The sequence below is a fragment of the Kitasatospora albolonga genome (assembly GCF_039535905.1).
Classification (GTDB): Bacteria; Actinomycetota; Actinomycetes; order Streptomycetales; family Streptomycetaceae; genus Kitasatospora; species Kitasatospora albolonga.
Window position 1 is genome coordinate 1 of the sequence record NZ_BAAAYB010000008.1, and the last position, 49,177, is coordinate 49,177.

The 49,177-nt window shown below is 72.7% G+C and carries 46 protein-coding genes and 1 pseudogene; 21 read left to right on the top strand and 26 right to left on the bottom strand.

Going from position 1 to position 49,177, the window contains the following annotated elements; genetic code table 11:
• Positions 1-399 (bottom strand): GlcG/HbpS family heme-binding protein (locus ABD946_RS02405; RefSeq protein WP_345279580.1); only part of this gene is annotated, 399 nt, incomplete at its 3' end.
• 32 nt (positions 400-431) lie between these two features.
• Positions 432-1,616: an MFS transporter gene (locus ABD946_RS02410; protein WP_345279582.1), complete on the bottom strand. Its 1,185-nt coding sequence runs from the start codon at positions 1,614-1,616 to the stop codon at positions 432-434.
• 195 nt (positions 1,617-1,811) lie between these two features.
• On the opposite strand from ABD946_RS02410, the gene ABD946_RS02415 reads away from it, so the two are divergent.
• Positions 1,812-2,282 (top strand): MarR family winged helix-turn-helix transcriptional regulator, encoded by a 471-nt coding sequence (locus ABD946_RS02415; RefSeq protein ID WP_345279584.1) that lies wholly within the window; start codon positions 1,812-1,814, stop codon positions 2,280-2,282.
• A 19-nt stretch (positions 2,283-2,301) separates the two neighbouring features.
• Here the strand turns inward: ABD946_RS02415 and ABD946_RS02420 are convergent, their stop codons facing one another.
• Entirely contained in the window at positions 2,302-2,814 is a 513-nt protein-coding gene (locus ABD946_RS02420) for an O-acetyl-ADP-ribose deacetylase (RefSeq protein ID WP_345279586.1), read from the bottom strand.
• A 154-nt stretch (positions 2,815-2,968) separates the two neighbouring features.
• Here ABD946_RS02420 and ABD946_RS02425 point away from each other — a divergent pair, with 154 nt between their 5' ends.
• Positions 2,969-3,958: a DUF389 domain-containing protein gene (locus tag ABD946_RS02425; protein ID WP_345279588.1), complete on the top strand. Its 990-nt coding sequence runs from the start codon at positions 2,969-2,971 to the stop codon at positions 3,956-3,958.
• A gap of 87 nt (positions 3,959-4,045) precedes the next feature.
• Here ABD946_RS02425 and ABD946_RS02430 read toward each other — a convergent pair whose 3' ends face one another.
• Positions 4,046-5,584: a PP2C family protein-serine/threonine phosphatase gene (locus ABD946_RS02430; protein ID WP_345279590.1), complete on the bottom strand. Its 1,539-nt coding sequence runs from the start codon at positions 5,582-5,584 to the stop codon at positions 4,046-4,048.
• Between the two features lie 247 nt (positions 5,585-5,831).
• Here ABD946_RS02430 and ABD946_RS02435 point away from each other — a divergent pair, with 247 nt between their 5' ends.
• Positions 5,832-6,605 (top strand): class I SAM-dependent methyltransferase, encoded by a 774-nt coding sequence (locus ABD946_RS02435; protein WP_345279592.1) that lies wholly within the window; start codon positions 5,832-5,834, stop codon positions 6,603-6,605.
• A gap of 74 nt (positions 6,606-6,679) precedes the next feature.
• On the top strand, positions 6,680-7,159 hold the full coding sequence (locus ABD946_RS02440) for a hypothetical protein (protein ID WP_345279594.1): 480 nt from the start codon (positions 6,680-6,682) through the stop codon (positions 7,157-7,159).
• Between the two features lie 28 nt (positions 7,160-7,187).
• On the opposite strand, the gene ABD946_RS02445 is transcribed toward ABD946_RS02440, so the two are convergent.
• The 4 genes from ABD946_RS02445 to ABD946_RS02460 form a co-directional block, all read right to left on the bottom strand.
• Positions 7,188-7,826, bottom strand: a complete 639-nt coding sequence (locus ABD946_RS02445; protein WP_345279596.1) for a serine/threonine-protein kinase — start codon at positions 7,824-7,826, stop codon at positions 7,188-7,190.
• Positions 7,823-9,070, bottom strand: coding sequence for a 2-isopropylmalate synthase (locus ABD946_RS02450; RefSeq protein ID WP_345279598.1), 1,248 nt, complete (start codon positions 9,068-9,070; stop codon positions 7,823-7,825). Before ABD946_RS02450 ends, ABD946_RS02445 begins: the two co-directional genes overlap by 4 nt.
• Before the next feature lie 109 nt (positions 9,071-9,179).
• A complete protein-coding gene (locus ABD946_RS02455; RefSeq protein WP_345279600.1) occupies positions 9,180-9,668 on the bottom strand; it encodes a hemerythrin domain-containing protein in 489 nt (162 codons plus the stop codon).
• Between the two features lie 52 nt (positions 9,669-9,720).
• A complete protein-coding gene (locus ABD946_RS02460) occupies positions 9,721-9,969 on the bottom strand; it encodes a hypothetical protein (protein WP_345279602.1) in 249 nt (82 codons plus the stop codon).
• A 143-nt stretch (positions 9,970-10,112) separates the two neighbouring features.
• Between ABD946_RS02460 and ABD946_RS02465 the strand changes: the two genes are divergently transcribed.
• Positions 10,113-11,138 carry a hypothetical protein gene (locus ABD946_RS02465; protein ID WP_345279604.1) on the top strand — a complete coding sequence of 342 codons (1,026 nt, stop codon included), beginning with the start codon at positions 10,113-10,115 and terminating at the stop codon, positions 11,136-11,138.
• Between the two features lie 78 nt (positions 11,139-11,216).
• On the opposite strand, the gene ABD946_RS02470 is transcribed toward ABD946_RS02465, so the two are convergent.
• Entirely contained in the window at positions 11,217-18,956 is a 7,740-nt protein-coding gene (locus ABD946_RS02470) for a ricin-type beta-trefoil lectin domain protein (protein WP_345279605.1), read from the bottom strand.
• A 256-nt stretch (positions 18,957-19,212) separates the two neighbouring features.
• Positions 19,213-19,800 (bottom strand): hypothetical protein, encoded by a 588-nt coding sequence (locus ABD946_RS02475; protein ID WP_345279607.1) that lies wholly within the window; start codon positions 19,798-19,800, stop codon positions 19,213-19,215.
• Positions 19,801-20,047: 247 nt separating this feature from the next.
• Here ABD946_RS02475 and ABD946_RS02480 point away from each other — a divergent pair, with 247 nt between their 5' ends.
• Positions 20,048-21,544, top strand: coding sequence for a SulP family inorganic anion transporter (locus tag ABD946_RS02480; protein WP_345279608.1), 1,497 nt, complete (start codon positions 20,048-20,050; stop codon positions 21,542-21,544).
• 22 nt (positions 21,545-21,566) lie between these two features.
• Here the strand turns inward: ABD946_RS02480 and ABD946_RS02485 are convergent, their stop codons facing one another.
• The 4 genes from ABD946_RS02485 to ABD946_RS02500 form a co-directional block, all read right to left on the bottom strand.
• Complete coding sequence (locus tag ABD946_RS02485; RefSeq protein ID WP_345279609.1) at positions 21,567-22,343, bottom strand: MBL fold metallo-hydrolase; 777 nt, start codon at positions 22,341-22,343, stop codon at positions 21,567-21,569.
• Between the two features lie 73 nt (positions 22,344-22,416).
• Positions 22,417-23,406 carry a GlxA family transcriptional regulator gene (locus tag ABD946_RS02490; protein ID WP_345279611.1) on the bottom strand — a complete coding sequence of 330 codons (990 nt, stop codon included), beginning with the start codon at positions 23,404-23,406 and terminating at the stop codon, positions 22,417-22,419.
• A 101-nt stretch (positions 23,407-23,507) separates the two neighbouring features.
• Positions 23,508-23,873 (bottom strand): darcynin family protein, encoded by a 366-nt coding sequence (locus tag ABD946_RS02495; protein ID WP_345279613.1) that lies wholly within the window; start codon positions 23,871-23,873, stop codon positions 23,508-23,510.
• Positions 23,873-24,766 carry an NAD(P)H-binding protein gene (locus tag ABD946_RS02500; RefSeq protein ID WP_345279615.1) on the bottom strand — a complete coding sequence of 298 codons (894 nt, stop codon included), beginning with the start codon at positions 24,764-24,766 and terminating at the stop codon, positions 23,873-23,875. The genes ABD946_RS02495 and ABD946_RS02500 overlap by 1 nt, the downstream gene beginning before the upstream one ends.
• 87 nt (positions 24,767-24,853) lie before the next feature.
• Between ABD946_RS02500 and ABD946_RS02505 the strand changes: the two genes are divergently transcribed.
• Positions 24,854-25,822 carry a LysR family transcriptional regulator gene (locus tag ABD946_RS02505; protein ID WP_380149260.1) on the top strand — a complete coding sequence of 323 codons (969 nt, stop codon included), beginning with the start codon at positions 24,854-24,856 and terminating at the stop codon, positions 25,820-25,822.
• A gap of 391 nt (positions 25,823-26,213) precedes the next feature.
• On the opposite strand, the gene thrS is transcribed toward ABD946_RS02505, so the two are convergent.
• The 3 genes from thrS to ABD946_RS02520 all read right to left on the bottom strand — a co-directional run bounded on the left by thrS (position 26,214) and on the right by ABD946_RS02520 (position 29,401).
• Positions 26,214-27,449, bottom strand: coding sequence for a threonine--tRNA ligase (gene thrS, locus ABD946_RS02510; RefSeq protein WP_380149262.1), 1,236 nt, complete (start codon positions 27,447-27,449; stop codon positions 26,214-26,216).
• A 213-nt stretch (positions 27,450-27,662) separates the two neighbouring features.
• Positions 27,663-28,007, bottom strand: coding sequence for a RidA family protein (locus ABD946_RS02515; RefSeq protein WP_345279619.1), 345 nt, complete (start codon positions 28,005-28,007; stop codon positions 27,663-27,665).
• Between the two features lie 62 nt (positions 28,008-28,069).
• A complete protein-coding gene (locus tag ABD946_RS02520; protein WP_345279621.1) occupies positions 28,070-29,401 on the bottom strand; it encodes a sensor histidine kinase in 1,332 nt (443 codons plus the stop codon).
• 12 nt (positions 29,402-29,413) lie between these two features.
• Between ABD946_RS02520 and ABD946_RS02525 the strand changes: the two genes are divergently transcribed.
• From ABD946_RS02525 to ABD946_RS02545, 5 genes are all read left to right on the top strand, one after another.
• A complete protein-coding gene (locus tag ABD946_RS02525) occupies positions 29,414-29,722 on the top strand; it encodes a hypothetical protein (RefSeq protein ID WP_345279623.1) in 309 nt (102 codons plus the stop codon).
• Positions 29,723-29,881: 159 nt separating this feature from the next.
• Positions 29,882-31,243 (top strand): glutamate--tRNA ligase, encoded by a 1,362-nt coding sequence (gene gltX / locus ABD946_RS02530; protein WP_345279665.1) that lies wholly within the window; start codon positions 29,882-29,884, stop codon positions 31,241-31,243.
• Between the two features lie 177 nt (positions 31,244-31,420).
• Positions 31,421-32,446, top strand: coding sequence for an aminoglycoside phosphotransferase/kinase family protein (locus ABD946_RS02535; RefSeq protein WP_345279625.1), 1,026 nt, complete (start codon positions 31,421-31,423; stop codon positions 32,444-32,446).
• Entirely contained in the window at positions 32,443-32,871 is a 429-nt protein-coding gene (locus ABD946_RS02540) for a DUF6210 family protein (protein WP_345279627.1), read from the top strand. The genes ABD946_RS02535 and ABD946_RS02540 overlap by 4 nt, the downstream gene beginning before the upstream one ends.
• A 97-nt stretch (positions 32,872-32,968) precedes the next feature.
• Entirely contained in the window at positions 32,969-33,196 is a 228-nt protein-coding gene (locus ABD946_RS02545) for a hypothetical protein (RefSeq protein WP_345279629.1), read from the top strand.
• Between the two features lie 232 nt (positions 33,197-33,428).
• On the opposite strand, the gene ABD946_RS02550 is transcribed toward ABD946_RS02545, so the two are convergent.
• Positions 33,429-33,986, bottom strand: a complete 558-nt coding sequence (locus ABD946_RS02550; RefSeq protein WP_345279631.1) for a hypothetical protein — start codon at positions 33,984-33,986, stop codon at positions 33,429-33,431.
• Positions 33,987-34,190: 204 nt separating this feature from the next.
• Here ABD946_RS02550 and ABD946_RS02555 point away from each other — a divergent pair, with 204 nt between their 5' ends.
• Together ABD946_RS02555 and ABD946_RS02560 are read left to right on the top strand one after the other, a co-directional pair.
• Positions 34,191-34,739: an ArsR/SmtB family transcription factor gene (locus ABD946_RS02555; protein ID WP_345279633.1), complete on the top strand. Its 549-nt coding sequence runs from the start codon at positions 34,191-34,193 to the stop codon at positions 34,737-34,739.
• Positions 34,736-36,004, top strand: coding sequence for an MFS transporter (locus tag ABD946_RS02560; protein ID WP_345279635.1), 1,269 nt, complete (start codon positions 34,736-34,738; stop codon positions 36,002-36,004). The genes ABD946_RS02555 and ABD946_RS02560 overlap by 4 nt, the downstream gene beginning before the upstream one ends.
• 25 nt (positions 36,005-36,029) lie before the next feature.
• Here ABD946_RS02560 and ABD946_RS02565 read toward each other — a convergent pair whose 3' ends face one another.
• Positions 36,030-36,476 carry a nitroreductase family deazaflavin-dependent oxidoreductase gene (locus ABD946_RS02565; protein WP_345279639.1) on the bottom strand — a complete coding sequence of 149 codons (447 nt, stop codon included), beginning with the start codon at positions 36,474-36,476 and terminating at the stop codon, positions 36,030-36,032.
• Positions 36,477-36,621: 145 nt separating this feature from the next.
• Here ABD946_RS02565 and ABD946_RS02570 point away from each other — a divergent pair, with 145 nt between their 5' ends.
• Positions 36,622-37,152 carry a DUF6584 family protein gene (locus ABD946_RS02570; protein ID WP_345279641.1) on the top strand — a complete coding sequence of 177 codons (531 nt, stop codon included), beginning with the start codon at positions 36,622-36,624 and terminating at the stop codon, positions 37,150-37,152.
• Between the two features lie 9 nt (positions 37,153-37,161).
• On the opposite strand, the gene ABD946_RS02575 is transcribed toward ABD946_RS02570, so the two are convergent.
• The 3 genes from ABD946_RS02575 to ABD946_RS02585 form a co-directional block, all read right to left on the bottom strand.
• Complete coding sequence (locus tag ABD946_RS02575; RefSeq protein ID WP_345279643.1) at positions 37,162-37,674, bottom strand: hypothetical protein; 513 nt, start codon at positions 37,672-37,674, stop codon at positions 37,162-37,164.
• A gap of 360 nt (positions 37,675-38,034) precedes the next feature.
• Positions 38,035-40,299 (bottom strand): heavy metal translocating P-type ATPase, encoded by a 2,265-nt coding sequence (locus tag ABD946_RS02580; protein WP_345279644.1) that lies wholly within the window; start codon positions 40,297-40,299, stop codon positions 38,035-38,037.
• Between the two features lie 48 nt (positions 40,300-40,347).
• On the bottom strand, positions 40,348-40,638 hold the full coding sequence (locus ABD946_RS02585) for a heavy-metal-associated domain-containing protein (protein ID WP_345279646.1): 291 nt from the start codon (positions 40,636-40,638) through the stop codon (positions 40,348-40,350).
• Between the two features lie 208 nt (positions 40,639-40,846).
• On the opposite strand from ABD946_RS02585, the gene ABD946_RS02590 reads away from it, so the two are divergent.
• Together ABD946_RS02590 and ABD946_RS02595 are read left to right on the top strand one after the other, a co-directional pair.
• Positions 40,847-42,094 carry a threonine/serine exporter family protein gene (locus tag ABD946_RS02590; RefSeq protein WP_345279648.1) on the top strand — a complete coding sequence of 416 codons (1,248 nt, stop codon included), beginning with the start codon at positions 40,847-40,849 and terminating at the stop codon, positions 42,092-42,094.
• Positions 42,095-42,189: 95 nt separating this feature from the next.
• Positions 42,190-42,414, top strand: coding sequence for a hypothetical protein (locus ABD946_RS02595; protein ID WP_345279650.1), 225 nt, complete (start codon positions 42,190-42,192; stop codon positions 42,412-42,414).
• Positions 42,415-42,511: 97 nt separating this feature from the next.
• Here the strand turns inward: ABD946_RS02595 and ABD946_RS02600 are convergent, their stop codons facing one another.
• Positions 42,512-43,450, bottom strand: a complete 939-nt coding sequence (locus ABD946_RS02600) for a MerR family transcriptional regulator (protein WP_345279652.1) — start codon at positions 43,448-43,450, stop codon at positions 42,512-42,514.
• A 192-nt stretch (positions 43,451-43,642) separates the two neighbouring features.
• On the opposite strand from ABD946_RS02600, the gene ABD946_RS02605 reads away from it, so the two are divergent.
• Complete coding sequence (locus ABD946_RS02605; RefSeq protein ID WP_345279654.1) at positions 43,643-43,888, top strand: hypothetical protein; 246 nt, start codon at positions 43,643-43,645, stop codon at positions 43,886-43,888.
• Positions 43,889-43,937: 49 nt separating this feature from the next.
• Here ABD946_RS02605 and ABD946_RS02610 read toward each other — a convergent pair whose 3' ends face one another.
• The 3 genes from ABD946_RS02610 to ABD946_RS02620 all read right to left on the bottom strand — a co-directional run bounded on the left by ABD946_RS02610 (position 43,938) and on the right by ABD946_RS02620 (position 45,691).
• Positions 43,938-44,366 carry a PIN domain-containing protein gene (locus ABD946_RS02610; RefSeq protein WP_345279656.1) on the bottom strand — a complete coding sequence of 143 codons (429 nt, stop codon included), beginning with the start codon at positions 44,364-44,366 and terminating at the stop codon, positions 43,938-43,940.
• Positions 44,367-44,916: 550 nt separating this feature from the next.
• A complete protein-coding gene (locus ABD946_RS02615; protein WP_345279658.1) occupies positions 44,917-45,399 on the bottom strand; it encodes a hypothetical protein in 483 nt (160 codons plus the stop codon).
• 109 nt (positions 45,400-45,508) lie between these two features.
• Positions 45,509-45,691: a hypothetical protein gene (locus tag ABD946_RS02620; RefSeq protein ID WP_345279660.1), complete on the bottom strand. Its 183-nt coding sequence runs from the start codon at positions 45,689-45,691 to the stop codon at positions 45,509-45,511.
• 530 nt (positions 45,692-46,221) lie between these two features.
• On the opposite strand from ABD946_RS02620, the gene ABD946_RS02625 reads away from it, so the two are divergent.
• The 3 genes and pseudogenes from ABD946_RS02625 to ABD946_RS02635 form a co-directional block, all read left to right on the top strand.
• Positions 46,222-47,076, top strand: a complete 855-nt coding sequence (locus tag ABD946_RS02625; protein ID WP_425558501.1) for an IS5 family transposase — start codon at positions 46,222-46,224, stop codon at positions 47,074-47,076.
• 289 nt (positions 47,077-47,365) lie between these two features.
• On the top strand, positions 47,366-48,664 hold the full coding sequence (locus ABD946_RS02630; RefSeq protein WP_345279662.1) for a YopA family protein: 1,299 nt from the start codon (positions 47,366-47,368) through the stop codon (positions 48,662-48,664).
• Positions 48,665-48,781: 117 nt separating this feature from the next.
• A pseudogene (locus tag ABD946_RS02635) lies at positions 48,782-49,177 on the top strand (hypothetical protein); the annotation flags it as partial.

Consider the following 49,177-nt stretch of genomic DNA (forward strand, 5'->3'; position numbering starts at 1 on the left):
GGTCGCGAAGGCGTGGTCCTGGGCGGGGGCGCCGCCGCCGACGCCGAGGGCGCCGATGAGGTGGCCGTCGCGGTCGTGGACGGGGACGCCGCCGGCGATGAAGAGGAGAGGGCGGTCGAGGGCGGTGGTGAGGGAGTGGAACGGGCCCTCGGGCTTCACGAGGTCCACCAGATCGGCGGTGGGGGCGTTCAGCTGGAGGGCGGTGTACGCCTTGCGGGTGCTGGTCTCGCCGGAGATCAGGACGGCGCGGTCGTCGCGGCGGTAGGCGAGCAGGTGCCCGCCCGCGTCCAGGACGGTGACGCTGACGGCGACTCCGGCGGCCTCGGCGGCGGCGCGGGCGGCGGCGACCAGGGTCTCGGCGGCGGCGGTGGTCAGCGGGGTGACGGTGGTGGTGCTCATGGTGGTTCCTTCGGTGCGGTGGTGACGGTTCGTCAGTGGTGGACGAGGGCGGGGGTGGGCACGGGGGCGGCCGGGGCGCGGCGCTCCAGGGCGGCGGACCAGAGGGCCAGCACCAGCGCGGCGGCGGCGAGCAGGGCGCCCACCCAGTTGGGGGCGGTGTAGCCGAGGCCGGCCGAGATGACCATGCCGCCGAGCCAGGCGGCCAGCGCGTTGCCGAGGTTGAAGGCGCCGATGTTGACGGCGGAGGCCAGGGTGGGGGCGCCGTGGGCCTGGTCCAGGACGCGCTTCTGCAGCGGTGGGACGGTGGCGAAGCCGAGGGCGCCGACCAGCAGGACGGTGACGGCGGCCAGGACCTTGCTGTGTGCGGTGAGGGTGAAGAGGGCGAGCACGACCGAGAGGCCGCCGAGGGTGGTGTAGAGCATCGGCATCAGCTTGCGGTCGGCGTAGCGGCCGCCGAGCAGGTTGCCGAGGAACATCCCGACGCCGAACAGGACCAGCAGCCAGGTGACGGAGCCCTCGGAGTAGCCGGCCACGTTGGTCATCATGGGCGCGATGTAGGTGATGGCGGCGAAGACCCCGCCGAAGCCGAGCACGGTCATCGCCATCGCGAGCAGCACCTGCGGGTTGCGGAAGGCCGTCAGCTCGCGGCGCAGGTGGGCGCCCTCGGGGCGCGGGGTGGCGGGGACCAGCCGGGCGATGCCGAGCAGGCCGGCCGCGCCGAGCACGGCGACCCCGGCGAAGGTGGCCCGCCAGCCGACGGCCTGGCCGATGAAGGTGCCGAGCGGGACGCCGACGATGTTGGCCACCGTCAGACCGGTGAACATGGTGGCGATGGCGCCGGCCTTCTTCTCGGGGGCGACCAGTTCGGCGGCGACCACCGAGCCGATGCCGAAGAACGCGCCGTGGGCGAGCGAGGTGACGATCCGACCGGCCAACATCAGCGGGAAGGTGGGGGCGGCGGCGGAGAGCAGGTTGCCCACCACGAACAGGCCCATCAGCAGCATCAGCATGGTCTTGCGGCTGATCCGGGTGCCGAGTGCGGTCATCAACGGGGCGCCGACCACGACGCCGAGGGCGTAGCCGGTGACCAGCAGGCCGGCGCTGGGGATGGTGACGCCGTAGTCGGCGGCGATCTGCGGCAGCAGACCCATGATCACGAACTCGGTGGTCCCGATGCCGAATGCCCCGATGGCCAGGGCGAGGAGCGCGAGAGGCATGGCTGCCCTCCGTACGGTTGTTGCTTGTGCGCCTTACGTGCTTCGACAATAGTTGCAGGCGCGGGCAATCGGCAAATGCGGGCATCGCGCCAGAGATGGGGAAGTGCTTGCAGGGGCGTCCTACCGGCTCGGGCCGGTAGCGCCCTCGGGGCCGTATCCTGGGGGCTGATCCCGCAGACGGAAGGAGACCGGCCGATGACCGCCACCGACCCCGCGCTGACCGCCCTCGCCAACGGGTGGGGTGCCCTCTACGTGCTCTACGGCCGGATCGAGGCGCACGTCGAGCGCGCCCTCCAGGCCGAGCACGAGCTGAGCGTGCGCGAGTACTCCCTGCTCGACGTGCTCAGCCGCCAGCACGACGGCGAGGGCGGGCACCTGCAGATGAAGCAGGTGGCCGACGCGGTCGTGCTCAGCCAGAGCGCCACCACCCGCCTGGTGACCAGGCTGGAGGACCGGGGCCTGCTCGCGCGCTACCTCTGCCCCACCGACCGCCGGGGCATTTACACCAACGTCAGCGAGGACGGCCTCAGGCTCCTGGACGAGGCCCGGCCGACCAACGAGCGCGCCCTCCGCGAGGTCCTCGAAGAGGCGGCCCGCAACCCCGAGCTCGCCCCCCTGGTCGCCGCCGTCGAGGCCGTCAAGCCCCCGGTCCCGTTGCACTCCTGACGGCCCATCGGGCAGCGGGTCAGCGCGGGTCGGCGCCGAGGGCGGCCCGCAGGTGCGCCTCCGCCTCCTCGTCGAACGCGACCAGGCGGACCAGCTGCACCGAGCTCGCCGCCGATCCGAGCACCGAGACGGCGATCCGCGCCGCCTCCTCCGCCGGGTAGCCGTAGACACCGGTGGCGATGGCCGGGAACGCGACGCTGGTGACACCGAGTCCGTCCGCGACCTCCAGGCAGCGGCGGTAGCAGGACGCCAGCACGTCCGACTCGCCCTCCTCACCGCCCTCCCAGACGGGCCCCACCGTGTGGATCACGTACCGCACGGGCGGCGGGAGTTCGAACCCCGGCGTCGCCATCGCGTCCCCCGGAGCGCACGGCCCGATGGCCGCCCCCGCCGCGGCCAGCCGTGGCCCGGCCGCCCGGTGGATCGCCCCGTCCACCCCGCCACCGCCCATCAGCGACTCGTTGGCGGCCGTGACGAGGGCCTCCGTGTCCTGGGCGGTGATGTCTCCGAGAACGACCTCGATGCGCGTCATGCCCCGAGCCTGCCCCTGCCCGCCGTGGACGTGCACGGCTTCGCGCTCGGCGAACGGGCGTCGGGGGCGGGGCGGGGACGGGGCGTGGCTCCGGACGGGTGGGTCTTGCGTCGGGCAGGTGGTGTCCGGGCGTACGGGGGCGCATGTATGACGGATGCTCGACGGACTGCGCAGCCTGGTGCTGCCCGCTCATCAGCGCCGGTCGCTGGACGACCTGGCGGAGGACCTCGACCTGTCCTTCGGCGACGTGGGGGCCAAGCGCTCGGCGTTCTGGACGATGTTGCTGCTCTCGGCGGTGATCGCCGCCGGGGGTGTGCTCACGGACTCCACGGCCACCGTGATCGGCGCGATGATCATCGCTCCGCTCTCCACGCCGATCATGGGCATCGCCCTCGGCGCGGTGCGCAGACGCGGCGGGTCGGCCGGGAGGTTCGTGCTCGGCGGGGCGCTGCTGGTGGTGGCCGTCGGGGCGCTGGCCTCGCTGGTGGTGCCGGCCTCCTACGACCTGCTGTCGGACAGTCAGGTGGCGGGCCGCACCTCGCCCGGGCTGCTGGACCTGGTGGCGGCCCTGGCCACCGGCTTCGCCGGAGCGGTCGCGCTGGCCCGCAAGGACGTGGCCGCCGTGCTGCCGGGGGTGGCCATCGCGATCTCCCTGGTGCCGCCGCTGGTGGTGGTCGGGGTCTGTGCCGGCCAGGGGGCGTGGTGGCTCTCGCTCGGAGCTTTGGTGCTCTTCCTCTCCAACCTGCTGGCGCTGGTCTTCGCCGGGATGGTGGTCTTCGCGGCCCTCGGCGGCACGGAGGCCGGCGGCGGGCCGCGGCGGCGGGGCTACCTGACGGTGGGTGCGCTGTTCGCCGCCGTCGGGCTGATGCTCGGGGCCAGCACCGCGGGGACGGTCCTGGTGCACCTGTGGACCGCCCGGACCGCGGACGCGGCGGCCGAGTGGCTCGCGGACACCCCGCAGGCGCAGGTGGTGGACACCCAGGCCCACTGGCGCACGCTCTACGTCACCGTGCGCACCCCGGACCCGCTCCCGCCGGTGGACCGTCTGCTCGCGGCCCTGGACGGCGAGGTGCCGGACGGCGTTCCGGTCGTGGTCACCACCACCGAGGGCCGCCGGATCGAGGCGGGCCGGGTCGGGGACTGAGGTCCACCCCAAGCGGGTCAGCCGCTCGCCGGTCCGCCCCTCGCCGTTGCGCCCCCGGCCGGTCCGGCCGGTCCGGCTGAGCCGCCGTCAGGCGGCCGGTGCGGCGGGCCGGGTGGCGATCAGGAGGCTGATGTCGTCCCGCTGCCAGTCGACGCCGAAGCCCTCCGCGGCACGGTAGAGCGCCCGGGTGACGTCGAGGGGTTCGCGCTCGGGGGTGGACAGGCCGCCGAGGAGGGCGGCCACCCGGTGTTCGCCGAACTCCTCGCCGTCCGCTCGGCGGCCCTCGGTCAGGCCGTCGGTGCACAGGGTCAGCAGGTCGCCGGGGTGCAGCTCGGTGGTGGCGGTGTGCCAGGTCCCCGGTGCGGGCTCCAGGAGCGGGTGGATCAGCGGGCCGGTGGCGGCCAGCCGCTCCACGGTGCCGTCGGCACGGAGCAGGAACGGCTCCCCGTGGCCCGCGTTCACCCAGCTCAGCGTGGACGCGGCCGGGTCGAGCACGGCCAGCGCGAGGGTGGAGAAGCGCTCGTCCTCGCCGCAGAGCGCCTGCCAGGCCGCCCGGACCGTGGTGTCCAGGTCCCGGCCCAGCCGCAGGCCCACCTCGACCACGGTCTTGAGCCGGACGGCCAGCAGGCCGGCCTCGATGCCGTGGCCGGAGACGTCGCCGAGGAAGACGGCGGTGGCACCGCCCGGCATCGGGAGCACGCCGAGCCAGTCCCCGGCGATCAGGCCCTCAGCGGCCACGATGTCGCCGTGCGCCCGCACGCCGGGCCCCGGCCGTTCGCCGGAGACCAGGATCTGACGCAGGCCCAGGGAGGTGGCCGCGTCCCGCTCCAGGGCCTCGCGGTCGCGCCGGGCGGCCCGGTCGGACTCGCGCTGCCGCTGCCTGGCCCCCTCGGCGCCGAGCCAGGCGCCGGCCATCCACCCGGTGTGCCGCCGCGGGGCCCGGCGCGGCTGATCGGTGCCTTCGCCCGCCGAGCGCCGCAGGTAGCTCTCCAACTCGCCGAGCGGCACCAGCATCCGCCGCCACACCAGGGCGAGCACGGAGCCCAGGAGGACGAACAGGGCGGCGGCGCAGGCGGAGAGGTTGAGGAGCATCCGGTCACGCCCGGCGGCCGCCCCGGACTGGGCCAGGTCGCTGTCCCGGCGGAGGTCCTTGGAGAGCTGCTGAACCTCGGTCAGCACCCGGTCCGCGTCCGGGGCGGGCGTCGAACCGCGCCACCGCTCGGTCTCCTCGGCCAGCCGGGTGGTCCCGGCCGCCAGTGCCGTCCCCTCGTTGAGGCGGACGAGGACGCCGGCCAGGCGCCGGGCCTGTTCGGCCTGGACGGTGCGGTGCTTCAGCAGTGCGGGCTCCCCGGTGATCCGGTGGTCGCGCTGGGCGGCCTCGCCCAGGTGGACCGTGACGACGAAGTCGTTCAGCAGCCGCCGGGTGGGCAGCAGCCGGGAGTCGAGCTGCGCCGACGAGGAGGCGGCGTCCTCGCGGTGCTCCACGGCGAGCAGGCCGCTGCCGGCGGCGAGTGCGACGGCCAGGCCCAGGCAGGACCAGAGCGCGGCCTTGGCGTGGCTGCGGCGAGGTGGGGCGGTTCGGTCGGGAAGGTCGGTGCCTCGGGGAGCGGTGGTGCGGCCTCTCACGGGAGTGATCCTGTCCGGGCGCCCCTGGTGGGGAAGGCTGCGGTCGCACGATCCGCAGGGCCGCGGTCCCGTCACGCGGCGACGCCTCCACTTCCACGGTGACAAGAACCGGCTAACGCCCGGAGGGGACCAAGGTCACCTGTCCGCCCGGGATCCCGGGCGGACAGGTGACCTCCGGCCTGTGTGCCGCGGTGCGGTGGTGGTGCCTGCCACGCTTGGCGGACGGGCCGACGGGTGGAGGGTTCAGGTGGAGTTGCTTCCGGAGATCAGTGGCTTCTACGGGCGGGGGGACGAGGCGGGGAGGCTCACCTCGGGGCGGACCACGGGGACCTTGGAGTTGGTGCGGACGAGGGAGTTGCTGGGGGCTCGGCTGCCGGGGGCGCCGGCCTCGGTGCTGGACGTCGGGGGCGGGCCGGGGGTGCATGCGCGGTGGCTGGTGGAGGAGGGCCACCGGGTGGTCGTGGTGGACCCGGTGGAGGGGCACGTACGGCAGGCCAGGGCGCAGGGGCTGACCGCGTGGGTGGGGGACGCGCGGGAGCTGGCGCAGGACGACGGGTCGTTCGACGTGGTGCTGATGCTCGGCCCGCTGTACCACCTGCCGGACGGGGCGGACCGGGAGAGGGCGTGGGCGGAGGCCTGTCGGGTCGTCAGGCCGGGCGGGGTGGTGGCCGCGGCCGGGCTCAACCGGTACGCCAAACTGCTGGACCTGGAGTCCGAGGTGGCCCTGGAGATCGCGGAGACCGGTCTCAGGAGCCGTCCGGACGGACCCACCTCGTACTACCACGACCCGGCGGAGCTGGCGGCCGAGGCACGGCGGGCCGGGCTCGGTGGGATCGCGGTCCACGGGGTGCACGGGCCCCGGTTCGAGGCGCTGCGGGCGGAGGAACGCCGCACCGGGCGACGGGACTTGGGGGAACGGGCGCTGCGGGCGGCGTTGGCCGCCGCGCGGTTCGCGGACCGGCGGCCGGAGTTGGTGGCGGTCTCGCTGCACCTGCTGGTGATCGGGGAGCGGGAGGAGTGAAGTCGGTTTGTAGGACCGGGAATTCACTCCTGTCGGTGCTGGGCCGAGATGCGCGCGGGTGGTGGACTTCGGGCATGAACCGTTCGAGTGCGATGCGACGTGTGGTGGCGGCTGCCCTGGTGGTGGGCGGATGTCTGGCGGTGGTGCCCGTGCAGGCGGTGGCGGCGCCGTCGGTGAGGGTCGGGATCGGGGTCGACAGCGAGGTGCGGGCCGGGACGCCGGCGGCGCAGCAGGTGCTGACGTTCTTCGAGGAGTACCGGGCGGCCGTGCTGGGGGAGAGCGGGGAGGATCCGCGGGCGGTGCGGGAGCGGTACCTGCTGCCGCAGCTCAACTACCGGCTGGACGCCTGGGCCCGGCAGAACGACGCGGATCCGGTGTTCCGGGCGCAGAACGTGCCGGGGAACTGGCGGGTGCACGAGGAGAAGCAGGAGTACGGCTACGCCTCGGTGCGGCTGACGGAGGTCTGGGGCGAGCAGTCCGACCAGGACGTCTGGTACGCCGTGCGCCTGACGGACCGGAAGATCGCGGAGATCAACGACCAGCCCGCGTTCTGACCGGCTCCTGGACGGCCCGGCGGCCCGGTCACCCCGCCGGGCCGTCCAGGTAGGCGCTCCGGACGTGGGCCAGGTAGGCGGCGGGGGAGGCGAAGGGGCGGTCCTGGGCGCCGTGGCGGTGCAGCTCCAGGCGGCCGTCGGCGTGCAGGCGCAGGGTGGTGGTGGCCGCACGGTCCGAGGGGGGAGCGGTGGAGGCGAGGACGGGGACCTCGGGAGGGAACATCGCCAGCGCCTCGGCGGCGGTGGCGGCCGGCGGCCGGCCGGTGCGGTTGGCGCTGCTGACGTAGAGGACGGGGTGGTCGTCGAGCAGCGGGAGGACGGGCTCCCAGCGGGCGCCGAAGAGCATGGTCCAGCCGTCCCGGGTGGCCGGGGCGAGCCAGCCGGGGGGCTCGGCGAGCAGGGGGAGGAGGAGGGTGACGCGCTCCTCGGCGAGCAGGCGGCGGACCCCGGGGGTGAGGCCGAGGGTGCCGTCGAGGGCGGCGAGGGTGTGCGGGTGGTGGGCCCAGAGCGCGACGGCCTGGTCGGCGGGGCGGCCCTTGGCGGCGTTGACGGCGAGCGGGTCGGTGCCGGCCACCACGTGGGTGAGCGGGGCGGGGTTGGGGAGGACCACGGCGGAGCCCCGGTGGAGGGCGGCACGGACCGCCTCGGCGGTCTGAGGGACGGTCACTTCGCTGCCTCCCGGGAGCCGTCGGACTGCAGGCCGTCGAGGTAGGCGGCGAAGGCCTCGTCCTCCACCACGGCGCGGCCGGTACGGTACACCCTGGCCTTGGCCCAGGCCATCGCCGTCCGGGCCCGCTCCTCGTCGAGGCGGTGGCCGAGGCGGGTGGCGACGGCCTGGACGACGCGGGCGTTGGCGAGGTGGGTGAGCACCACGTGCGGGGCGGTGCCGAGCACCCGCTCGTGGTCGTAGGGCTGGAAGAGCCGCGGATCGACGAACGGCGTGCCGGTGGAGATGGTGCCGACACCGGTGCCGACCACCGGCATGGTGACCGTCAGGGGGTGGCCGGTGTGCTCGGCGACCGCCCGGGCCAGCCGGGGCAGGGCGGTCAGGTCGGGGGCGGTCCACCAGGCGGGGGCGTCGGTGCCCAGCAGGGTGGCGGCACGGGCCGGGTCGTGGGCGAGGAGCAGCAGGAGCTGCTCGGTCGCGGGCAGTCCGCTGCGTTCGGCGAGGCCGAGCCAGGAGGCGGAGACCACCCGGACGCCGGTGCGCAGCGCCTCCACCGTGTTGGCCAGGCCGAGGCCGAGGTCGTTGTGGAGATGGGTGGCGAGCACCACGTCCGGGCCCGCCCCGGCCGCGACGGCGGTGAACATCTCCGAGGCCTCGGTGGGGAGTTGGCGTCCCACGGTGTCGGCCAGCACCACCGTGGACGCGCCCGCCGCCGTCAACTCGCCCGCCTGGGCGGCCATCAGGGCGTGGTCGGCCCGCGCGGCGTCCGCGAAGCACAGGTCGACGGCCACGGAGGCGTCCACGTCCCGGGCCTGCTTGACCAGTTCGGTCGCCGACTCCAGCGCGGTGCGGGCGGACTGGCGGGTCATCACCCGTGCCATCGCCTCGGAGGCGGGGACCACCACCATGACCCGGGCGTGCGCGCTGCCCCGGACCGAGGCGACGGCCTGCCGCACGTCCGCCGCCCGCCCCCGGCAGACGGCCGCGACGCTCACCGCCCCTTCGGCCTCCGCCGCGACCCGGCGCACCGCCTCGTACTCCTCGCCGCAGACGGCCGGGAACCCGGCGGCGAACACCACGTGCCGGGGCCCGTCGGCACCGAACATCCGGCCCTGCTCCACGGCCAGCCGCACCCGGAAGTCCGCCGACATCAGCGTCTTCGCCTGCGCGCCGTCCCGGGCGGACTCCTCCCAGAGCACGACCCGCCCCGCCCGCGCCGACTCCCGTATCAGATCGTGTTCCATGGGCACGCACCCTAGGGCGCCGCCGGCCCGGCCCGGGGCGGAGTGGACGGAACGGGGTCGTACGGCCGGGGAATTCGACGATCCGCTTGCGGACGAGGGCCCGGGGCCGCTAATGGATCACCGGGTGGTCCGGGTGGTCCGGGCGGTCCGGGCGGTGGACGGTCTGCCAGGCGGCCATCGCGGTGTCCCACTGGTCGCCGGTGAGCGCGGTCAGGGCGGCGGGGAAGAGCCCGTCCTCCTCCTTGGCGATGTGGTGGTGCAGCTCCTCGGCCGCCGCGACGAACGCGGCCCGCTGGTCGGGCAGGTGGAGGTCGAGGCGTCCGAGGAAGGCGGCCAGTTCGCGGTGCTCGGCGATGAGCGCCCCGACGTACGCGGCGTACTCCGGATCGCCACCCATCACCCGGAAGAGACCGCGCTCCTCGCCGTCCCAGTGCGCGCGCAGCTCCTCGGCCATCCGGGCCGCCAGCCGCCCGGCCCCGTCGAGGTCGCCCCGCTCCAGCAGGCGGACGGCCTTCCCGGCGAGGTCGGTCACCGACTCGTGCTCGGCGATGAACTCCTTGATCAGCGGGATCTCGCGGCAGCCGCAGTAGTGGCACATGCCCCGATCGTGGCCGCCGCGCGGCCGAGCGGGGCCACGGCGCGCCGGTCGCTCAGAGGACGTTGTGCTGGACGAAGCTGTGCCGGCAGGTGGGGCGTGCGCAGTGGTTGATGTCGGGGGGCGTGCGCGGCTTCCAGGACTCGCAGTCGCAGCGGAAGCAGAAGTCGCCGCCGGTGGGGTCGAAGTCGAGGCCGTCGGCCGCGAGCTTGGCGCGGGCCTCGCGCAGGGCCCGTTCGAGGCGCTCGGCGACTTCGTGGCGGGTCTTGAGCTGGTCGTCGGTCAGTCCGTGCCGGGATGTCATGGTGGACCTCCGTCGAGGCGGTTCGTCTGCCTCCTCCCACTTCAACACCGCCGGGCACCGGGCGACAGCCGACGGGACGGTCCGCCACGCCGTACGGCTCGGCGAGGACGCCCCGGGCCGGGCCTGCGGACAGAATGGCGCCCGTGAGACTCGACACCGCACGGGCCGCCGCCCGCCACTGGATCACCACCGAGGGCCGAACCCGCTCCGGCTACCTCGGGGCGTACCTGACCGGTTCGACCACCGCACTGCCCGCCGGAGCCGAACTGCCGCAGGGCCCGGGCCTGGACGTCGTGCTCGTCACCGCCGAGGAGGGGGAGGGACCGCGGCACGACAGGGTCGAGCACCAGGGGGTGCCGCTGGAGGTGACGTACCTGCCCCGGGAGCGGATCGACTCCGCCGAACGGGTGCTGACGGACCACCACCTGGCGCCCGGGCTGCGGCACGGCGTGGTGGTCGACGACCCGGGCAGGGTGCTGGGCGGGATCCAGCGGGAGGTCGCGGCGCGGTTCGCCGAGCCGGACCTGGTGCGGGCGCGCTGCCTGAGCGTCCACGAGGAGATCACCACCGGGCTCGGCCACCACGATCCGGCGCTGCCCTGGTACCGGCAGGTGGCCGGCTGGCTCTTCCCGACGGCCGCCACCACCCACCTGGTGCTCGTCGCGGCCCTGCGGGACCCGGCCCTGCGGCTGCGCTACCTGCGCGCCCGCGAGGCGCTCGCCGAGCTCGGCCTCGCCGAACGCTACCCGGAGCTGCTGCGGCTGCTAGGCGCCGAGGACCTGACCCCCGGTCAGGTCCGCCACCACCTCGACACCCTGGCCGTCACCTTCGACGAGACCGTGGCGGCGGCCCGCACCCCCTCCCCGTTCGCCGCCGAGATCTCCCCGCAGGCCCGTCCGGTCGCCGTCGACGCCGCCCACCACCTGGTCGCCCGGGGCGACCACCGCGAGGCGATGTACTGGACGGTGGCCACCTTCGCCCGCTGTCACGCCGTGCTGGCCGTCGACGCCCCGGACGCCCACGAACGCCTCACCCCGCACTTCACCGCCGCCGTCGCCGACCTCGGCATCAACACCGCCACCGACCTGACGGCCCGCCGCAAGGCCACCCTCGCGGCGCTGCCCGCCCTGCGGCAGCTGACGGAGCGGATCATCGCGGGCGGGAACTGACGTGCCGGAAAAGGAAGGGAGGGTGGTGAGGGGACGGGTCGCCCCGTCCCCTCACCACCCTCCGGCGTGGTCAGTGAGCTACAGCCCGAGGGTGACCCGGGCGTAGAGGATCAGGTAGGCCGCGAACTTCGCCATGATCGAGAATCCGTTGAGGGAGCCCTGCCAGATGGCTGCCCTGGCGGTCTGGACCTGCGCCATGGTCGCCTTGCCCGCGGTCTTGGTTCCGCTCCAGGCCTTCCCGGTGGCGTACCCCGCTGGGCCCGTGCCCCCGTGGGTGGCCTTGAACGCACTGCCGAACATACCGCTCTGGGCCGAGGACAAGAGGTAGTGGACGGCCTCCGGACCGGTGGTCTTGTGTCCCATCGCCTTGTCGGCGACGAGGTGGAGGGGAGTCCCGATGAGCGCCGCGGCGCTGACGCCGACCACGATCGTGCAGCCCACCTCGGCTTCGGCGGCGCCGCAGGACGAGTACGCGATCGTGCTCGCCACCATGCCGACACCGAGGTTGATGGCCTGGTGGACGACGTAGTCCTTGTGGGCCGCCCAGAGGTGCGCGCCCTTGCAGCTGCCGTTGGAGTTCTTCCCGGTCACGCAGAAGCGCCCGCTGAGGTCGTAGCTGCCCAGCGGATCGCCGTAGACGTAGTCGTAGGCGTTGGCGTTGCCGCCCGCGACCGGATCGGTCGACAGGAAGCGGCCGGTGCCCGTGCTGTAGAGGCGCACGCCCATCAGGACGACGCCGTCCAGTGCTTCGGCCGAGCGCTGCTTGCCGCCCAGCCAGCCGTAGCGGGTCGCGCCCTGGCCGGCGGCGGGGGCGCCGAACTCGTCGAAGTCCAGCGCGACCGGTGCGGTCAGGGCGGGGTCGGTGTCGACCACGACGCTGCCGAAGAGGTTGGTGAGCTGGAGCCGGACGGTCCCGGTGCTGGTGACGGTGGCCATGAGGTCACCGCCGGGCCCCGGGACGTTGCGGGTCCAGGTGCCCGTGGTGGTGTCCTCGACCGTCCATCGCGGCCTGTCGGTGTCGTCGCCGTAGTGGTCGAGGCGGGAGGTGCTGGTGGACCAACTGCCGTCCGTCTGCTTCTTGCTGACGGTGCGTGTGGCGGTCCGTCCGGCCGGGTCGGCACTCCAGGACTGCCGGGTGTCGGCGTTCTCCTGGCCGACGGCGAGGTCGTTCACCGCGTACGAGAGCACGGTGCCGCTCGGGGTCCGGGTGGTCCGGCCGAAGGCGTCGTACTGGTAACCCGGGTCGGTGATCCGGTCCGCGCTGTCGTAGGTGTGTGCCTCGGTGGCCGGTGCGGCGGTGGAGCAGCCTCCGTTCGCCGCCGGCCCGGACACGGACCGGGCGGTGCGGTTGAAGTGGGTGTCGTAGGTGTAGGACCGGGTGGTGCATCCGGTACCGGAGGAGCTCTGCTCGGCCTTGACGATCCGTCCGAGGCGGTCGTAGGCGTAGCTCTTGACCGACGTGGAACCCGAGTCCCGGTTCACCTGCCCCTGGGTCGAGACCTCCTGGGACTGCGACCAGATCACCGTGCCGTCCGAGGCGCGGGTGTAGGTCCGGGAGACGTAGGCGCCGGAGGCGTTGCGGACGTCCTTGCGGACGGTGCCGCCGGGGTAGACGAGCTCCTCGGCCTGGGCGTCCGGCCCGTACTTGACGGTGAACGTCCCCGCCCGGCTGTCGGTCACCGAGGTGGCCATGCCGCGGGCTTCCTGGGCCCGGTCGTACGCGTAGGTGACGGTGCCGGTGGGGTCGGTGACCTTGGTCGGCTTGCCGTACCTGTCGTACTCCGTGCTGGTGGTGCCCCCGTCGCCGTCGGTGTACGAGACCACCCGGCCGAGCTGGTCGATTACCTTGGTCACCGACTTGGAGCCGGCGACGGTCCGGAGCGTCGCCCCCATCGCGGGGTCGTACTCGGTGACGGTCTTCGGCACCGCCTGGCCCTCGGTACCGGTCACCTCGGAGGACAGGGGCCGGCCGGCGGCGTCGTAGACGCCCGTCGTGGTCCGGGTCTTGCCCGCGTTGGTCTCGACGGTCTCCTCGACGTCGTCGAGCCGGGAGTAGCGGGTGATCCGCTTGACCGGCAGGGTCGTGGGCATCCGTGCCGAGTCCGCACCGGTGATCGCGCCGCCGGGGCCGTTGGTGCAGAGCAGACCCGCCCACTCGGGACGGTTGCCGCAGGCAGCGTCGGCGGCGTTGGCCCCGGAGGTCCAGTACACCGTCTTCACGGTGCCGGCGTCGGTGGTGGTGGCGCCGGGTTGACGGACCTCCTCCGGGTGGCCGTGCTGGCCGAGGCGGGTCGTGGTGGTGAGCGCCTGGCCGGCCGCGTCGGTGGTCACCGAGGTCGGGGTCCTCAGGACCCAGCCGGAGGTGCCGCCGATCGGGGTGCCGTAGCCGTTCTTGGTGACCCGGAGCTCGGCGTCGGTGGCGTAGCCGTCGATGCGGGCGCCGTCGGTGGAGGTGGTGATCAGGTGGTACGCCTTGCCGTCCGGCTTCCCTTCGTCGTAGGTGTTGGTGTTGTGGTCCCGGACCAGCACCGAAGTCCCGGCCGGAATGGTCGGGTTGACGGTGGTCTTGGTCAGGGTGAAGGTGTCGAAGCCCGCGTGGAACCGCTCGCCGGTGGAGGCGGTGTTGGTGCCGGTGACGAGCATCTTCAGCGAGTGGTCACCGCGGGTCAGGTGGATCGGTGCCCCGGTGGTGAACGGCGCCACCGCCGGCGCGGCCGCGTACTCGTCGACCGCGGAACCGAGGTTGGTCCCGTCGATCGACAGCTGCACCACGCCGTTGTCGGTGGACTTGGTGAGCTGCCCGCTGAGGACGTAGTCGCCCTCCTCCGGCACGCTCACCCGCACCGTGTCCTCGGCACCGGCGGCCGTACCGCGCAGGCTCAGCTGCGCACCGCCCGACCAGGTGACGCCGCAGCAGTTGGCGTCCATCTGCAGCGGGTAGTTGGCGCCCAGCTGCGGCAGGGTCTCCGCCTCCGAGGTGACGGTGACCGGGTTGGTCTGCCCGGCCATGGTCTCGGCCAGCGCGGCCCGGTACTGCGGACCGAGGGTCTCCAGGACGTCCAGACCGTCGTTGGACCAGGTGGTGCGGGAGTCGAGCAGCCGTGCCCGGTCCGCCGGGGCGGCGGGCAGTGCCAGCTCCGCGGCGAACCTCGCCGCGTCGGGGTGGGCGCCGAGTGCGATCGAACGGTTGGTGGCGTCCAGGGACCTGACGACGTGTCCGTACCGGTCGTACTCCGCGGTGGCGATGTCACCCTTGGCGGTCACCGAGGGCGTGGCGGTGTTGACCTCCAGGCCCGAGGCGTTCAGGTAGTGGACCGCAGCCGGCTTGTAGCCGTCCGCTCCCGGCGAGGACGGGGTCGCGGTGTTCACCGCCGGGTCGGCGTCGGCGCCGAAGACGGCGGTCGCGTCGGTCGGCGCGTCGGTCTGCGCCCACTGCGCGACGTCGGCACCGGACATGTCGTACGGACCGCCCGTGCCTCGGGTCAGCGGGACGGAGTACACGACCTCGGTGGCCGCCTCGCCGTTGACCTGGTTCGTGCTGCCCGGGGCCAGCGTGCCGCGCCGGACCTTGAGCAGCCGGTTCGCGTCCTGGTCGGAGCCGGCCGGGCCGTACTCCAGGTCCCAGGGCAGCTGGCCGGGCGGGGTGACCTTGCTGACCCGGCCCGCGGTGTCGTAGCCGTAGGTCGTCCTCAGCGGGGTCGCCAGGCGCGGGTCCCAGGTCTGCACCAGGCGTCCGCGCTCGTCGTACAGGTAGTGCGCGACCTCCACGGCCTCCTGCTTGGAGGTGGCCGGGTTCCACGACCAGACCTTCACCGAACGGACCCGGTCGGTGAAGTCACCGGGCGTGCCCGCCACGGCGGTGGTCGCGGTGGCGTAGTCGTAGTCGAGCACCTTGCAGCCGCGCGGCAGCGGATCGACCGTGCAGTGGTTGCGGTCGTCCACGCCGGCTTCGACCGGCGGGACCACCCGCTTGGGCAGGGCGCGCCCGTCCGTGGTGTCGTACGAGATCCGGGTGGCGAAGCCGGTGTCCGGCCCGGTCTCGCCGGTCACCAGGTAGACCTCGGAGCCGGCCTGCCGGGCGAAGGTCGTGGTGGTGCCGTCGAGGTCGGTCAGGGTGTAGGTGGTGCCCTTGGTCTGGACGTCCCAGAGCTGCCAGGCGCCGCCCCAGCAGTTCCAGATCACGCCGCCGCGGTAGGCGTCCAGGCACTTGCCGGACTGACGGTTCACCAGCGACTTGTTCGCCTGGAGGTCCCAGAGCTGGTTGGGGGAGCCGGATCCGCAGCTCCACAGGGTGACCGCGGTGTCGTCGGCGGTGGCGCCCCAGGGGTTGTCCAGGCAGTAGCCCTGGATCCGCAGGGTGTGGTCGTCCTCGTAGGTCCACTGCTGGTTCGCCGCCCCGGTGCAGGGGGCGTACTGGAGCGTGGCGCCGTTGTACGGGGCGCCGTTCGGCACCTGGAGGCACTGGCCGAAGGAGCTGACCACCGCGCCCGAAGCGGCTGTGGTGGTCTTCAGGGTGAGCTGCTCCGCCCCGGGCTGGGGGAAGAAGCTGCCGTCGTTGCCCTTGGCGAAGGTGACCACGGTGTCGTTGGTGTACTTGACCTCCACCAGGTCGGAGGCCGGGTAGGAGAGCGAACGGTACGCCGACCCGGTGCCCGCGTCGGGGCCGCCGGACCACTGCGGGCCGAACGGGGCGACGATCTCCTTCAGCGAGAGGTCGTCGAAGTAGACCTCCTTGCCGGTGCCGGCGGCGAAGCCGTTGAACAGCCGGAACCAGGCCTCGGTCGCGTCGGCCGGGACGGCCATGTCGACCGAGAGCTGCTGCCAGCCGTCGGTGAACGAGGCCTTCGGGGAGAGGACGTCCTTGTAGCCGGCCGGGGTCCGGTAGACGCCGTCCAGGCGCAGGCCGAGGTCGCCGCGTTCGGGGTTGAGGCCGGAGGCGGACGGGACGTAGATCCAGCCGGTCAGGCGGTAGGTCCGGCCGGGCTTCATGCCCTGGCCCAGGGTGTACTCCGGGCCGATCGAGGCGTAGGACGCCCAGCTGTTGGAGGGCTTGATCAGCAGCGAGTCGGTGGAGTTGTCGTGGCCGCGCACGGTGGAGCGGGTGACGTCGGCCGGGCCGGCCACGAAGCCGGTCAGGTCGGTGACCTGGCGCTGAGCGGCCGTCAGACGCTCGCCCTGGGGCTGCCAACCACGGCCGAGGCCGCGGGAGGAGTAGATGCGCTTGACCGAGCTGCCGAACTCGTCGACATCGGTGGAGCCCAGCGAGTAGTCACCGGTGAGCAGGTTGACGGAACCCACGCCGAGCGCGGCGGAGGCGGCGCCGTCGGCGTTCTGGTCCACCGTCATGGTGTTCCAGCCGGTGGCGGTACCGGTGCCGGAGCCGTCCTCGGGGAACATCAGGGCCCGGACCTGGACCACGCCGCCGACGTTGCCGAGGGTGTCGACCACCGTCCAGTTGGCGTGCGTGCCGAGGTCCGCCAGGCGCGGCTTGGGGTCGGTGACCGGGGTGTTGTCCGCCTTGGTGAGGTTGGTCAGCGGCACGTTGTACTCGGTGGCCCCGGGGCCGCGGCGGTACTGGTAGACCACCCGCTTGAGGTCGGCCTGCGCGTCCACCGAGAGCTTCACGCGCTTGGCGGACTGGCTGCCGTCGACCGGCGAGGTCAGACCGGCGCGGCCCACCTGGAAGGCGAAGGTGGTGATGTCGGAGAGGTTCCCCGCCCGGTCCTTGGCCTGCACCCTGAGGGTGTGCTTGCCGTCGGTGCTCGGGGTGATCGAGGTGCTCGTGGTGCCGGTCGCGGCGACCGTCACCGGTGCCCCGCCGTCCAGGGAGTGGACGAAGGCGACCAGGTCGGTGGTGCCGGCCGGCGGGGTGAAGGTGAAGGTCCCGGCGGTGCCGGCCGCCCCGTGCCAGAGGCCGTCGGCCGGGTAGGTCGGCGAAGTGACGAACGGCGCACCGGGCTTGACGGTGTCCACCACGAACGAGCGCCCCACCCAGCCGGACTGGGAGTTGGCGTCACTGATCCGGGCCCACACGGAGTAGGTGGCGCCCTCCTCCAGGGTGGGGAAGGAGAGGTCGGCGGAGGTGACCTGGAGGTAGCTGTTGGCCGGAACGGTGCGGTAGATGCCGTTCAGGAAGGTGGAGCCCTTCCACAGGTCGATGTTGACGCCGACGTTGCCGCCGTCGGGGTCCGCCGCCAGCACCTGGAACCGCGGCGTGGCCGAGGCCGTGTAGCTCGGGTCACCGGGCAGTGAGGGCTGGACGTCGACCGAACCGGGCGTCGCCGGAACGGAGTTGTACGTCACCGAGATGAACGGCACGGCGCCGCCCTCGGCGGAGGAGAACTTCTTCCAGGCCGCGGTGTCCGACTCGTTGTCGGCCTTCAGGCCGACGGAGCCGTAGTTGTTGCCGGTGCCGGCCCAGTCCGAGGCGAGCCGGGTGATGTCGGCCTTGACCCACCCGCTGCCGTCGCCGTTGGCGCACTGGTGGGCGTCGGTGCCGGTGTCGACGTCGCGGGTCTCGAAGGAGTACGCGTACTCGCTGCCCCAGGTGGGCTGGTTGGTCCACCGGGTCCCGGTCGAGGGGTCGGTGGTGTTCCAGACCTCCCACTCCTTGGCGGTGCAGGAGTAGGAGTGGAAGTTGAACAGGTTGAGGGTGGCTCCCAGGACCTGCTTCCCCTTGAAACCGGAGATCGGGAACTGGAGGAAGGAGCGGGCGACGGTCGATCCGCCGTCGTAGGTGCCCACCCTCAACTCGGTGGACGCGGACTGGTCGCTGCTGGTCCCGCTCTGCACGAAGGTGTCGAAGGTGGTGCCCAGGTCCACCGTCGGGTCGATGGTGACCGGGTACCGGGTCTTCGGGTCCGCGAGGAACGCGGCGTCGGCGGTGAACACCAGCTCGGCGCCGGCGCCTTCGCCGCGCAGCTCCATCGAGACCGCCCCGCGGTGCAGGTGCTCGGCCGATCCCTCGTCGACGGCGGCGTCCCACATCACCGGGGCCGGGATGCGGACCGGCGCCTTGCCCGGCTCCTGGGCCACCAGACGGATGCCGCCGTCGGCCTGACGCTCGATCCGGTAGCCGGTGGTGTCGATCGGCAGGGTGAGGGTGCCGGCCTGGGAGACCGCCGAGCGGTCCTTGACGATCAGGTACTGCTCGAAGCCGGTCCGGGTGGCCTCCAGCACCAGGTCCACGCCCGGGCGGGCGTTGACGTAGGTGGCCTTGGAGCCGGACAGCTTGGGCTTGGGCAGCTTGCCGAGCCAGCCCAGCTCGACCTGCTCGCGGTCCTTGCCGAGCTTCACCAGCCCTTGCCCGGCGGGCTTCGCGGCGCCCGCTGCGGGCGCGGACGCCTTGGGGTCGGCAGCGGGCGCACCGCTGCCCGGCAGACCGCGGACGGCGGCCTCCGTGCCCGGGAGCGCGTCGCCGACCTTCAAGGTCGCGTCACCGCCGGCGAACTCCAGACCCTCCGGGTGGGCCTTGGGCGCGACCTTGCCGTCCGGCCGCTCCACCAGAGTGGTGTCGACCGGGACCCAGGCCTCGCCGGACCTCATCCGGAGCGGGCCGTCGGCGATCTCCTGGGTGAGGGTCCCCTCGGGATTGGCCCACAGGGTGGTGGTGGCGGTGCGGGCACCGGTCACCTCGATCCGGCGCTTGTTCAGCCGCGCCGCCAGCAGGGCCGACGCTTCGTCAGGAGCCTCGCCGACGACCCCGGTTGGCGAGGCGGAGGGCTTGGCGCCCGGCTTCGGCGTCCTCGGCGAGGACGCGACCGCGTCCACCACGGCGCCGGTCTGCACGAGCAGACCGAGCACCACGACCGTGGACACCCTTCGTAGCGTTGACACGGTGAAGGCCCTGCCCGCCGATGCGGATAGGGCCTGAGCATTCTTCGGCAAAATCGATCCTGGTGAGTGGGTGCGGATGATCATGCTCCGGAGAGCGCCGCACAACCTCTCACGCTGAGTGAGCACCCGCTGGCGCGGGAGATCTCGATCCGGCAACGATCGGGACCGGAGGGGAACCGGCCTCGGTCGTTTGCCCGTTTGGTCCGGTCGCGACGGTCCGGTGTTTCCGTACGGCTGGTCATGACTTTGGGTGATCTTGACCTTGCCGCCGGGAGATCGGATCCGTATTCGGGCCGTGCGCCGGCGAACGGTCGGGAGCCGGAATCCGGCGGGTCAACTCCCGTGCGGTGCGGACCATCGCGGCCTCGATCGCGGCGGGAGGCGGGAGCGGGCCGGTGCGGTCCCAGAGCCGGTCCATCAGCTCGACGACGGGTGCCAGCTCCTCGCAGTCGCCGTACGCGTCCGCGACGTTCTCCAGGATCAGGGCGATGCCTTCGGCCGGGTCGAGCCAGCCGTCGGCGACCTCCGCGGCCCACCAGCCGGCCAGGGCCAGGCGGCCCTCCCAGTAGCCCGGCGGCGGACGGAAGCCGAAACCGAGCTCGTCCATCACCCGGTCGAACAGGGCCGGGGCCTCGTCGCGTTCGGCACTCATCAGTGCCGCGAGGTGCAGCAGCGAGGGCGTGTAGAGGCCGGCGTCCAGGGCGCGGAGTGCCGCCTCGATCAGGAGGCGCGGCTCCTCGTGCCGGCCGTCCACCCAGGAGTGGGCGATCCGCCGCAGCTCCCGTACCGCCTCCGCCTCGGTGACGGGCACCCCGTTCGTCTCCATGGCGCGCATGCTGCCACGGGGCCCGGGGCGGCCGGTAGCGGATTCCGGGCCGTCAGGGCCGCTGCCCGGTCGCTGACCTGACGGTCTGTCGGGCGGGTTGAGTCGGGTAGCCCCGGGTGCGGCCGGTGGCGCCGGGGGCAGCCGTAGAGTCACCCACTGCCTGCCCGGCCCCGCCGCCGGACCACCCGCACCGCCCCGTCCCGTCCCACCGCGGGGCCGGGCCCGAGCACGACGAGGTGCACCACCCGTGTCTTCCCCCGCCCCCGCCCCGGCCGGCCGCCTCCGCCCCGAGTGGCTGTCGGACCCGAGGGTCTGGCGCACCGAGGTCCTGGCCGGACTGGTCGTCGCGCTGGCCCTGATCCCGGAGGCGATCTCGTTCTCGGTGATCGCCGGGGTCGAGCCGCAGGTCGGTCTGTTCGGCTCCTTCACCATGGCCGTCGTGATCGCCGTGGTCGGCGGACGCCGGGCGATGATCTCGGCCGCCACGGGCGCGGTCGCCCTGGTGATCGCCCCGCTCAACCGGGAGCACGGCCTCGGGTACCTGGTGGCGGCGGTGATCCTGGCCGGGGTGTTCCAGATCGTGCTGGGCGCGCTCGGGGTGGCGAGACTGATGCGCTTCGTGCCCCGCTCCGTGATGGTCGGCTTCGTCAACTCGCTGGCGATCCTGATCTTCCTGGCCCAGCTCCCGGAGCTGACCCACGTGCCGTGGGCGGTCTACCCGCTGCTGGCGGTGGGGCTCGTGCTGATGGTCCTCTCCCCGAAGCTCACCAAGGTGGTCCCGGCGCCGCTGGTCACCGTGGTGGTGCTCACCGCCCTCACCCTCGGCGCCGGGATCGCGGTGCCCACGGTCGGCGACAAGGGCGGGCTGCCGGACTCGCTGCCGCTGCCGGGCCTGCCCGACGTCCCGTTCACCCCGCAGACCCTCGCCACCGTCGCCCCCTACGCGCTGGCGATGGCGCTGGTCGGCCTGCTGGAGTCGCTGATGACCGCCCAGCTGGTGGACGAGCTGACCGACTCCCGGTCGGACAAGACCCGTGAGTCCGTCGGCCAGGGCGTCGCCAACGTCGTCACGGGGCTGTTCGGCGGCATGGGCGGCTGCGCGATGATCGGCCAGACGATGATCAACGTCAAGGTCTCCGGCGCCCGCACCCGGCTCTCCACCTTCCTGGCCGGTGCCTTCCTGATGGTGCTCTGCGTGCTCCTCGGTCCGGTGGTCTCCGAGATCCCGATGGCGGCCCTGGTCGCGGTCATGGTGATGGTCTCGGTCGGCACCTTCGACTGGCACTCCGTCATGCCCGGTACGCTGCGCCGGATGCCGGCCGGGGAGCTCGCCGTCATGGTGGTCACCGTCGTGGTGGTGGTCGCCACCGCCAACCTCGCGGCCGGGGTGGTGGTCGGCTCGCTCACCGCGATGGCGGTCTTCGCCCGCCGGGTGGCCCACCACGCCCGGCTCTCCGCCGTCCGCGACCCGGACGGCGGGCGGGTGGTCTACGCGGTGGACGGCGCGCTCTTCTTCGCCTCGGCCAACGAGCTGCTCACCCGCTTCGACTACGCCGGCGACCCGGACCGGATCACCATCGACCTCAGCCGCGCCCACGTCTGGGACGCCTCCTCGGTCGCCGCCCTGGACGCCGTCACCGCCAGGTACGCGCAGCGCGGCAAGACCGTCGAGCTCACCGGCCTCAACCCCCCGAGCGCCGACCTCCACGCCCGCCTCTCCGGCCAACTGACCCCCGGCCACTGACCGTTCGGCCAGGAGACAGCCCCTAATCGGCGGCCCGGACCCGCAGGCGGCCGGAGCGCTCCAGGCGGGTGAGGCGGGCGTCCTCGCGTTCGGCCCAGCGGCGGACGCGGTCCGGGTCGAGGGCCGGGCCGTGGCCGACGTGGAGGCGGGTGGGGGAGAGGGCGAGCATCCGGCGGAGGCTGGTGAGGTTCTGGCGGGGGTCGTCGTGGAAGGGCGGGTTGGCGGGGCGGCCGGGGACGAGGCCCATGAAGGAGTTGGCGATCAGGTCGCCGGCCACCAGGTCGCCGTCGCCGGTCAGCACCGAGACGGAACCGGCGGTGTGGCCGGGGGTCGGGACGATCCTGGCGTCGAGCCCGAAGTCCGCCAGGTCGGTCTCGCCGCTGACGGCGAGTGAGGGCTCGAACGGTTCGACGGGGACGTGGAGTTCGCGGCGTCGCGCCATCAGCCGGCCCATCGGGCCGTTGGGCAGGTACGGCTGCCGGGCGCGGCCGGAGCGGTACGGCCCGAGGTCCGCGACGTGGGCGGCGACGGGCGCGCCGGTGAGGCGGTGGAGTTCGGCGGCGGAGCCGAAGTGGTCGATGTGCCCGTGGGTGATGACGATCAACGCCAGGTCGGCCGGGTCCACGCCCTGGGCGGCGATCCGGTCGAGCAGGTGCTGCCCGCGGCCGGGGATGCCCGCGTCCACCAGGACGGGGAGGCGGCCGAGCAGCAGGTGGGCGTTGACGGCGTGTCTGCCGAGCACCGGGATCGGGACGACCTGGGTGCGGGTGGTGCGTGTGGTGCGGGTGGCGCCGGGCATGGCTCTCCTCGGGGGTGGGCAGGGTGAAGTGCCGCCGTGGGTAAGGCGGTTGAAGTGAACGCGGGGTGGTCGGTCAGAAGCGGCGGCGGTACTCCGCCGGGGTGGTTCCCAGGCGGCGGCGGAAGACCCGGTGCAGGGTCTCGACCGAGCCCAGGCCGCTCTCGGCGGCGACCTCCGGGAGACCGAGGCCGGTCTCCTCGAGCAGTCGGCGGGCGGCCTCCAGCCGGGCCGACTCCACGTAGGCCGCCGGGGTCCGCGCGGTGCGTTCGCGGAACAGGCGGGAGAAGTGGCGCACGCTCAGGTGCAGCCTGGCGGCCAGGGCTTCGGCGGACAGGTCGTCGGTGAGGTGCTCGGCGATCCACCGCCGCAGCCCGTCGATCCGGTCGTCCTCGGCCTCCCGGACGGAGAGCGGGACGCTGAACTGGCTCTGCCCGCCCGGCCGTTTGACGTACATCACCATGGCGCGGGCGGTGGCCAGCGCAAGCTGCTGGCCGTGGTCCTCGGCGACCATCGCCAGCGTCATGTCCAGCCCGGAGGTGACCCCGGCGCAGGTCCACACCCGGCCGTCCCGGACGAAGATCGGATCGGGGTCGACCCGGACCTGCGGGTGGTCGGCGGCCAGCCGGTCGGCGGTCAGCCAGTGGGTGGTGGCCGGCCGTCCGTCGAGCAGGCCGGCCGCGGCCAGCAGGTGTGCCCCCGCGCAGATCGACCCGACCCGCCCGGCGCGGGGCGCCGATCGCCTTACCCAGTCCACCACTTGACGGTCCACCACCGGGACCACGGCGGAGCCGTCGCCGAGCGGCTCGATCGCTCCGGCGACCAGCAGTGTGTCGAGTGGTCCGCGCACCTCGTCCAGGCGCAGGTCGGCCAGCAGCCGGACCCCGCTGGAGGTGGTCAGCGGCCCGCCGTCGGCGGTGGCCACCCGTACCTGGTAGGCGGCCCCGGTGGACCCGGCGCCGCCGGTGAGCCGCGAGGCGACGGAGAAGACCTCGGCGGGGCCGGTGACGTCGAGGAGTTCGACCCCGGGGAAGGCGGCGATCACCACACGGTGCGGAGCGGGCATGTCCCGATCCTGCCGCCCGCCGCCCGATGTCCGCAATGACGGGCTTCTGGCACATCCGGCCATGGTCCGCAGGCGGCGTGGGCGGCACGGGTGCTGCGGGCTCAGGTGGTGATCGTGGCCACCGGGGCGAGCCCGTAGGTGCGGGCGTAGCCGTTCTCGGTGCCGACCAGGAGGTCCACGACCTCGAAGTAGCGCTCCCAGAACGGGGTTTCGCGCAGCGCGTCCACCAGGAGCTGGTACGCGTGGTGGTCGTCGGCCTCCCAGACCCAGACGTCGGTGACCCGGGACGAGTAGAACTCGGTGTCGTAGAAGCGGGAGCGGAGACCGGTGGTCCGCGCCTCGATGGCGGGCAGGACCTGGGTGGTGAAGGCGTGCAGCCGTTCCTCGACGGTCAGGGCGAGCCACTCCGGCGTGGTCTTGAGCAGCATGAACGCCGTGACCGGGGTGGTGTTGGGGTGAGTGGTCATCAGGAAGCCTCCAGGACGGCGGGTGCGAGGGTGTCGGTGCACCACTGGGCGAAGGAGAGGGTGGAGGCGGCGGAGGGGGAGCGGACGGCGCCGGAGTCCAGGCCGGCGTCCTTGGCGCGCTTCATCTCGACCACGCCCCGGACGAAGTCCTCGTCCAGGCCGTAGCCGGCCAGGGCGGCGTGCAACTCCCCGTAGGGCTGGTGCTCGTAGCGGACCGGGCGGCCGAGCCGTTCGGTCAGGATCCGGGCGCGGTCGAGCGGGGAGAGGTCCTCCGGGCCGAGCACCGGGACGCTGCCGGTGCCGCTCCAGGAGCGGTCCAGCAGCAGGGCCGCCGCGGCCGCCGCGATGTCGGCGACGGCGACCAGCGGCGCCTTCAGGTACGGGTCGACCGAGTCGGTGAAGACGCCGCGCTCGACGATCGAGGGGACGTCCTCCAGCAGGTTCTCGTAGAAGGAAGGACAGGCCAGGGCGCGGTAGTTGACGCCGGACGCGCCGATCAGGTCGTCCATCGCGAGGGAGGCGGTGACCAGGCCCGCCCGGTTGGCGAGCGGGGTGCCCCGGCCGTGGGCCGAGACTCCGACCACGTGCCCGACGCCGTGGGCGGCGAGGGCGCCGACGGCGGGTCGGGTGAAGCCGACGTAGGCCTCCTCGGGCGTGCGGGAGCCGTCCGGCGGGACGAGCCAGAAGACGGCGTCCGCCCCCTCGAAGGCCCGGTCCAGGACGGCGCGGTCCCCGTGCGAGCCGGTGACCACCTCGACCCGGCCGTGCGCGGCGGCCGGCAGGCGGGCGGGGTCGCGGACGACCACCCGCACCTCCTCCTCGACGGAGGGTGCCAGGAGGAGGGGGAGCAGGTGGCGGCCGATGTTCCCGGTGGGCGCGGTGATGACGATCATGAAAACCTCGTGGGTCGGTTGGTGCCGGTCGGTACGACCCTCATCCTGCTGAGGCGCGAGGTGCTGCCACAATGGGAATCCCAGCACATGATCATTGCCCAGAACGGAATGATGCAGGTGAGCGGTGTCTCCCCGGCCCTCGATGCCAACCTCGCCGTCGCCCTGGACGCCCTGCTCGCCGAGCAGAGCGTGACCAGGGCGGCCGCGCGGCTGCACACCTCGCCCGCCGCGATGAGCCGCACCCTGGCCCGACTGCGCCGCGTCCTCCAGGACCCCCTGCTCGTCCGGGCCGGGCAGACCATGGTCCCCACCCCACGGGCGCAGGAGCTGCGGGAGGAGGCCGCCGCCGTGGTCCGCAGCCTGGCCGCGCTGCTCAGCCCGGGCGCGGGCGTCGACCCGGCCAGGCTGAGCAACACCTTCACCCTCCAGGCCGCCGACCTGGTCGGCTCGGCGCTCGCCCCCGGGCTGCTGCGGCTCGCCGGGCGGGAGGCGCCCGGGGTCTCCTTCCGGGTCCTGGCCGAGGAGTTGGAGGCCGGGCCCGCCCTGCGCGACGGGCGGATCGACCTGGAGGTGGGATCGATCGACCACGTCGATCCGGAGACCCGGGTGGAGGAGCTGGCCGAGCTCCGGATGGTGGCGGCCGTCCGGCCCGGACATCCGCTGCTGGAAGGGGAGTTGACCCCGGCCCGGCTGGCTGCCGCGGAGCACGTGGCGGTCAGCCGGCGCGGCCGCTTCGGCGGGCCGCTCGACACGGCCCTGGCCGAGCGGGGCCTGCGGCGCAGGGTCGGCGTCGTGCTGCCCGGCCATCTGGCCGCGATGACCCTGGCCGCCCGCAGCGACCTGGTCTGCCTGGTCCCCGCCGCACTCCCCGGCGCCGCCGCCTCTCCCCTCACCCACGACGCCGAGGCCCTCGGGCTCCACCTGCTCGACATCCCGCTGCCGCTCCCGCCCCTGACCATCGGCATGGCCTGGCACCCCCGCCACACCGCTGACGGAGCCCACCACTGGCTCCGGCGCGCCGTCCGGCGCACGCTGCGCGCGGAGCCGACGGGGTGACGGGAACGGCGGACCGTGGTGTGAACGGCGTGGTGGAGTCCGCACCGCCCGGGTTGCGCTGCGCGCGGCGTCAACGGGCTGACGGGAGAGGTGGGTTGTGGCGTGGGCTGTGTCGCGCGCATGTGATCGGCTTCGCCGAGCCGCTTGCCGTCCGTGCCGTCCGCTGTTCGACGCCTGGCGTCCGGTGTGCGCTGCGCGCAGCGTCAACGGGCCGACCGGTGAGGCGGGCTGTAACTCGGCGAGTGTCGCGCGCATGTGATCGACTCCGCCGCGTCGCTTGCCGTCCGCGCTGCCTGCTGTCCGCCGCCTTGCGCTCGGCGTGCGCTGCGCGCAGCGCACGCCGGACGGACGGGCACGTCGGGTGGTGGTGCGGCCTACGCTGCGGGCGGCGTCAGGGGGCCGGCGGGGTGCCCTCCTCCCACAGGTCCGCCCACCGCCCGGCGGCCACCGCGCCGATCCGGGCGAGCAGGCCGTCCACGGACACCCCGGGGACCTGCCGACCGTCGCGAAGCCGCAGGGCCACCGCTCCGTCCGCCGCCTCCCGGGCTCCAAGCACTGCCTGGTAGGGCACCAGCCGAGCCTGCCGGATCCGCGCGCCCAGGCTCCCCAGCTCCGGACCGGCGAGCTCGGCCCGCAGCCCGGCCTCCAGGCTCCGCGCCACCAGCTGTTCGGCGTGCGGGAGTTCGGCCTCGGAGACGGGAAGCACCACCAGCTGGACGGGCGCCAGCCAGGCCGGGAAGGCCCCGCCGTGCTGCTCGATCAGGTGGGCGACGGCCCGCTCCACGCTGCCGATCACCGCACGGTGCACCATCACCGGACGGTGTTTCGCGCCGTCCGGGCCGGTGTACTCCAGCCCGAACTGCTCCGGCTGGTGGAAGTCCACCTGCACGGTGGAGAGGGTGGACTCCCGCCCGGCGCCGTCGGCCACCTGGACGTCGATCTTCGGGCCGTAGAAGGCGGCCTCGCCCTCCACCGCCTCGTACTCCACCCCCGAGGCGTTCAGCACCTCGGTCAGCAGCTCGGTGGCCCGCCGCCACTTCTCCGGCGCCGCCACGTACTTGCCGCCGGGGCCGGGCAGCGAGAGCCGGTAGCGGGCGCCGGTGATGCCCAGGTCCCGGTGCGCCCGCCGGATCAGGTCGAGCGCGGCCCGGGCCTCTCCGGCGACCTGCTCCAGGGTGCAGAACACGTGCGCGTCGTTCAGCTGGATCGCCCGCACCCGGGTCAACCCGCCGAGCACGCCCGAGAGTTCGGCCCGGAACATGCCGCCGAGCTCGGCCATCCGCAGTGGTAGCTCCCGGTAACTGTGCGGCCGGGAGCGGTAGATGAGGGCATGGTGCGGACAGAGGCTGGGCCGCAGCACCACCTGTTCGCCGCCCAGCTCCATCGGAGGGAACATGTCCTCGCTGTAGTGCGCCCAGTGCCCGGAGATCTCGTAGAGCTCGCGCTTGCCCAGCACGGGGGAGTAGACGTGCCGGTACCCGGCCCGGCGCTCCGCCTCGCGGACGTACTCCTCCAGGGCGTGCCGGACCACCGCGCCGTCGGGCAGCCAGTACGGCAGCCCGGCGCCGATCAGGCGGTCGGTGTCGAACAGGTCCAGCTCACGGCCGAGTCGGCGGTGGTCGTGCACGGCGGTCTCCTCGCGGTACGGCGGAGCGAGTGACCACACGGCGAAGCCCCGGGGCACTCGCCCCGGGGCTTCGGACTCAGTCATGGGTCAGCGCGCCGGGACGTTCTCCGGCGTCGTCGTGCGGACCATGCCTGCGCGCTTCATGCCCCCGACGCTAGCAGCGCTCCGCCGCACCGGCCGAGGGGTTTTTCCCGTGACCCGCCGTCAGCGCGGTCAGACCGCCGCGGTGACGACGATCTCCACCCGGACGTCCGGGTGGTAGAGCGCGGCCTGCACGGTGGCCCGGGCCGGGACGGCCCCGGCCGGCACCCAGGCGTCCCAGGCCTCGTTCATCTGCGCGAACTCGGCGATGTCGGCCAGGAAGATCTCGGCGCGCAGGATGCGGGTCTTGTCCGAACCGGCCTCGGCCAGCAGCTTGTCGATGCTCGCCAGCACCTGCACGGTCTGCTCCGTGGTGCCCGCCGAGAGGTCACCGGCGACCTGGCCGGCCAGGTACACGGTGCCGTTGTGGACGACCGCCTCGCTCATGCGCGCGTTGCTGCCGATTCGCTGGATCATGGGGACCTCCTGGAGGTACGTGGAGCGGGGGAGCGTGGAGCTTGATCGCTCCGGCGCGCCGATCATAGGGGCGGCCCGCCTGCGGCGTCCGAGCTGTCCGAATGGAGAGCAGACCTGGATGCCGCCTCCCCGTCCTCCGGCCCGCGCGGAGCGGGGAGCGTGAGCAGCACCTCGAAGCCGCCCTCCGGGCGGGGCCCTGCGCTCACCGTGCCGCGGTAGACCCGGGCCCGTTCGCGCATCCCGATCAGTCCGTGCCCGGCCGAGGCCGCGCCGCCTGGGACGCCTGGGACGCCGGGCAGGCCGGGGAGGCCCGCGCTGTCGCGGAGGCCCGCGCCGTCGTCGGTCACCCGGACGGTGAGGTGGTGCGGCCGGAAGCGGACCGAGACCGTCGCGGTGGCCGGGCCGGCGTGCTTCAGCACGTTGGTCAGCGCCTCCTGGATCACCCGGTAGACGCACAGGTCCATCCCCGGCGGAAGGGCGAACGGCTCGCCCTCCCAGAGGAGTTCGGCCGCGACGCCCGCGCCCCGGACCCGGGCGAGCAGCTCCTCCACCCGCCCCAGCCCCGGTGCCGGGCCCTCGTCCTCCTCCACCACCCCGTCCTCGGCGCCGACCGACCCGACCCGGAGCAGGGTCAGCATCCGCCGCAGCTCGTCCAGCGCCTCCCGGCTGGTGCCCGCGATGGTGTCCAGCGCCCCGCGCGCGGTCCTCGGGTCGCCCTCGAAGACGTACGAGGCGAGGCCGGCCTGGAGCGAGACCACCGACAGGTGGTGCGCCACCACGTCGTGCAGCTCCCGGGCGATCCGCACCCGCTCCTCCGTGAGCGCCTCGGTCACCGCCTGCGCCGCGCGGGCCTCCTGCTCGGCCCGCAGACGTCGCGTCAACTCCGCCAGCCGGACGCTCCGTTCGGCCGCGAGCCCGGCCGTCCGGCCGAGCAGCGCCACCCCGAGCGGGAACGCCACCGCCTGCACCAGGACCGAGGACATCGACCCGTGCTCCCGGTAGATCACCCCGGCCACCACCCAGGCCGCGCCCACCGCCACCGAGCACACCACCGTCGCCGCACGTCCCGTGGAGACGGCCACGGCGTACAGCGCCAGCAGTACCGCGGGGGAGTTGACGACGGGCCAGTACCCCAGGGCGATGTACACCAGCCAGACCGCCACCGTCGCGCCCAGCACCGGTACCGGTGCCATCCGCCGGGCCGCCAGCGCCACGCCGATCAGCACGGTCAGCAGCGCGCCCCGGGCGTCCAGCGCGTGCCAGTCCCCGGGCTCGGGCTCCTGCCCCAGCACCAACGCGGCCACGGTGTACGCCACCGCCAACACGGAGTCGGTCACCCGCGGCCGACGCAGCACCCGCCCCACCCGTCCGAGGAATCCCTGTTCCGCCAGCACCGGCGCAGCCTAGTGCCGCCCACCCACCCGTTCCAAGAGCCGCCGCTGGGGCGGCGGGCCGTCGCCGCCCGGGAGACCGGGCACGGGGTCACCCTCGCCGAGCCCTACCGGTCCTTCGTCGCCGAGGTGGCCAACGGCAGCTCCCTCGGCCCGGCCGAGGACGGCCAGTCCTTCTGGCTGCTGGTGACCACCGGGCCGCACCGGGGCGAGGTCTGGATGGTGGCCGACGTGGGCGTGACCCCGGTGCCGACCACGGGTGCGGCGTGGGGTTTCGCCGAGTGGGTGGAGCAGTGGCGGGCGGGGCAGCGGCGCTGGTCCTGAGGACGGGACGGGGCGTGCACCCAGGGCGGTCCGGCCGCCGGGCGCGGGGTGCGTCAGGGGGCCCGGTGACCATGGAAGGTCCCGGGAGTCAGTAGGCTTCCCTCCATGACCGAGGTATCCCGTTCCGTCCGTGTCCGTTTCGCACCGAGCCCCACCGGCATGTTCCACGTCGGGGGTGCCCGCTCCGCCCTGTACAACTGGGCGACGGCGCGACAGCAGGGCGGCACGTTCGTCCTGCGGATCGAGGACACCGACGCCGCCCGCAACAAGCCCGAGTGGACCGACGGCATCATCAGCGCCCTGGCCGCCATCGGCATCCACGAGGGTGACGCGGCCTTCGAGGGCCCGTACTTCCAGTCGGCCAACGCCCCGCTGCACCGCACCGCCGCCGAGAAGCTCTACGCCGCCGGCCGCGCCTACCACTGCGACTGCACCCGCGAGCAGCTCGCCGAGCGCACCGGCTCCGCACAGACCGGCTACGACGGCCACTGCCGCGACCGCGGCCTGGAGTACGCCGAGGGCCGCGCGCTGCGCTTCCGCACCCCGGACGAGGGCACCACGGTCGTGGTCGACCTGATCCGCGGCGAGCCCGCCTTCCCCAACTCGGCGATGGAGGACTTCGTCATCGCCCGCGGCGACGGCAGCCCGGTATTCCTGCTGGCCAATGTGGTGGACGACGTCGAGCAGGGCGTCACCCAGGTCATCCGCGGTGAGGAGCACCTCTCCAACACCCCGAAGCAGCAGCTGCTCTGGGAGGCCCTCGGCGCCACCCCGCCGGTCTGGGCGCACCTGCCGGTGATCGTCAACGAGAAGCGCCAGAAGCTCTCCAAGCGCCGCGACAAGGTCGCCCTGGAGGACTACCTGGCCGAGGGCTACCTGCCCGAAGCCCTCGTCAACTACCTGATGCTGCTGGGCTGGGGCCCCAAGGACGACGTCGAGATCCGCCCCTACGAGGAGATCGAGCAGCTCTTCCGGGTCGCCGACGTGAACGCCGCCTCGGCCTTCTTCGACGTCGCCAAGCTGCGCTCCTTCAACGGCGAGTACATCCGGGCGATGGGCGTCGAGGAGTTCACCGCGGCCTGCGCGCCGTGGCTGGCCGCCGACCGCGCCCCGTGGGCGGCCGAGGACTTCGACGCCGAGGCCTTCGCGGTGCTGGCGCCGCTGGCGCAGTCCCGGATCGCGCTGCTCTCCGAGATCACCGAGCAGGTCGACTTCCTCTTCCTGCCGGAGCCCGTCCAGGACGAGGCCTCCTGGAACAAGGCCATGAAGGCCGGCGCGGCCGACCTGCTGCGCACCGCCCGCACCCGCCTGGCCGCGGCCACCTGGCAGGCCGACGCGCTCAAGACCGAGCTGGAGGCCGTCGCCGCCGAGCACGGCCTGAAGCTCGGCAAGGCCCAGGCCCCGGTCCGCGTCGCGGTCACCGGTCGCACCGTCGGCCTCCCGCTCTTCGAGTCGATGGAGGTCCTCGGGCAGGAGCGCACCCTGGCCCGCCTGGACGCCGCCCTCGCGAAGCTCGGCTGACGCCGGGTCGAGTCCGACGGTTTGGCGCCCGGTCCGGACTGACGGCCGGTAGACCGTCGACCGGACCCATGGTCGGACGACGTGCCGCCGCGCGGTCTGACGCCTCCTCAGGGCCCGTCCTCCCCTTCCGGGGTGGGGCGGGCCCTCTGGCGTTCCGTGCTCACTACCCTCGATGGCGTGAAGACCCGACCGGACGACCTCCACGACGAGCAGCTCCGCACCGGCCTGCTCGCCTACGGCCTCACCGCCGCCTCCCTGGCCTACGCCCCCGTCGGCTTCGGCGACCACCACTGGACCGCCACCGATCCCGACGGCCGCCGCTGGTTCCTCACCGTCGCGGACCTCGCCCACAAGAGCCACTGCGGCCCCGACCCCGACTCCGCCCTCCTCGGGCTGCGCGCGGCGATGTCCACCGCCCGGTCGCTGCGCCACCTGGGCCTGCTGGTCGCCCCCTTGGCCACCCCCGACGGCGAGACCGCCCTCCGGCTCACGCCGCGCTACGCGCTCAGCGTCTTCCCCTACGCCTCCGGCACCCCCGGCGGCTTCTTCGACCGCCTGGCCCCCGCGGACCGCCGCCTGCTCCTCGACGCCCTGTCCCGCCTCCACACCACCGCCCCGCCACCCGGCACCCCCGTCCACCACCCCGGCCTCTCCGGCCGTCCCCGCCTCGACGCCGCCCTCGCGTCCCTCACCACCCCCTGGGCCACCGGCCCGTACGCCGAGCCCGCCCGCACCCTGACGGCCACCCACCTCCCCGCCCTCCGCCGCGCCCTCGCCCACCTCGACCGCACCACCGAGGCCCTCACCTCCGTCCCCGGGGTCGTCACCCACGGCGAGCCCCACCCCGGCAACCTCCTGCGCCACCCCGACCACGTCCTGCTGGTCGACTGGGACACCGTCGCCCTCGCCACCCCCGAACGCGACCTCTGGCTGCTCGACCCCACCCCCGCCGACCTCGCCCGCTACACCGCCACCACCGGCCACCCCCGTCGACCCCGCCGCCCTCGCCCACTACCGCCTCCGCTGGGCCCTGGAGGACATCGACGCCTACCTCCACTGGTTCCGCGGCCCCCACACCGACGACACCGACACCCAGGACTCCTGGACCGCCTTCACCGGCACCCTCGCCGAGCTCGCCACCGTCCTCCCCACCGAAATCCCGTGGAGCCCGTGACCTCCCGGTTGCCACACTGGGTTCCATGACGAAGCGTCACCACGTCCCCCTCGACCCGGACGGCACGGCCGGCCGCGACTGGCTCTGCCTGGTGGTCGAGGCGGACACCCGGGTGGTCTACCACCAGCAGTACGGCGGCACCACCAACCGACAGGGCCGGGTCGAGGGCTTCCTGGTCCCGCTCGCCGGCGCGCCCCAACTCGCGGCACTGCGAGCCCTGTTCGAGCGCGACCTGCGCGGGGCCGGGGCCGCGGACCACCGCTGGACGGCCGAGCAGCGCCTCCGCCTGGGCGCCGCCGTCTCCGCCCTCCGCTACTGGACCTCCGACGGCGCCGTCGACCACCCCCACCCGCTCAGACTGGACGACAGCCGTGCTGCCGAGACGGACGAGGCCTGGGTCCCGGTCCTCACCCCGGACGGCCCGGCCGTCCTGCTGTGGTCCAACTCCGACTGAGCGGAACCACCACCCGCGGTCCTGCAACCTTCGGTGTACCGCGCTCTCGCCCCTGCGGAGGACGATCACCAGGCGCCGCCCGCGAGAAGCTCGATCCATGCGGACGACCATCGGATACACCATCGAGAGCATCGGCTACGTCGTGGGAGCTCAGGGGCTCCTCGGCTTCGTGTCGCGGACCTTCTTCGGGGCGGAGTGGGGCTGGGTGCACAAGCTCGTCGAACTGCCGCCCCCGGCCCACCTCGGCGTGGTGGCCGCAGGGGCGGCGCTGGTCATCGGCGGGGTGCGGCTGCGGAGGGAGTCCAGCGCCCGGGGCGCCGCCTGACTTCGCGGAGAGCGGGTTGACGGTGGATCAGGAACGACTCGTCGGCTTGCCGTTCAACCAGTGCTCTCGGTAGCGCCGCTCCGGCGCCGCCGAGAGTCGTCCTGGTGCGGATCGTGCCACCCGGGGCCGGGGCGGTGGTGTCGCCGTGACAGTCTGCGCTGGTGGAAGTTCCCATGCGAGGCAAGCTCAGTGGCGCGGCTCCACGCGGAGCCGTACCGGGCCCGCGCCGGCCTCAGCCGGTGCCCGGGCCCCCGTCCTCCACCTGCCAGGGCCGGGGCCAGTTGCCGGAGGGCGGGGGCGGCCCCGCGATCCCGAGGTCGCGCCGCGCCCGTGCGTAGAACGCGTCCCGCGCCCGGCTCATCCCCTGCTCCGCCGCCGCCCAGCCGTCCGGGTCGGTCCGCAGTCCCCTCGCGTACAGCTCGACGTTCCACACCGCCTCGTGCCACGCCCGGGCGGCCGCGACGGTCTCCGCGTCGCCCACCAGCAGCACCGACTCCCACTCCGCCGCCCGCCGCGACTCCGCCTCCGCCAGCAGCACCAGCCCCTGCACCGGATCCAGCGGATCGACCACGTTGGCGAACCCGCGGGCCGCCCCGATCCGCTGGGCTATCCGGATCTGCGCCTTCAGCGCGTTCGCGTACCCCACGTAGATCTGGAACCGCTTCTCGTCCCACCGCTCCGCCCGCGCCCGCCGCCAGCGGCTCTTCTCCGCCGCACCCGCTGCGGCGATCGACCCCACGGCCCCCACCACCACCCCGACCAACGCCGGTACCTGTTCCCACAGCCCCACCGCTCCCCCTTCCGTCCCGAGCACTCCCCGGCACACTGCCACGTCCCGGCGCCACGCGACACCCAGCGGCAGCCTCAACCTCCGTTCGGTGGGGCCGGGTTGGCGGGGCCTACCGGGGAGGGGCAGGGGCCCGTCGGGATCGTGGTGGCGTGGAGTCAGGGAAAGCCCTTGCGCAATGGTCAAGAAGTGTTGACCATTGGGGGCGTGACCAACGATGATCTTCCCGAGGCGCTCCACCTCTCCACCGACGAGCAGTTGCGCGCCGTCTCCAACCTCACCCGCCACCGCATCATGGCCGTGCTCCGCTTCGAACCCTCGACGATCACCCAGATCGCCGACCGGGTCGGCCTCGCCAAGGGAAGCTCCAGCTACCACGTGCGGATCCTCGAACGGGCCGGCCTGATCAAGGTGGTGCGGACCAGGAAGGTCCGGGGGGTCATCGAGCGGTACTACGCGATGGCCGCGCGCTCGATCGTGCTGCCGGACCCGGGGGAGGGCGGCCCCGACGTGCTGATGCGGCACGCCGTGGCCGACCTGGAGGCCTCGTCGCCCGACGGCGAGCGGCACGTGCGGATGGCCCACCTGCGCCTCACCGACGAGCAGTTCGCGGAGCTCGGCGCCCGCCTGGAGGCCCTCGCGGACGAGTACCGCGCGCTCTCCGACCCGTCGCTCCCGGACGCCTCGCTCGTCTTCGCGCTCTTCCACCCCAGCTCCCGCAACCAGGCCGACCAGGCCGAGGAGACCACCAAGTGACCCTTGCCGTACAGAAGTTGCCGACCGGTTTCGGACGGCTGTGGACCGCTCAGACGGTCTCCTCCCTCGGCGACGGAGTGCTGCACTCCGCCCTGCCGCTGATCACCCTCACCCTCACCCGCGACCCGCTCGCGATCGCCGTCGTCACCGCCGCCGGCACCCTCCCCTGGCTGCTCTTCGGCATCCTCGGCGGCGCACTGGTCGACCGCTGGGACCGCCGCCGCACCATGTGGGTGGCGGACGCGGCCCGCGCGCTGCTGCTCGCGGTACCGGCCGCCGCCCTCGCCCTCGACGCCCTGACCATCCCCCTCCTCGCGGCCGTCGCCTTCCTCCTCGGCCTCGGCGGACTCTTCTTCGACACCGCCGCCACCGCCTACCTCCCCGGCCTGCTCGGCCGTGACGCCGCCCTCCTGGAGCGCGCCAACTCCCGCATGCGCGGCACCCAGACCGCCGCCTCCGGCTTCGCCGGCCCGCCCGCCGGAAGCGCCCTGCTCGCCCTCGGCCGCGCCGTCCCGCTGCTCGCCGACGCGCTCTCCTTCGCGCTCTCCGCCCTGCTCGTGCGCTCCCTGCCGGCCGTGCCCGTACCGGCCCCGGAGGCCCGCGAGTCGCTGCTCAAGCAGGCCCGCGCCGGCGCCTCCCACGTCTTCCGGGACCGCCTGCTGCTCGGCCTCGCGCTGCGCCCCGCGGTCGGGAACGTCGCGTTCCTCGCGATGGAGACCGTGCTCGCCCTCTTCGCCCACGACCGCCTCGGCGTCGGCGCCTCCGGCTACGGCCTGCTCCTCACCGCGGAGGCCGTCGGCGGCCTGTTCGGCGCGGGCTTCGCCTCCCTCCTCGGCCGACGCCTCGGCACCGGCACCGCCCTGACCTGCACCGCGACCGTCGAGGGCCTCGCCATCCTCGCCGTCGCGGCCGCCCCGAACGCGTACGTCGCCGGCCTCGGGCTCGCCGTCTGCGGCGCGGGCATCGGCGCCACCATGGTGCTCGCCCCGTCGCTCCGTCAGGCGATCGTCCCCGCCCACCTGATGGGCCGGGTCGCCTCCACCTCCCGGATGCTCTCCATGTGCGCGGCCCCCTTCGGCGCCTTCCTCGGCGGCTGGCTGGCCACCGCCTACGACGTCCGCACCCCGATCTTCGTCGCGGCCGGCCTGCTGCTCACCATGACGGTGGTCACCGCCACCATGACGAGCAACCGCCGCGTCGAGGTGGCGCTGCGCGCCGCAGCCGCCGAGACGGACGAGCCGTCCCGCCCGGCCGCCCTCGTCTGACCTCCGTCCGCCTCCGCGCCCGGGCCTACACCGGCCCGGGTTCCAGGACGAAGACCGGGATCACCCGGCCGGCCGTCTTCTCGTACTCGGCGTACGTCGGATAGGCGGCCACCGCCCGCTCCCACCACTCGGCCTTCTCCTCGCCGGTGACCTCACGGGCCGTCATGGTGCGGCGCTCCGGGCCGTCCTGAAGGACCACCAGCGGGTTGGCGCTGAGGTTGTGGTACCAGACGGGGTGGCGCGGGAAACCACCCTTGGTGGCCACCGCCGCGTACCGCCCCTCGTGCTCCACCCGCATGAGCGGCACCTTGCGGATCCGGCCGCTGCGCGCTCCGCGCATCGTCACGATGACGACCGGCAGCCCGGTGTCCCAGAGCGTGGTGCCCTCCGTGCCGCCGGACCGCTCGTACAGCTCCACCTGCTCGCGGATCCACTGCATCGGGCTCGGGTCGTACTCGCCCTCGAGAGCCATCGCGCCCTCCCTGATGTCGTACACGGACTACTCCGGGACATTCCAACCCGGACCCGGCCCGAAACCGCCCACCGCCGTGCAGACTCCGCCGCCGGTCGGGCATAACCCCTTTGACCTGTACTTACGTCCACGTCACGATGCTCCGGTGACAGTCGAGACCACCCTGCTGAGAGTCGACGCGGACCTCCGCGCCGGCCGGATACCCGTCGCCCGCCAGCGCGTGCGGGGCCTGGTGGGCTCGTACCCGGCGGACCTGACGGCCAGGCGGCGTCTGGCCGAGGTCTACCGCCTGTACGGCGAGAGCGTCGAGGCGGGCCGCTGGGCCTACCTCGAAGAGGACCGCGACCCGGACGAGACGGCGGCCTTCGAAGCCCGCCACCCGAACCCGCTCGACCGGATGGTGGCGCTCCGTTGGTACGGCTCGGAGCGCGAGGTCGCGACGGAGACCGCCCGCGCCCGGCTGGTCGGGCTCCGCGAGGCGGCTTCGGCACACCTGTGCCGGCCGGTGTACTGGCACACCATCGGGGACCACGTCCGACAGCGTGACGAAAGGCAGGCCCCGGCCGGGGACGACGACCTGTGGTGGCTGGGGTGCGCGGGCCTCTGCCTCGCCGCGCTCGCGTTCCTGGCCCTCGCCGTGGTCGGCGGCGTCACCGTGGCCCGCTGGCTGCTCTGACGGCGCTGCTCACCGCCCCGCCGCGTGGCGGACGTACTCCGGGTCGGCCGGGCCGAGCTCGATGCGGTTCTCGTCCATGCCGTTGGCGATCCGCAGGAAGCCGTCGGCGAAGGCGAACTCCACCGTCACGGACCCGGGTGCCAGGTCGCGCTTCGAGGGACGCCACTGAAGGAGCGTCACCTCCCGCAGTGCCTGGCCGACGAACGGTTCGAGGCGCTCGTCGCTCCGCGACCACTCCGGCGTGAACTCGGACTCCTCCCACCCCGCGATGGCCGCCGAGGTGTCGATGGTGCCCCAGCCGATCGAGAGCTCGTCGAACCTCCAGTGGCAGAGCTCCACTTGGACACCGTCGAAGTCCAGCACCACCGGACAGTTGGCGAACCAGTCTCTGTCCTCGGCGAACCGCACCACCGCGAACCCCGTCAACCGCCGCCCGACGAGCGCCGTCAACCGTGCTCCGTGCACCCGCCGCACCGTGTCGACCCCCACCAGGAAGGCGGGCTCGAAACCAGAGATTCCCATGTCCACCGCACCGAGTATCCCTGGTACGGGCGGTCGGTCCGGTCTGGTCTGCGGCGGTCGGGATGTGAAAGTATCGCCGGGTCGCTTCACCAGGCGTCGCCGGGGCGCCCCAGGTCCGAGCGTGGACCGAACCAGCGGGAGTAAGAGGCGGAGTGGGCGGTGACCGCACGCGTGGCGCACGATCGGCGTCCTGAGTAGACCCCGCTGGATCCCGGCACCCGCACCGCGTTGGCCCGTCCTTCGACGACGCCTGACTCCTCGCGACGACCACTTCTCTGACGCCGGGTCATGTCGGTCATGCCGGTCCGCCCGGCGTCGTCGGGGGGACGGTGCCGGGCGGACCGGGAGGGGGAGACGGGGTCAGCGGGTGCGGAAGGTGCGGAGGCGGAGGCTGTTGCCGACGACGAAGACCGAGGAGAAGGCCATGGCTCCGCCCGCGATCATCGGGTTGAGCAGTCCGGCGGCGGCCAGTGGGATGGCGGCGACGTTGTAGGCGAAGGCCCAGAAGAGGTTGCCCTTGATGGTGGCGAGGGTGCGGCGGGAGAGTCGGATGGCGTCGGCGGCGGAGCGCAGGTCGCCGCGGACGAGGGTGAGGTCGCCGGCTTCGATGGCGGCGTCGGTGCCGGTGCCCATGGCGAGGCCGAGGTCGGCCTGGGCGAGGGCGGCGGCGTCGTTGACCCCGTCGCCGACCATGGCGACCGAGTGGCCCTCGGCCTGGAGGCGGCGGACGGTGTCCACCTTCTCCTGCGGCAGGACCTCGGCGATGACGTCGGCGGCGTCGATGCCGACCTCGGCGGCGACGGACCGCGCGACGGCGGCGTTGTCGCCGGTCAGCAGGATCGGCCGCAGGCCGAGGGCGCGCAGGCGGGTGATGGCCTCGGCGCTGGTGGGCTTGACCGCGTCGGCGACCACCAGGACCGCCCGCGCCTCGCCGTCCCAGCCGACCGCGATGGCCGTCCGACCGGCCTCCTCGGCCTCGGCCTTGGCCTTCGCCAACTCGGGGGTCAGGTACTGCGACCAGGAGGTGAGCAGCTGCTCCCGTCCGGCGACCACCGCGTGGCCGTCCACCACGCCCTGCACTCCGAGGCCCGGGACGTTCTCGAAGCCTTCGACGGGGGGCAGGGTGCCGAGGCGGTCGGTGGCGGCGGCCGCGACGGCGGCGGCGATCGGGTGCTCGGAGGCGTGCTCCAGGGCCCCGGCCAGGCGCAGGGTCTCGGTCTCCGACACGCCGTCAGCGGTGTGGACGGCGAGCAGGGTCATCTTGCCGGTGGTCACGGTGCCGGTCTTGTCGAGGACGATGGTGTCGACCTTGCGGGTGGTCTCCAGCACCTCGGGGCCCTTGATGAGGATGCCGAGCTGGGCGCCGCGTCCGGTGCCGACCATCAGGGCGGTCGGGGTGGCCAGGCCGAGGGCGCAGGGGCAGGCGATGATCAGCACCGCCACGGCGGCCGTGAAGGCGGCCGTCCAGCCCTCGCCGGTGGCGAGCCAGAAGACCAGGGTGGCCAGGGCCAGGGTGATCACGACGGGGACGAAGACCCCGGAGATGCGGTCGGCCAGACGTTGGGCGGCGGCCTTGCCGTTCTGCGCGTCCTCCACCAGCTTGGCCATCCGGGCCAGTTGGGTGTCGGCGCCGACCCGGGTGGCGCGGACCACCAGGCGGCCGCCGGCGTTGACGGTGGCTCCGGTGACGGCGTCGCCGGCGCCGACCTCCACGGGCACGGACTCGCCGGTGAGCATCGAGGCGTCCACCGCGGAGGAGCCCTGCTCGACCACCCCGTCGGTGGCGATCTTCTCGCCGGGCCGCACCACGAACAGGTCACCGACGGCCAGTCGGGCGGTCGGCACCCGGACCTCGGCGCCGTCGCGCAGGACGGTGACGTCCTTGGCCCCGAGCTGCAGCAGGGCCTTCAGGGCCGCACCGGCCGTCCGCTTGGACTTCGCCTCGAAGTAGCGCCCGGCCAGGATGAAGGCGGTGACGCCGGCCGCCGCCTCCAGGTAGATGTTCGACGCACCGTCGGAGCGGGCGATGGTGAGCTCGAAGCCGTGCCGCATCCCGGGCATCCCCGCGTGCCCGAAGAACAGCGCCCACAGCGACCAGAGGAACGCGGCGCCGGTGCCGAGCGAGACCAGGGTGTCCATGGTCGCGGCGCCGTGCTTGGCGTTGGTCCAGGCGGCCCGGTGGAACGGCCAGGCCGCGTAGGTCACCACCGGCGCGGTCAGGGTGAGGGAGAGCCACTGCCAGTTGTCGAACTGCAGCGCCGGGATCATCGCCATCGCGATCACCGGCAGGCTGAGCACCACGGAGGTGACCAGCCGCTGCCGCAGCGGGGTCAGTGGGTCGGGCTCACCGGTCGCCCCCGCCCCCGCCCCTGCCTCCGGCTCGGCGTCCGCCGGCCGGGGGACGGCCGCGGTGTAGCCGGTCGCCTCGACGGTGGCGATCAGGTCGGCGACCTCCACCGAGTCGGCGGCGAAGGAGACCTTCGCCTTCTCGGTGGCGTAGTTGACGATCGCTTCGACGCCGTCCATCCGGTTGAGCTTCTTCTCGACCCGGGCGGCGCACGACGCACAGGTCATGCCACCGATCTCGAGTTCCACCTCGTGGGAGGCGGGTGCCTGCGTGCTCATGGGTGCTCCTCGCTGGGTCGTGAAGGCTCGTGGACGAGGGGTGAACCCTCAGGCGCGGCCGGTGAGTTCGTAACCGGCCTCGTCGACGGCGGCGCGCACGGCCGCGTCCTCGGGCTCGCCCTCCGACGCGACGGTGACCAGGCCGGCCGCGACGTCGACGGAGACGGAGGTGACGCCCGGGAGGGCGGAGACGGCGGCGCCGACCGACTTCTCGCAGTGGCCGCAGGTCATCCCGGCGACGGCGTAGACGGTGGTGACGCTGTCGGCGGCGACGGGGGGCTCGATGGTGAGGGTGGTCGAGTCGGTCGAGCAGGTGCCGGCGGGGGAGCAGCAGGACATGGCGGTCTCCTCTTGATGGTCCGTCAGATACCCATGGGGGGTATCTCCTTGTGGAGATATTTATACCCCCGGGGGGTACCAGGCGCAAGGGGATCCCGACGGACCGTCAGCCGATCGGCGGTGTGTTCGTGCGGGGCGGTGGGGCGAGCGCGGTGTTACGTTCGCGCCACGGGCCGCGGCGGCCGTGGCCGGACCGGGACGTGAGGCAGTGGACCGACCAGACGACGCCGGCCTCGACCGGGTCACCGACTTCCTGCGCCGGCTGACCGGGCTGCTGCTCGACACCAGTGGCGAAGGCGCCGAGCTGATCGAGCATCACGTGCGGGCTACGGCCGAGGTGCTGGGGGCCGAGACCGATGTGCTCCTGGTGCCGGACGGGGCGACGCTCACGGTCACGGTCCGCGGGAGGTCCAGGACCGTCACCGTCCACGGGGTCCCCGAGGTCTTCCGCCTCGACCGGCTCACCGCGCTCAAGCCGCTGCTCACCGACCTCGCCGAGGGCCGTACCGACCTGACCGAGGCGGAGCGGCGACTGGAGCGGATCCGGACCTCCCCGGCCCCGTACCCCTGGTGGCTGAAGCTCCTCGGCATCGTGCTGTTCTCGGTCGGCTTCGCCCCGCTGATGCAGCCGACCTGGTACGAGATCGGCACGACCGCCGCCCTGAGCACCTTCGTCGCCGTCCTCGCCGTCGCGGCCGACCGGAGGCCACGCCTCACCAAGGTCCTGCCGCTGGTGGTCGCGGTCGCGGTCTCCGTGCTCACCCTCGAACTGTTCGCCGACGACCCGGCGCGCGGCGGCCCCGTCCTGCTGATGCTCCCGGCGCTGTTCTTCTTCGTTCCCGGCGACTACCTGAGCGCGGCCTCGGCCGAGCTCGCCGCCGGCCACATCACCACCGGTGCCGTCCGCCTGGTCTACTCCGCCTTCCTGCTCCTGCAGTTGTACGTCGGCGTGCTGATCGGCGTCCTCGTCACCGGAACCTCCACCCGGGCCCTGTTCGACCAGGCGGCCACCTCCGACCTGCCGCGCTGGTCACTGTTCCTCAGTTGGATCGTCTTCACCGTCGGGACCGTCCTCGCCTTCGCGATCCCGCTCCGGCTCCTGGGCCCACTGCTGCTCCTGGTCTACCTCACCGTCGGCGTGCAGTCGCTCGGCACGAAACTCATCGGCGAGGTCGGCGGGACGTTCGTCGCCGCCACCGTCCTCGCGGCGGTGGCCACCGCCCTCGCCCGCGCACCGCGGCACCCGCCCCGGCTCGTCCTGCTGCTCCCGGGCTTCTTCACCCTCACCGTCGGCTCGCTCGGCATGCGCGGCCTCACCACGCTCGCCGGCGGCTACGTGATCGAGGGGTTCCAGGACCTGCTCAAGCTGGTGACCATCGTCGTCAGCATCGCCGTCGGCATGGTCCTCGGCGCCGCCCTGGCCACCCCCGAGCGGCCCCGGTCCCGGCCGCTCTGACGCTCCGACAGGATTCGGGCCCGGTCCTCCGGGCCGTCCGGGGTCACCCGTGCGGAGGGCAGCGGGGCGAAGGGTCGTTCGTCCATGATCGGTCCATGATGAAGAACACCTCGGCCGCACTGGCCCTCGCTGTGGCGGCGGTCCTCCTCCTTCCCGCCTCCGCCTCCGCCGCTCCCCTTCCGGGCACGGCCGACGTCGGAACGGCCCGAGTCGCCAGGGCCGGCGAATTCTGGGCCTACGTGCCGATCCAGTTCGTCGAAGAGCTGATCGGTGAGTGGACCGAGATCCCGGAGGAGCTCGTGCACCCCGGCAGAGGCTGATCGGGCTCGCCCGTGCACCGGGTGCGGCTCGACCGGGGGAGCGTGACACCCGGTCGAGCCGCACCCTGTTCGTCCCCGCCGGGGAGGCGGGCCCGGACTACCGCGCGGGGTGCGCGCGGAGCGCCTCGCCGAACCAGGCGAACACCGGGCCCAGGCTCTCCGGGACGGGCCAGCCGTTGACCGTCGCCAGCAGGTGCCAGTACCGCTCGGCCCGCGGATCGCCCGCGACCTCCAGCCTGTTCAGCAGCCAGCCGCGCAGCTCCGCGTCGTCGGCCCTTCCGAAGGTCTCGGCGTAACGGGCAGTCAGCCCGGCCACCACCTCGGCCGCCGCTGCCGACCCCGGCGCCGTGCCGGCCTCCAACGCCCGGCCGACCCCCTCGCGCACCGCCTCGGTGAGCTCGTGGTGCAGCCCCGTGTCGTCGCCCCGCTCGCGCTCGTCGGCCTGGTACCGCGCCATCCGGCGCACCGCCGCCCGGAAGTCCGGATCCCGGGTCAGCTCGGCGAGCTCCACCCAGGCCTCGACCTGTGCGGGCTCGGGGTCCTCCGGCAGCACCGGCGCGGCCGCGCGCATCATCGCGACGAGCTCCTGGTTGGCGTCGTAGCGGCCGAAGGTGTCGTCGATGAACTCGGCGACGAGGCGCCCGCGTTCCTCGTCGGTCAGTTTCGCCAGTCGGTGCATCAGGGTCATCTCCTCGGTGGTGGAGCCTCGTTCGGCCACCGCGCGCAGCACGGCGCGCCGCAGTCGGAGCGTGCGGATCTGCACCTCCAGCGCGTCCGCGTGCGCCGCCGCCACCTCGGACACCGACACCTCCCGGTCCAACACCCGCCGGATCACGGCGAGTTCGACCCCGAGGTCGCGCAGCGTGCGCACCAGGTCCAGACGGGCCAGCGCACCGACGTCGTACAGCCGGTAGCCAGACGGACTACGGTCCGTCGGCGGCACGATCCCCTCGTCCGAGTAGAACCTGATGGTCTTGACCGTCAGCCCGGTCCGCCGAGCCAGGTCCCCGATCGTGAAGAGCGCGTCGCCGTCCATACCCCGTACCCTCCCGTCTCCCCCCACTGGAGACTCAAGTGCCTTCGCCCCCGGGGCGTGTCGGTGGCCCCCGAGAAGACCCCCATTCACCCACGGCAATGATCGACTGTCCCGGCAACGGCTAGGCTCGCGGCCATGGAGTTCGCTGCTGGAGTTCCCTCCGCTTGGCACGTGACGTTGCGGAGCGGCGCGTTGATCGAACTGTGGGCCGACGCCTACGCCATGGAGAAGGACGCTTACGTCTTCTCGGTCCTGGTCCGAGCGGCGGCGGCCGAGCAGGCCGAGCTCGAGGTGAGTGCGAGGACTCCCACCGATCCCGATCGGATCGACATCGTGGTCGCCCGCCTCCCCCGCAGCGAGGCCCGGCAGCTGCACACCGCTGCCGAGCGTGCCGTGGACGGGCTCTGCGTCTGCCCGGGGGAGGAGTCCGGGCTCTGAGGGATGCCCAGGCTGCTCCTCGTTGCGACGGCCGATTCGCGCGGGCCGTTCAGGCGGGGCGGACGGTGCGCGGGCCGGCTACCTCGGCGCCCAAGGCGGTGACCCGGGTGCGGAGTTCGCGGTCGGCGGTGACGACCAGGCAGGCGCGGTCCGGAACGGCGGAACGGGCTGCGGCGACCAGCTCGACGATGCAGTCGTCACCGCTCCCCGACGCCGCCACCACTCGTACCCGAGGAACCCCCGACACCCCGCGAGCGGCTCCCTCCACCACCAGGACCACCTCCAGCGGGCCACCGTGCCACCACCCCGGGGCGCGATCAGCGGCCAGCGCCAACCCGTCCTCCGCGACCGGCACCAGCGCGTCGCGCAGCCGCTCCGCCGCACCCCGCCGGTCGCGCCACCAGCCGTCCGGCACCGAGCCCACCACGTTCGCGCCGTCCACCACGAGGAGCGGTGGCCGCTCTGTGTCGCTGTCCATGCTGTCCGTACCCATGACCCGCAAGCCTGCCACGTGCGCCGGCGCGGGATGTGACGCCGGGTCGGGGACGCGCCCGTGCCGTCGGGGCCCGGGGCAGGCATCCGCCCATGACGCCAGAGCTCCTGGAGGGCGTCGGAACTCCCCTCCCAGCTGCCCGGCACATCCGAGCGCTCCTGGTCGGCACTGGGGTTCTGCCGGACCGCCACGAACTGGTCTCATGCCTGGAGCTCTGGCGCGACCGCCTCCTGGAGCCGCCGTCATCGCGCCGGGGCCGGATCATCCGCCCGTTCGCGGAGTGGCACGTCCTGCGCGACGCGTGACGCCGGGCCGACCGAGGCCGCCACACACTCAACCCTGCGGCCGCCGAGCGCACCGACAACCGAGGGCTCGGGCTGGCCGGGTGTCTGGCGGAAGACGGCCGCCATGCCCGAGCGGCTGGGGCGCTCCTTCTGGCCCGCGCTGCTGACCGACCGCCTCGCCGAGCTGCACCGCCGCGCCCGCGGTCGCCCAGCGCAACAGCCGCTTCTTCAAGACCCGCTGATCCGGCCCGTCAGCTCGCCGTTGTGTCGGCACGCACGCTGTCTGCGTCCAGGTGCAGTTCGTAGACCGTGGTGCAGTCGGCGGCCAGTGTCGCGACGGGCTGCCCGCACCGGCACGCGCGGTTGAGGCCCTGGGTGCCGGACGGGCCACCGCAGCACCCCATGCTCGCGTCCACCAGTATGATCAGGTCCAGCGCGTCCTCGGGGTTCAGGACGATGTTGCCCCGGGGACCTGCGGACCTCAGGAGGCCACGCATGTCGGACATCCAGCCCGCCCGGCGTTGGGCGGGGCCTTCCTCGTCGTCGGGGTAGGGCTCGTACGGAGCCCCCCAGGGCTCGGTCTCGATCGCGTAGTGCCCTCGGGGGATCGTCGCTTCGGGCCCCCGGGCCCCGGGCCTGGGCCGCTCGAAGGGCGGGGGCTCCGGTACGGCGGGCAGGGGCGTGAGCACAAGTGTCAGGGCCTCGCCGCACTCGGAGCAGTGGAAGATCGTCATCAGGTCAGTTCTAGCCGTACGGGTGGGGGCGCGCATCCGAATTCCGGCGTGTGAGCTCTCCGCGGTGGCCAAGTCCCACGTTGCTGGGGTCAGTTGGTGTGGGTGTTCGTCAGGTGGGGCCGATGTAGCCGATGATGATCTGCCCGGTCGGCCCGCGGGTGTCGTCGAGGTAGTACAGGCGGGGTGCGATACCGTTGCGGTCGATCTTCAGATGGTGGGTCATCTTGGCCCGCCCGTCGGGGTGGACCTGCTTGGGGACGTGGAAGATGCGTTCCCGGCCCCAGCGGGCCATCGTGCTGCCGGTCTCCCCGTTGGCGATCGCCCGTACCGGCCATTTCGCGCCGGGACAGGAAGCACTTCCGCGGGCACGGTCGTCGCCGCAAGCGCCTCCTGAAGCTCGGGCCAGGCCGGATCATCCACCTCGGTCAACTCGTCGATCTCTCGTATCCGAGGATGATCGCACCAACATGCTCAACACCGGCACCCTGGACAGTCGGGCCAGCCTTCGACCACTCGGGTAGATGATGAAAAGTCGTACCGTGACGGGAGATGAACTGTCCGCCAACAAGGATCACGAACTGTCTGTCCACCCGGATGTCGTACTGTCCGTGGCCAGGGTGGCGAAGTCACTTTGGAAGCTCGTCGAGACAGGTGATCTTGGAGGGAACAGGAAGCAGAATTAGGACCCAGCTCATGAAGCCCTCTAGGCGGTGCAGTCGTGGCGGTGACCACGCTGACGAGACCGCCGACCAGCCAGCGAGCTTCTCAGACCGTGTTTGAGATCTGTCGTGCCTTGTGGCTGGAGTGGTCGTTGAGCCTCATGTGAGTGGTTCTGGGGGTGGGTATCCGTCTGATCTGACGGATGATCAGTGGGTGTTGGTGGAGCCGTTGCTGCCGCCGGCGCGGGTGGGTCCGAAGGGCGGTCGGCGGGAGAAGCATCCGCGGCGGCGGATCGTGGATGCGATCTTCTACGTGGTGCGGACCGGGTGCGCCTGGCGGCAACTGCCGAAGGACTTCGCGCCTTGGCCGACGGTGTACTGGTACTTCACCTGGTGGCACGACGACGGCACCGTCGAGCGCGTCCACGATGTGTTGCGCGGCCGGGTCCGCGAGGCCGACGGCCGGGATGTGGAGCCGAGCGCGGGACTCATCGACTCGCAATCGGTCCGCACGGCCGACACGGTCCCGGCCGCGACCAGGGGTTTCGACGCGGGCAAGAAGGTCAAGGGCCACAAGCGGTTCATCGTCACCGGCACCCTCGGCCTGCTCCTGGCCGTCCACGTCGCCGCCGCGAACATCCAGGACCGCGACGGCGCGAAGCACCCGCTGCTGTGGACCCGCCTCGACCATCCGCGAGTTCAGAAGATCTGGGCCGACCAGGGCTTCGCCGGCCGCCTCGTGGAGTGGGCCCGCGCGATCCCCGGCCGCGAGCTGGAGATCGTGCGCAAGGCCCCGGACCAGCGCGGATTCCAGGTCCAGCCCAAGCGTTGGGCCGTGGAGCGCACCTTTTCGTGGATCACCGCACACCGAAACCTGGCCCGCGATTACGAGCAGCAGCCTGCCCGCTCCGAGACCATGATCCGCTGGGCGATGATCGGCATCATGATCCGCCGGCTCACCCGAGGCGAACCGGCCCGGCGGCCAGGCTCACGACCGCTCTCACGCACCAACCCGTGAGATCTCAGACGCGGTCTGAGGGCAGCCTGGTCAGCTCAGTGTCTCCAGTGATCTGGGCGCGCAGCGCGTCGGCAATGCGCAAGTAGGTACCGCGCGGGCTTCGCTGTGCCACCAGCCACTCCTTCTGTGAGTTGATCCCTATCAGGATGAACGACACTTGGCGTCCAGGGCTACCTTCCCGACCATTGGCAACATCAGCCGTATCTCCATCATCACCCTGGGGCGGGCGCCTATGGTGGCTCTCATGTCGACTCCTTCGCCCAGGCCTGGGGAGCTGTCCCTGTCGCCGGTGTACCCCTTCAATCAGCCAGGCGAGCCCATCAAGCTCTACGCGGGGCCTATCGACGGTCTTTCATCGACTGAGGTGGCCGGCGTCGTCGAGTTGACCTGTGGTCCTCGGCTCAGCCTTGACTGGAAAGTCGAGGGTGGCGATTTCATCGACTTCGCCTTCCGGTCCGATGTGTCGCTCGTCCTGCATCGCCAGGATGGCAATATGCAACTTCAGGGGGTGCCACGGGACAATGACGGCGGATGGTCTAACGGGGCCGTATTTGGGGATGCCGATGCCCCGTTGAAGCGGATCGTTGCACACTGGTTTAACGTTCCCCGCTTGCGCGGCTCAGTTGACCTGAAGCAGGAAACGAGCGACGGGGCTTATTCCTGGCAAGGGCGTGCTCGATGGAGATTCGAGACTGGCGGCTGGAAGATTACCCTCGACGTGCGGCCAGACCATAGTGACGTATGGGCGGATTTTCATGGATCACAGATCTATGTGATGACCCACGTGATGGAGCTATGTCGTGCGGATGGCTCCAGCTTCACTGCCCATCAAGCGGAACCGGTGATGTCCGCGCTTCACGTTGGTCTCTCCTTCGCGCTGGGGCAATGGGTGGCCCCGATGCTCCCGGTGGGGCTCGGTGAGCAGGGCGAGATCCTCTGGGAGGACTGGAGGAGCCTCCATTGCGACCCGGCGCAGCGCAGGGGATCGGCGTGGTGGTACGAGCAAGAGACTGACTCTCTCGAAGACTTCCTGGCACGAGCGATTGCCGAGTTTGTCGATCCTGCAAGGCGGGCGGCATTGAGGCTTCAAATGATGTTTGCGATTACTGCGACCGTCGATCGTGGCTTCGTGGAGCAGCGGATCACGAGCGCGGCCGCCGGACTTGAACACATCATGTGGCAGAATCTTGTTCTTTCTGGCAAATTGACCAAGCAGGAATACGAGAGTCGGGCATGGCCGGCAGCTAGGCTCTTGCGTAAGGCTTTGGCGGAAGCGAAAATCCCCGTTGACATTCCTGACGACCTTCTCCCGACTGTGGATCGATACGTCAAGAAGCGGCGAAGCCTGTATGGAGAGAATCTTGACTGTCCGGATGTTGTGACGCGAATGAGGAATCGGATTGTGCATCCGAAGGAAGACCAGGCTGAGCTGTACGAGCTAGAGGGCCTAGTGACTGAGGTCTGGCTGGCTGCTCGACACTATTTGACGTTGTTGATCCTTAATTCCGTGGGCTACCGAGGAATCTATAGGGACCTGCGAAAGATTAGCGGATGGGTCGGCGATGTTGGTACCGTCCCCTGGTCGTGACCGCAAGCAGTCGCAGGCGTCGGATCATGGCAGCGTGGGATCACCATGTTTGATAACAAGATCTCGCGTTCCGGCCCAGTTGTGAAGCGGGGCCAGGGTCGAGAGGCAGGATAGCCCGTGCTCAATCTGGAAGACCGGATCAATCACGTTTGGAATCCGGATGTTCGACCCTTGGTTGCCGAGGCGTACCGCTGCTACAGCAGCGGCTCGCCGCGAGCCGTAATCGTCCTGACATGGACGGCGGTATGCGGTGACCTGATCCACAAGCTCTACCAGCTCGCCGAAGATGGCGAAGGTAGGGCCGAGACGGTCACCAAGAATATCGACGGCGCATCAGAAAAGGGTGGCGGGGAAGCAGTCAAGGCCATGCAGGCAATCGAGAGTGCACTCCTGCAGACAGCGATGGACCTAGAGCTGATTGACTTTACTGAAAAGGAACTACTGGATCGTCTGCAGCGAGATCGAAACCTGTGCGCCCACCCGTCGCTACGTCCCCTCGGTCAGCTTTCACGC

Bases quoted from the DNA above. Each gene is read 5' to 3' on its own strand.
- ABD946_RS02475 (WP_345279607.1), bottom strand. From the start codon at position 19,800: ATGGAGACGAACGGGGTGCCCGTCACCGAGGCGGAGGCGGTACGGGAG.
- ABD946_RS02505 (WP_380149260.1), top strand. From the start codon at position 24,854: ATGATCATTGCCCAGAACGGAATGATGCAGGTGAGCGGTGTCTCCCCG.
- ABD946_RS02495 (WP_345279613.1), bottom strand. From the start codon at position 23,873: ATGACCACTCACCCCAACACCACCCCGGTCACGGCGTTCATGCTGCTC.
- ABD946_RS02460 (WP_345279602.1), bottom strand. From the start codon at position 9,969: ATGACATCCCGGCACGGACTGACCGACGACCAGCTCAAGACCCGCCAC.
- ABD946_RS02515 (WP_345279619.1), bottom strand. From the start codon at position 28,007: ATGATCCAGCGAATCGGCAGCAACGCGCGCATGAGCGAGGCGGTCGTC.
- ABD946_RS02600 (WP_345279652.1), bottom strand. From the start codon at position 43,450: ATGGACGGCGACGCGCTCTTCACGATCGGGGACCTGGCTCGGCGGACC.
- ABD946_RS02455 (WP_345279600.1), bottom strand. From the start codon at position 9,668: ATGTGCCACTACTGCGGCTGCCGCGAGATCCCGCTGATCAAGGAGTTC.
- ABD946_RS02610 (WP_345279656.1), bottom strand. From the start codon at position 44,366: ATGGACAGCGACACAGAGCGGCCACCGCTCCTCGTGGTGGACGGCGCG.
- ABD946_RS02410 (WP_345279582.1), bottom strand. From the start codon at position 1,616: ATGCCTCTCGCGCTCCTCGCCCTGGCCATCGGGGCATTCGGCATCGGG.
- ABD946_RS02440 (WP_345279594.1), top strand. From the start codon at position 6,680: ATGAACCGTTCGAGTGCGATGCGACGTGTGGTGGCGGCTGCCCTGGTG.
- ABD946_RS02565 (WP_345279639.1), bottom strand. From the start codon at position 36,476: ATGGCTCTCGAGGGCGAGTACGACCCGAGCCCGATGCAGTGGATCCGC.
- ABD946_RS02540 (WP_345279627.1), top strand. From the start codon at position 32,443: ATGACGAAGCGTCACCACGTCCCCCTCGACCCGGACGGCACGGCCGGC.
- ABD946_RS02620 (WP_345279660.1), bottom strand. From the start codon at position 45,691: ATGGCCCGCTGGGGCCGGGAACGCATCTTCCACGTCCCCAAGCAGGTC.
- ABD946_RS02585 (WP_345279646.1), bottom strand. From the start codon at position 40,638: ATGTCCTGCTGCTCCCCCGCCGGCACCTGCTCGACCGACTCGACCACC.
- ABD946_RS02450 (WP_345279598.1), bottom strand. From the start codon at position 9,070: ATGGAACACGATCTGATACGGGAGTCGGCGCGGGCGGGGCGGGTCGTG.
- ABD946_RS02415 (WP_345279584.1), top strand. From the start codon at position 1,812: ATGACCGCCACCGACCCCGCGCTGACCGCCCTCGCCAACGGGTGGGGT.
- ABD946_RS02575 (WP_345279643.1), bottom strand. From the start codon at position 37,674: ATGGGAATCTCTGGTTTCGAGCCCGCCTTCCTGGTGGGGGTCGACACG.
- ABD946_RS02545 (WP_345279629.1), top strand. From the start codon at position 32,969: ATGCGGACGACCATCGGATACACCATCGAGAGCATCGGCTACGTCGTG.
- ABD946_RS02500 (WP_345279615.1), bottom strand. From the start codon at position 24,766: ATGATCGTCATCACCGCGCCCACCGGGAACATCGGCCGCCACCTGCTC.
- ABD946_RS02580 (WP_345279644.1), bottom strand. From the start codon at position 40,299: ATGAGCACGCAGGCACCCGCCTCCCACGAGGTGGAACTCGAGATCGGT.
- ABD946_RS02490 (WP_345279611.1), bottom strand. From the start codon at position 23,406: ATGCCCGCTCCGCACCGTGTGGTGATCGCCGCCTTCCCCGGGGTCGAA.
- ABD946_RS02615 (WP_345279658.1), bottom strand. From the start codon at position 45,399: ATGACGATCTTCCACTGCTCCGAGTGCGGCGAGGCCCTGACACTTGTG.
- ABD946_RS02485 (WP_345279609.1), bottom strand. From the start codon at position 22,343: ATGCCCGGCGCCACCCGCACCACACGCACCACCCGCACCCAGGTCGTC.
- ABD946_RS02595 (WP_345279650.1), top strand. From the start codon at position 42,190: ATGATGAAGAACACCTCGGCCGCACTGGCCCTCGCTGTGGCGGCGGTC.
- ABD946_RS02425 (WP_345279588.1), top strand. From the start codon at position 2,969: ATGCTCGACGGACTGCGCAGCCTGGTGCTGCCCGCTCATCAGCGCCGG.
- ABD946_RS02420 (WP_345279586.1), bottom strand. From the start codon at position 2,814: ATGACGCGCATCGAGGTCGTTCTCGGAGACATCACCGCCCAGGACACG.
- gltX (WP_345279665.1), top strand. From the start codon at position 29,882: ATGTTCCACGTCGGGGGTGCCCGCTCCGCCCTGTACAACTGGGCGACG.